Annotated in this window: 44 protein-coding genes and 1 riboswitch (1 of these 45 running past the window's edge); of the genes, 30 read left to right on the top strand and 14 right to left on the bottom strand. The window is 71.4% G+C overall.

All coding sequences use genetic code 11. From position 1 onward, the window contains the following. The 3 genes from nirB to ACTVCO_RS11805 form a co-directional block, all read right to left on the bottom strand. Positions 1–988, bottom strand: partial view of a nitrite reductase large subunit NirB gene (gene nirB, locus ACTVCO_RS11815; protein ID WP_443728633.1) — the 5' end (the start) only. The gene continues 1,598 nt to the left of window position 1, outside the view; the window shows 988 of its 2,586 coding nt (coding positions 1–988); it begins with the start codon at positions 986–988; its stop codon lies off the left edge, out of view. Positions 989–1,223: 235 nt separating this feature from the next. Beyond that, the gene (locus ACTVCO_RS11810; RefSeq protein WP_443728632.1) at positions 1,224–5,291 is read right to left on the bottom strand and encodes a molybdopterin-dependent oxidoreductase; all 4,068 of its coding nucleotides are present in this window, start codon (positions 5,289–5,291) and stop codon (positions 1,224–1,226) included. 54 nt (positions 5,292–5,345) lie between these two features. Continuing rightward, complete coding sequence (locus tag ACTVCO_RS11805) at positions 5,346–6,752, bottom strand: MFS transporter (RefSeq protein WP_443728646.1); 1,407 nt, start codon at positions 6,750–6,752, stop codon at positions 5,346–5,348. A 358-nt stretch (positions 6,753–7,110) separates the two neighbouring features. Between ACTVCO_RS11805 and ACTVCO_RS11800 the strand changes: the two genes are divergently transcribed. The 6 genes from ACTVCO_RS11800 to mnhG are packed head-to-tail and all read left to right on the top strand — an operon-like array spanning position 7,111 to position 13,858. Then, on the top strand, positions 7,111–10,209 hold the full coding sequence (locus tag ACTVCO_RS11800; RefSeq protein WP_443728631.1) for a Na+/H+ antiporter subunit A: 3,099 nt from the start codon (positions 7,111–7,113) through the stop codon (positions 10,207–10,209). Further along, positions 10,206–10,748: a Na(+)/H(+) antiporter subunit C gene (locus tag ACTVCO_RS11795; RefSeq protein WP_443728630.1), complete on the top strand. Its 543-nt coding sequence runs from the start codon at positions 10,206–10,208 to the stop codon at positions 10,746–10,748. Before ACTVCO_RS11800 ends, ACTVCO_RS11795 begins: the two co-directional genes overlap by 4 nt. Beyond that, complete coding sequence (locus ACTVCO_RS11790; RefSeq protein WP_443728645.1) at positions 10,748–12,364, top strand: Na+/H+ antiporter subunit D; 1,617 nt, start codon at positions 10,748–10,750, stop codon at positions 12,362–12,364. The genes ACTVCO_RS11795 and ACTVCO_RS11790 overlap by 1 nt, the downstream gene beginning before the upstream one ends. Further along, positions 12,361–12,969, top strand: a complete 609-nt coding sequence (locus tag ACTVCO_RS11785; protein WP_443728629.1) for a Na+/H+ antiporter subunit E — start codon at positions 12,361–12,363, stop codon at positions 12,967–12,969. Before ACTVCO_RS11790 ends, ACTVCO_RS11785 begins: the two co-directional genes overlap by 4 nt. Beyond that, positions 12,966–13,376 carry a monovalent cation/H+ antiporter complex subunit F gene (locus tag ACTVCO_RS11780; RefSeq protein WP_443728628.1) on the top strand — a complete coding sequence of 137 codons (411 nt, stop codon included), beginning with the start codon at positions 12,966–12,968 and terminating at the stop codon, positions 13,374–13,376. The genes ACTVCO_RS11785 and ACTVCO_RS11780 overlap by 4 nt, the downstream gene beginning before the upstream one ends. Next, complete coding sequence (mnhG, locus tag ACTVCO_RS11775; protein ID WP_443728627.1) at positions 13,376–13,858, top strand: monovalent cation/H(+) antiporter subunit G; 483 nt, start codon at positions 13,376–13,378, stop codon at positions 13,856–13,858. The genes ACTVCO_RS11780 and mnhG overlap by 1 nt, the downstream gene beginning before the upstream one ends. A 440-nt stretch (positions 13,859–14,298) precedes the next feature. On the opposite strand, the gene ACTVCO_RS11770 is transcribed toward mnhG, so the two are convergent. Continuing rightward, positions 14,299–15,291 carry an alpha/beta hydrolase gene (locus ACTVCO_RS11770; protein WP_443728626.1) on the bottom strand — a complete coding sequence of 331 codons (993 nt, stop codon included), beginning with the start codon at positions 15,289–15,291 and terminating at the stop codon, positions 14,299–14,301. 140 nt (positions 15,292–15,431) lie between these two features. On the opposite strand from ACTVCO_RS11770, the gene ACTVCO_RS11765 reads away from it, so the two are divergent. Beyond that, positions 15,432–18,038, top strand: coding sequence for an ATP-dependent Clp protease ATP-binding subunit (locus ACTVCO_RS11765; RefSeq protein WP_443728625.1), 2,607 nt, complete (start codon positions 15,432–15,434; stop codon positions 18,036–18,038). 74 nt (positions 18,039–18,112) lie between these two features. Here ACTVCO_RS11765 and ACTVCO_RS11760 read toward each other — a convergent pair whose 3' ends face one another. The 5 genes from ACTVCO_RS11760 to ACTVCO_RS11740 form a co-directional block, all read right to left on the bottom strand. Next, positions 18,113–20,350 carry a glycosyl hydrolase family 18 protein gene (locus tag ACTVCO_RS11760; protein WP_443728624.1) on the bottom strand — a complete coding sequence of 746 codons (2,238 nt, stop codon included), beginning with the start codon at positions 20,348–20,350 and terminating at the stop codon, positions 18,113–18,115. Positions 20,351–20,636: 286 nt separating this feature from the next. Continuing rightward, complete coding sequence (locus tag ACTVCO_RS11755) at positions 20,637–23,117, bottom strand: LuxR C-terminal-related transcriptional regulator (protein ID WP_443728623.1); 2,481 nt, start codon at positions 23,115–23,117, stop codon at positions 20,637–20,639. Between the two features lie 159 nt (positions 23,118–23,276). After that, positions 23,277–24,125 (bottom strand): C40 family peptidase, encoded by an 849-nt coding sequence (locus ACTVCO_RS11750; RefSeq protein WP_443728622.1) that lies wholly within the window; start codon positions 24,123–24,125, stop codon positions 23,277–23,279. A gap of 1 nt (position 24,126) precedes the next feature. Beyond that, a riboswitch (cyclic di-AMP (ydaO/yuaA leader) is annotated at positions 24,127–24,279 on the bottom strand. A gap of 245 nt (positions 24,280–24,524) precedes the next feature. Then, positions 24,525–25,382 carry a hypothetical protein gene (locus tag ACTVCO_RS11745; protein ID WP_443728621.1) on the bottom strand — a complete coding sequence of 286 codons (858 nt, stop codon included), beginning with the start codon at positions 25,380–25,382 and terminating at the stop codon, positions 24,525–24,527. Further along, a complete protein-coding gene (locus tag ACTVCO_RS11740; protein WP_443728620.1) occupies positions 25,379–26,179 on the bottom strand; it encodes an exodeoxyribonuclease III in 801 nt (266 codons plus the stop codon). The genes ACTVCO_RS11745 and ACTVCO_RS11740 overlap by 4 nt, the downstream gene beginning before the upstream one ends. Before the next feature lie 60 nt (positions 26,180–26,239). Here ACTVCO_RS11740 and ACTVCO_RS11735 point away from each other — a divergent pair, with 60 nt between their 5' ends. From ACTVCO_RS11735 to ACTVCO_RS11720, 4 genes are all read left to right on the top strand, one after another. Further along, positions 26,240–26,995: an SDR family NAD(P)-dependent oxidoreductase gene (locus tag ACTVCO_RS11735; protein ID WP_443728619.1), complete on the top strand. Its 756-nt coding sequence runs from the start codon at positions 26,240–26,242 to the stop codon at positions 26,993–26,995. A 71-nt stretch (positions 26,996–27,066) separates the two neighbouring features. Next, a complete protein-coding gene (pyrE, locus tag ACTVCO_RS11730) occupies positions 27,067–27,651 on the top strand; it encodes an orotate phosphoribosyltransferase (RefSeq protein ID WP_443728618.1) in 585 nt (194 codons plus the stop codon). A 3-nt stretch (positions 27,652–27,654) separates the two neighbouring features. Then, positions 27,655–28,341, top strand: coding sequence for an ABC transporter ATP-binding protein (locus ACTVCO_RS11725; RefSeq protein ID WP_443728617.1), 687 nt, complete (start codon positions 27,655–27,657; stop codon positions 28,339–28,341). Then, entirely contained in the window at positions 28,334–29,908 is a 1,575-nt protein-coding gene (locus ACTVCO_RS11720; RefSeq protein ID WP_443728616.1) for a hypothetical protein, read from the top strand. Before ACTVCO_RS11725 ends, ACTVCO_RS11720 begins: the two co-directional genes overlap by 8 nt. Before the next feature lie 6 nt (positions 29,909–29,914). On the opposite strand, the gene ACTVCO_RS11715 is transcribed toward ACTVCO_RS11720, so the two are convergent. Further along, on the bottom strand, positions 29,915–30,712 hold the full coding sequence (locus tag ACTVCO_RS11715) for an HAD-IIA family hydrolase (RefSeq protein ID WP_443728615.1): 798 nt from the start codon (positions 30,710–30,712) through the stop codon (positions 29,915–29,917). Positions 30,713–30,922: 210 nt separating this feature from the next. Between ACTVCO_RS11715 and ACTVCO_RS11710 the strand changes: the two genes are divergently transcribed. The 3 genes from ACTVCO_RS11710 to fbaA all read left to right on the top strand — a co-directional run bounded on the left by ACTVCO_RS11710 (position 30,923) and on the right by fbaA (position 34,478). Beyond that, on the top strand, positions 30,923–31,552 hold the full coding sequence (locus ACTVCO_RS11710) for a TrmH family RNA methyltransferase (protein WP_443728644.1): 630 nt from the start codon (positions 30,923–30,925) through the stop codon (positions 31,550–31,552). A gap of 92 nt (positions 31,553–31,644) precedes the next feature. Next, positions 31,645–33,309, top strand: a complete 1,665-nt coding sequence (locus ACTVCO_RS11705; protein WP_443728614.1) for an ABC-F family ATP-binding cassette domain-containing protein — start codon at positions 31,645–31,647, stop codon at positions 33,307–33,309. A gap of 149 nt (positions 33,310–33,458) precedes the next feature. After that, positions 33,459–34,478, top strand: a complete 1,020-nt coding sequence (gene fbaA, locus ACTVCO_RS11700; protein ID WP_443728613.1) for a class II fructose-bisphosphate aldolase — start codon at positions 33,459–33,461, stop codon at positions 34,476–34,478. Between the two features lie 360 nt (positions 34,479–34,838). On the opposite strand, the gene ACTVCO_RS11695 is transcribed toward fbaA, so the two are convergent. Beyond that, positions 34,839–35,261 (bottom strand): STAS domain-containing protein, encoded by a 423-nt coding sequence (locus ACTVCO_RS11695; RefSeq protein WP_443728612.1) that lies wholly within the window; start codon positions 35,259–35,261, stop codon positions 34,839–34,841. A gap of 226 nt (positions 35,262–35,487) precedes the next feature. Between ACTVCO_RS11695 and ACTVCO_RS11690 the strand changes: the two genes are divergently transcribed. Beyond that, positions 35,488–37,674: a SpoIIE family protein phosphatase gene (locus tag ACTVCO_RS11690; protein ID WP_443728611.1), complete on the top strand. Its 2,187-nt coding sequence runs from the start codon at positions 35,488–35,490 to the stop codon at positions 37,672–37,674. 28 nt (positions 37,675–37,702) lie between these two features. Here ACTVCO_RS11690 and ACTVCO_RS11685 read toward each other — a convergent pair whose 3' ends face one another. After that, on the bottom strand, positions 37,703–38,038 hold the full coding sequence (locus ACTVCO_RS11685) for an STAS domain-containing protein (protein ID WP_443728610.1): 336 nt from the start codon (positions 38,036–38,038) through the stop codon (positions 37,703–37,705). 126 nt (positions 38,039–38,164) lie between these two features. Between ACTVCO_RS11685 and ACTVCO_RS11680 the strand changes: the two genes are divergently transcribed. Both ACTVCO_RS11680 and ACTVCO_RS11675 read left to right on the top strand, forming a co-directional pair. Continuing rightward, complete coding sequence (locus ACTVCO_RS11680) at positions 38,165–38,602, top strand: DUF3151 domain-containing protein (protein ID WP_443728609.1); 438 nt, start codon at positions 38,165–38,167, stop codon at positions 38,600–38,602. 165 nt (positions 38,603–38,767) lie between these two features. Continuing rightward, positions 38,768–40,051 (top strand): adenylosuccinate synthase, encoded by a 1,284-nt coding sequence (locus tag ACTVCO_RS11675; RefSeq protein ID WP_443728608.1) that lies wholly within the window; start codon positions 38,768–38,770, stop codon positions 40,049–40,051. A 103-nt stretch (positions 40,052–40,154) separates the two neighbouring features. Here the strand turns inward: ACTVCO_RS11675 and ACTVCO_RS11670 are convergent, their stop codons facing one another. Then, complete coding sequence (locus ACTVCO_RS11670) at positions 40,155–41,315, bottom strand: LCP family protein (RefSeq protein WP_443728607.1); 1,161 nt, start codon at positions 41,313–41,315, stop codon at positions 40,155–40,157. Positions 41,316–41,464: 149 nt separating this feature from the next. On the opposite strand from ACTVCO_RS11670, the gene purD reads away from it, so the two are divergent. From purD to ACTVCO_RS11605, 13 genes are all read left to right on the top strand, one after another. Beyond that, positions 41,465–43,681: a phosphoribosylamine--glycine ligase gene (gene purD / locus ACTVCO_RS11665; RefSeq protein ID WP_443728606.1), complete on the top strand. Its 2,217-nt coding sequence runs from the start codon at positions 41,465–41,467 to the stop codon at positions 43,679–43,681. 63 nt (positions 43,682–43,744) lie between these two features. Then, entirely contained in the window at positions 43,745–44,857 is a 1,113-nt protein-coding gene (locus ACTVCO_RS11660; RefSeq protein ID WP_443728605.1) for a siderophore-interacting protein, read from the top strand. A gap of 49 nt (positions 44,858–44,906) precedes the next feature. Next, positions 44,907–45,965: an iron-siderophore ABC transporter substrate-binding protein gene (locus ACTVCO_RS11655; protein WP_443728604.1), complete on the top strand. Its 1,059-nt coding sequence runs from the start codon at positions 44,907–44,909 to the stop codon at positions 45,963–45,965. Between the two features lie 10 nt (positions 45,966–45,975). Next, complete coding sequence (locus ACTVCO_RS11650; protein WP_443728603.1) at positions 45,976–47,025, top strand: FecCD family ABC transporter permease; 1,050 nt, start codon at positions 45,976–45,978, stop codon at positions 47,023–47,025. Next, entirely contained in the window at positions 47,022–48,104 is a 1,083-nt protein-coding gene (locus ACTVCO_RS11645; protein WP_443728602.1) for a FecCD family ABC transporter permease, read from the top strand. The genes ACTVCO_RS11650 and ACTVCO_RS11645 overlap by 4 nt, the downstream gene beginning before the upstream one ends. Continuing rightward, on the top strand, positions 48,105–48,956 hold the full coding sequence (locus tag ACTVCO_RS11640; RefSeq protein ID WP_443728601.1) for an ABC transporter ATP-binding protein: 852 nt from the start codon (positions 48,105–48,107) through the stop codon (positions 48,954–48,956). A gap of 259 nt (positions 48,957–49,215) precedes the next feature. After that, positions 49,216–49,464, top strand: a complete 249-nt coding sequence (gene purS / locus ACTVCO_RS11635) for a phosphoribosylformylglycinamidine synthase subunit PurS (protein WP_443728600.1) — start codon at positions 49,216–49,218, stop codon at positions 49,462–49,464. Next, positions 49,464–50,177, top strand: a complete 714-nt coding sequence (gene purQ / locus ACTVCO_RS11630) for a phosphoribosylformylglycinamidine synthase subunit PurQ (protein ID WP_443728599.1) — start codon at positions 49,464–49,466, stop codon at positions 50,175–50,177. Before purS ends, purQ begins: the two co-directional genes overlap by 1 nt. Further along, a complete protein-coding gene (locus ACTVCO_RS11625) occupies positions 50,174–51,430 on the top strand; it encodes a GNAT family N-acetyltransferase (RefSeq protein WP_443728598.1) in 1,257 nt (418 codons plus the stop codon). The genes purQ and ACTVCO_RS11625 overlap by 4 nt, the downstream gene beginning before the upstream one ends. Before the next feature lie 364 nt (positions 51,431–51,794). Continuing rightward, positions 51,795–53,066, top strand: coding sequence for a sugar ABC transporter substrate-binding protein (locus tag ACTVCO_RS11620; RefSeq protein WP_443728597.1), 1,272 nt, complete (start codon positions 51,795–51,797; stop codon positions 53,064–53,066). A 62-nt stretch (positions 53,067–53,128) separates the two neighbouring features. Next, the gene (locus ACTVCO_RS11615; RefSeq protein WP_443728596.1) at positions 53,129–54,739 is read left to right on the top strand and encodes an ABC transporter permease subunit; all 1,611 of its coding nucleotides are present in this window, start codon (positions 53,129–53,131) and stop codon (positions 54,737–54,739) included. Further along, positions 54,736–55,614 (top strand): sugar ABC transporter permease, encoded by an 879-nt coding sequence (locus ACTVCO_RS11610; RefSeq protein WP_443728595.1) that lies wholly within the window; start codon positions 54,736–54,738, stop codon positions 55,612–55,614. The genes ACTVCO_RS11615 and ACTVCO_RS11610 overlap by 4 nt, the downstream gene beginning before the upstream one ends. Positions 55,615–55,646: 32 nt before the next feature. After that, positions 55,647–56,654 (top strand): LacI family DNA-binding transcriptional regulator, encoded by a 1,008-nt coding sequence (locus ACTVCO_RS11605; RefSeq protein ID WP_443728594.1) that lies wholly within the window; start codon positions 55,647–55,649, stop codon positions 56,652–56,654. A 109-nt stretch (positions 56,655–56,763) separates the two neighbouring features. Here ACTVCO_RS11605 and ACTVCO_RS11600 read toward each other — a convergent pair whose 3' ends face one another. After that, positions 56,764–57,576 carry an alpha-amylase family glycosyl hydrolase gene (locus ACTVCO_RS11600; protein WP_443728593.1) on the bottom strand — a complete coding sequence of 271 codons (813 nt, stop codon included), beginning with the start codon at positions 57,574–57,576 and terminating at the stop codon, positions 56,764–56,766. Between the last annotated feature and the right edge of the window lie 95 nt (positions 57,577–57,671).

Here is a 57,671-nt window from a genome sequence, read left to right as displayed (position 1 = left end):
GCTTAAGCTTCGTCGCGGTGTCCGCCCCCGGGAAAAGCGCCGCGCCCCCGAGGAGCCGGTCGACCGCAACCTCCGCCATGGCATAGCCGGGAGCGACGAGGCCGATGCATGCGCCCTGGATGGACGCGACCTCGCCGATCGCCGAGATCGCGGGGTCCGATGTCCGGCACGCGTCGTCGACGACGACGCCGCCGCGCTCACCGATCTCCAGCTCGGCCGCTCGCGCGAGCTCGTCACGTGGGCGGACGCCCGCCGCCACGACGACGACGTCCGCGTCGACTCGTGCACCGTCGGCCAGCTCGAGCCGCCCGACACCGCCTCTGCGGTGCGGCCGCGCGCGCGTCGTCATCGCGTCGAGCCGCACGCCGATGCCGAGGCCGTTGATGAGGCGTCGCAGCGCTTCGCCGCCGCCCAGGTCGATCTGAGCGGACATGAGGTGCGTGCCCACCTGGAGGACCGTCGCCTGCGCTCCCAGGGCGCGCAGCGCTCCCGCCGCCTCAAGGCCGAGGAGTCCGCCGCCGAGGACCGCCCCACGCACGACGGACCGCGTGAGACGCAGCTCCTCGACGTAGCCGCGCAGCGCAGCGACGTCGTCGAGCGTGCGGTAGACGAAGACTCCCGGAAGGTCTGCGCCCTTGATGGGCGGAACCCACGCGGACGAGCCGGTCGCGAGCACGAGGTGGTCGTAATGCTCGGTGTGCCCGCGTGCGGTCTGCACCGTGCGTGCCTCGCGGTCGATCGTCACGACCGCGTCGTCCTTGCGGAACGTGACGAGGGGGTCCTCCCACAGGGTGGGGTCGCCGAGCGCAAGGTCCTCGGGGTCACGGGCGGAGAAGTAGCTCGTGAGCGCGACCCGGTCGTAAGGGCGCCGGGGCTCTTCGCCGAGGACGACGACACGCCACTGCCCGGCCGTGTCGCGGGAGCGCAAGGCCTCGACGAGTCGCTGCGCCACCATGCCTGCGCCGATGACGACGAGTGTGCGGGTCATGGAAAGTCTCCGTCCGACGAGGTGCGAATGCCTGTCGTCGACGGTAGGAGAGCAGTGTTTCCGGCCCGGGCGCGGGTGTGTTTCGCTCGCGCAACCTTGTCCGCACAGCCGGGTGCGCCGCGGTGTGAGCGCGCGCCGGCCTGGTCGGGCCCGCAGACCCGTGGGTGCGGGATCGCCGAGGCGTGGCGGAAGCGCCCGCCGGGTCGTCTGAGCCCCAGGACCCGGCGGGCGCCGTCTAGTAGACGTCGCGCACGTAGCGTCGTTGCGCCATGAGGCGCTTGACGTACGCGGCGGCGTCCTCGGGCGACATGCGCCCGTGGTCGGCGACGATCTCGCGCAGCGCGACATCGACGTCGCGTGCCATGCGCGCGGCGTCGCCGCAGACAAAGAACGAGGCCCCGCCCTCGAGCCACGACCACACACGCGCGCCGTGCTCGCGCAGACGGTCCTGGACGTACACCTTGGTGCGCTGGTCCCGCGAGAATGCCGTGTCGAGGCGCGCCAGCGTGCCGTCGGCGAGCATCTGCCCCAGCCGCTCCCGGTGATAGAAGTCGCTCGCCTCGTGCTGCTCACCGAAGAACAGCCAGCTCGGCGCCGTGTGACCGGCCGCCCGCCGCTCCTCGAGGAACCCGAGGAACGGGGCGACACCCGTGCCGGGTCCGACCATGATCGCGCGCGTGTCCGGTGCGGGGGGCCGGAAGTGCGCGGTCGGCTGCACGTGCACCGGAACGACCGACCCGCGCGGTGCATCCGCGAGGAACGTCGAGCACAGGCCGCCACGCGCGACCCCTGCGGGCGAGGTGTACCGCACGACCGACATCGTCAGCTCGACGCGGCCCGGTGAGACGAGCGGCGTCGACGAGATCGAGTACTGCCGGGGGGCGAGCGGCCGCAGCGTCGCGAGGACGTCGGCCGGTGGGAGGCGCGGCGCGAGCTCCGCCAGAATGTCGACCGGCTGACGGCACCACAGCCATCGGGCGAGGTCATCACGGTTGTCGCGCCGCACGAGTCGCTTGAGCCCCGCGTCGCCCGACCGCTCCGCGACGAGCGCGAGCAGGTCGGACGTCGTGCGCGTGAGGTCGACGTGGCGGGCGAGCGCCCAGACGAGGCTTCCATGCCTCCCGGCCACCGTGACGTTCGCTGCCGCGTCCCAGCCCGTGACGTCGAGCCACTCAGCGACGAGCGCTGACGCGTTCGTCGCGTGGACGGCGATCGCGTCACCCGCGCGGTAGCTCACCTCGCGCGGGGAACCGGCCACGTCGAGGACGACGTGACGGACCTCCTTCGCGGAGCCCGACCCCGAGAGCAGGCGAGACTCGACGAGCACGGCCTCGCCGGGCTCACGTCGTGAGGCGCGGGGGCCAGGGGCAGCGTCCTGCGGCGCGGAGCGTGAGGAGACAGCGGGGCGCGACGGGCTCGTACCCGACGCCCCCGCCTCCGGGGCGGCGGTGCCCGACACCCCCGCGCCCGACGCCCCCGTGCCCGGTCTCCGCGCGCTCGCGGACTCCGCCGCAAGCGCCGCGCACACCTGCGCGAGCCACTCATCGACGAGGTCGTCGTCGCCCGCCTCCGTGTCGGCGCGCGCGGTCAGCCGCTGTGCGCCGAGCTCCGCGAGGCGGTGGTCGAGCCGACGACCGTGCCCGCAGAACCGATCGAAGGACGCATCCCCGAGGGCGAGGACCGCGAAGCGTGTGCCCTCGAGCCGACGCGCCGCCGGGTCGATGAGCGACTCCCACAGCTCGACCCCGTCGTCGGGGGCCTCACCGTCACCGAACGTGCTCGTGACGATGAGCAGGTCGCCTTCGCGTGGCAAGGCGTCACGACGCGTGGTTCCCGCGCCGACGAGGCGGGGGGTGTGGCCCGCGGCCGTGAGCCGCGCCGCGACGTGGCCCGCGAGGTCCTCGGCGGTCCCCGTCTGCGAGGACCACACCACTGTGAGCGGCCGGGCCCCCGCGCGCGCGTCGTCGCCCGCGAAGGCGCTCTCGATCATCCCGTCGACCCACTGTGACTCCTCGGGCGTCAGCGGTGCCGCGAGCGCCCGCCCGGCGGGGACCCGAGCGGCGGGAACGGCCGCCGGGACGACCGTGAGCGCAACGGCGCACACCTTGAGCTCGGGCTGGAACGACAGCGGGTCGACGGCGTCGTTCGTCACCGCGTTGATCGCGAGGTCCGGACCCGCAAGGTCGTTCCAGTGAATCGGCGCGAACACGCAGCCGGGCGGCACTCGATCGGTGATCGTTGCGGGCAGAACGGCGTGGCCCCGGCGCGAGGTGAGCTCAAGGCTGTCGCCTGCGGCCAGGCCGAGACGCTCCGCGTCGGCGGGGTTGACCTCGACGAAGGGCGCGGGTGCGAGCCGGTTGAGCTTGGCGACGCGGCCCGTCTTCGTCATCGTGTGCCACTGGTGCTGCACGCGGCCGGTCGTGAGGACGAACGGGTAGTCGTCGTCGGGCAGCTCGGCCGCGGGGACGTGCGGCCGAGCCCACAGGCGTGCCCGGCCCGACGGCGTCGCGAACCGCAGCCGCGGACGCGTCCCGTCGGGGTGGGTGAGAACGGGGGAGTGCACGCCGTCGTTGAGGTACCGCACGGGATTGCGGCGTGGCCCGCCGGGCGCGGCCGGCCACTGGACGGGTCCCTCGCGCAGGCGTTCGTACGTGATCCCGCGCAGGTCGTAGCCCGTCGCGGGGTTGGAGAACAGACGCAGCTCCTCGAAGACCTCGTGCGACGACGCATGGTCGAAGCCGGTGAAGCCCATGGCACGTGCCAGGTGCGCAATGAGCTCCCAGTCCGCAAGCGCGTCGCCGGGCGCCTGCAGGGCGCCGCGCGCCAGGGTGAGGTTGCGCTCGGAGTTCACCATGACCCCGTCGGCCTCTGACCACAGCGCGGCGGGCAGGACGACGTCAGCGTGCCGCGTCGTGTCCGTGTCCGCAAACGCGTCCTGCACGACGACGAGCTCGGCCGCAGCGAGACCTCGCAGCACGGTGTCGCGATTGCCCATCGACGCGACCGGGTTCGTGCAGATGATCCATGCGGCCCGCACCTCGCCCTCGGCGAGACGCTCGAAGAGCTCGACGGTTCCGCGGCCCGAGGACTCCGCGCGGATCGTCCCCGCAGGGAGGTCCCAGGCGCGTTCGACGAACGCCCGGTCGGCCGCGTCGAGGGCGCTGCGCTGCCCGGGCAGGCCCGGTCCCATATAGCCCATCTCTCGGCCTCCCATCGCGTTGGGCTGGCCCGTGAGAGAGAACGGCCCCGCGCCGGGGCGGCAGATCGCACCCGTGAGGAGATGAAGGTTGATGAGTGCGTTCGTCGACCAGGTGCCGTGGACGGACTGGTTGAGGCCCATCGTCCAGCACGACACCCACCGGCCGCGTGCGACGACGATGAGGTCGGCGACCGCGCGTACCTGCTCCTCGGGGATGCCCGTGAGCCGCTCGACCTCGCTCGGCGGATAGTCCGCGAGCAACGCTTCGAGATCGTCGCGGCCCTCCGTGTGCTCCGCGAGGAACTCCTCGTCGAGCCCGCCTGCCTCAGCAACGAGCCGTGCGAGCCCGTTGAGCAGTGCGATGTCGGTTCCGGGTCGCACGGCGAGGTGGATGTCGGCCTTCGCGGCCGTCGCCGTGAAGCGCGGGTCGATGACGACGAGCCGCGCGCCCGCCTTGACGCGGTCGAGCATGCGCAGGAAGAGGATGGGGTGGCAGTCGGCCATGTTCGCGCCGACGACGACGAACAGGTCGGCCGCGTCGATGTCGTCGTACGACCCGGGCGGGGCATCCGAGCCGAGCGAGAGCTTGTACCCGGTGCCGGCGCTCGCCATGCACAGGCGAGAGTTCGACTCGATCCACCGCGTGCGCAGCGCCCCCTTGGCGAACTTGTTCGCGAGGTACTGCGCCTCGATGCTCATCTGTCCCGAGACGTAGAGCGCAACCGCGTCAGGGCCGTGCTCGGCCACGATCTCGGTGAAGCGGCGCGCAACGAGCTCGATCGTGTGCGCGAGCGGTGCAGGTGCGAGCTCGGCGTCGCGTTGGGGGCGCACGAGGGCGCTCGTGGCCCGACCGCCCGCGACGACGACGTCGAGCGTTGTCGCGCCCTTCGTGCACAGGCGGCCTCGGTTGGCGGGGTGCGCGGAGTCCCCGCGCGAGGACGTCGGCGTGCGTGTTCCGTCGGCGTCCTCGTGGACCTCGAGGATGATTCCGCAGCCGACGCCGCAGTATCCGCACACGGTTCGCACGCTGTCGGTGCCCGGGCGTGCGCCCGCAGCCCCGACGCCTGCGAGGCCCGCGGTCGGGCTCGTGCTGACCTCACTCACAGCCCCGGTCCCCGGGTCGAGGGCCCCGGGGACCGGAGTCGATGCGACCCGCATTCAGACGCCCGCCGCGCCCAGCCGTGTGCCGCGCCGCGCGTACACGGTCCACGTGAGCGCCGCGAGCACCGCGTAGGCCCCGACGACCACCCACAGCGCTGCCTCGATCCCGCCCGTCGCGGCCGTCGACGAGGCGAACCCGCGAGGCACGAGGAATCCGCCGAAGGCACCGACGGCCCCCGCGATGCCGAGGCATCCGGCCGCGATGCGGGCGCGCTGGGCGCGATCGGCGTCGTCGGTTGCCCCGGTGCGGAACACCGCCGGAATCATGCGGTACACCGAACCGTTTCCAACGCCCGTCGCGACGAAGAGCACGAGGAACGAGCCGAGGAACCCGGTGAACGACGCCGAGCGCAGCGCGCCGATCGCGCCCAGGACGCCGCCTGCCATGACAGCGAACGCCACGAGAGTGACGCGAGCGCCGCCCACGCGGTCCGCAAGCATCCCGCCCAGCGGCCGGGCAACCGACCCGACGAGCGCGCCGAGGAAGGCGATCGAGACGGTGACGTCGGGGAACGTGGTCGCCAGAACCGTCGGGAACACGCTGGCGAAGCCGATGAACGAGCCGAACGTGCCGACGTAGATCACTGAGATGAGCCACGTGTGGTGGCGCGTGGCCGCGACCGCGTACGAGCGCATGTCTGAGCGCGTGCCCGTGAGGTTGTCCATCGTGCGCCACGCGAGCACGGCTGCGATGAGGACGAGTGGGACGATGAGCAGGCCCGCGCGTTCGAGGTGCACGCCTGCCGCGCCGACGACGACGAGCGGGACGACGAGCTGCACGGCCGCCGTGCCGAGGTTGCCGCCCGCGGCGTTGAGGCCGAGCGCCCGGCCCTTGGCGGCCTCGGGGTAGAAGAACGAGATGTTCGCCATCGAGCTGGCGAAGTTGCCCCCGCCGACGCCCGCGAGGGCCGCGACGACGAGCAACGTGCCGAACGACGTCGTCGGATCCTGCACGACGACGACGAGTGCGACGAGCGGGACGAGCAGGAGCAGCGCCGAGATGGTCGTCCACGTGCGGCCACCGAAGACGGGCACGGCGAACGTGTACGGGATCCGCAGGGTGGCGCCGACGAGGCTCGGGACCGCGATGAGCCAGAACATCTGGTCGACCGTGAGCGTGAATCCCGCGGCGGGAAGAAGGGGGACGACGACGCTCCACAGTGCCCAGACGACGAAGCCGAGGAACTCCGCGTAGACCGACGCGGCGAGGTTGCGGCGGGCAGCTGAGCGCCCGACCGCGATCCACTGCGCGGAGTTCTCGGGGTTCCAGCCGTCGAGCCACCGGCCCGGGCGGCGGGTGACGCCCGCGCCGAGGGGCGTGCCTGCCCAGCTGTCGGGGGTGGTTGCTCGGGCGAGGGAGATCTCGTCGGGCGACACCCCCTCGGGACGGGACGCGGTCGACATCGGTGCGGGCGCGAGTGGTTCGTGCGTCATGGAGGCCTCCGCGGTCGGGTGCGGGTCGGGACGCTCCGACGCTAGGCGTGGGATGTTTCGGCCCCGGGTGCGGCTCTGTTGCGCCGAGGCAACCTTTCGCGCACGCGATGCGTGGCCGACGTGTGAGAACGAGGGCCGGTGGGCGGTGCGGACGAGGGTGCCGGGCGCGCGCGAGTCTCCTAGGAGCGAACACGGCCTGCGCCACACCACGGACGGCTCTGGGGGAGGCACACGGTTGGTAAACTCGGCTCAGTTCCCCGGTCGGCCGCCTGCGTGCGTTGTCATCGGGGTGCCGACCGCCTCCCGCCCCCGACGGACGGACACGGACGTGCCGCAGCTGCTCATCGCCCACCTCGTGATGGCCCTTGCTGCGCCCGCCCTCGTCAAGCTCCTCGGCCGCAAGGCCTTCCTCGTCCTCGCGCTGGCCCCCGCGTCGGCCGCGATCTACGCGCTGTCGTGGACGGGGCGGGTCATGTCGGGCGAGCACCCCGAGAGCGTCACGCCCTGGATCGACGCACTCGGCGTCGACCTCGCGTTCCGCATGGACACCCTCTCGTGGTTCCTCCTGCTCATCTCCGGTGGCGTCGGAGCGGTTGTCCTCATCTACTGCTCGGCGTACTTCTCGGCGAATGCTCAGGGCTTGGGCCGCTTCGCCGGAGTCCTCACGGCGTTCGCCGGGGCCATGGTCGGCCTCGTCACCGCCGACGACATGCTCCTGCTGTTCATTTTCTGGGAGCTGACGACCGTCTTCTCCTACCTGCTCATCGGCCACTACGCGGACCGCAAGGCCTCACGTCGCGCCGCGATGCAGGCGCTCGTCGTCACGACCTTCGGCGGCCTCGCGATGCTCGCGGGCATCGTCCTGCTCGGCGAGAGCGCGGGGACGTACCTGCTCTCCGAGGTGATCGCCGCGTCGCCGACGGGCACGATCGTCACGGTGGCCGTCGTCCTCATGCTCGTCGGCGCCGTGACAAAGTCGGCTCTGCTGCCGTTCCACTTCTGGCTGCCCGGGGCCATGGCCGCGCCGACGCCCGTGTCGGCCTACCTGCACGCCGCAGCCATGGTCAAGGCTGGCGTCTACCTCGTGGCGCGTCTCGCACCCGGCTTCTCCGACCTTGACGCGTGGCGCGTGACGATCATCGTCCTCGGCGCCGGGACGCTGCTCCTCGGCGGGTACCGGGCGCTGCGGCAGAACGACCTCAAGCTCATCCTCGCGTTCGGCACCGTCTCCCAGCTCGGCCTCATCATCCTGCTCGTCGGGCTCGGCTCCCGCTCCGCTGCGCTCGCGGGCCTCGCGATGATCGGCGCGCACGCGATGTTCAAGGCAGCGTTGTTCCTTGTCACGGGTGTCGTCGACGCCGCGACGGGCACGCGTGACCTGCGCCGGCTCACGGGGGTGGGTCGCAAGCTCCCCCTCACCGCGACGGCTGGTGGTCTCGCGACCGCCTCGATGATCGGCCTGCCGCCGTTGGCGGGCTACGTCGCCAAGGAGGCCGCGCTCGAGTCGCTCGTGCACGACGGTCTGCCCGGCGGGGAGCCCTGGATGTCGACCGTCGTGCTCGCCGCGGTCGTCGTCGGCTCGATGCTCACGTTCGCGTACGGGCTGCGCTTCTGGTGGGGTGCGTTCGCGTCGAAGCTGGCGTGCGCAGCGCCTGCGCCGCGCCCCGTCGCCCCCGGCGAGGCTGCCGCGCCCGAGGTCGACGTCAGCCAGATCGACCCGCAGCAGATCCACGTGCAGTCGCGTCTCCTCGTGTGGCCGCCGCTCTTGCTCGCGGTTCTCGGGCTCGGCGCGGCACTCGTCCCGCACCTGGGCGAAGACCTGCTCGCGCCGCACGCGGCGCTCTACCCCGCGGGCGAGGCGGGACACCTCACGTTGTGGGGCGGGTTCGGGCCCGCGCTGTGGTCCACGGTCGCGATCGTCGCGGTCGGCTCGCTGCTGTTCGTGGGCAGGCGCCGCGTCGAGTCGCTGCAGGCGCGCGTCCCGCGCGTGCCCGAGGCTGAGCGTGTCTACCGGCGCTTCATGCGCCGCCTCGACGACTTTGCGGCGGACGTCACCTCGGTCACGCAGCGTGGCTCGCTGCCCCTCTACCTCGGCATCATCCTGGGCACGCTCGTCATCGCGGTCGGTGGGGTGCTCATCGCGTCGGGCTCGTGGCCCGACGAGGTCATGGTGTCCTCGAGCGCGGGTCAGGTGCTCGTCGTGGGTGTCACGGTGGTTGCGGCGGTGCTCGCCGCACGCGCCCGACGACGTCTCAAGGCCGTCCTGCTCGTCGGGGTGACGGGCTACGGCACCGCCGTGCTCTTCATGCTGTACGGGGCGCCCGACCTTGCTCTCACGCAGGTGCTCGTCGAGACGATCACGCTCGTTGTCTTCGTGCTCGCGCTGCGCCGCCTGCCCGCGTACTTCTCCGACAGGCCGCTCGCGGGTTCTCGGTTCGTGCGCCTCGCGGTCGCGGTCGCGGTCGGGGTGACCGTGTCCGCTCTGGCGCTCACGGTGCCCGGCGCACGCATCCACGAGCCGGTCTCGGTCGACTTCCCCGAAGAGGTCTACGTCTACGGCGGCGGGCGCAACATCGTCAACGTCGTCCTCGTCGACACGCGTGCGTGGGACACGATGGGCGAGATCTCGGTTCTCCTCGTCGCGGCGACGGGCGTCGCAAGCCTCGTCTTCCTGCGTCGCCGCAGCGGCGAGATCCTGCGCGCGCCTCGCGCGCCGCGGGTCGGTGGCGCGCTCGACCCGCAGCAGGTCGACGAGGCGCTCGGGAACCTCCCCACGGTCCCGCAGCTGCGCGGCACGGCCCCTCAGACGTTGGTCGACCGTGCGGCGCGCGCAAGCGTCTGGCTGCGTGGCGGACGCACCTTGTCGCCGCGCCGCCGCTCGGTCGTCTTCGAGGTCGCGACCCGGCTGCTCTTCCACTCGATGATCGTCTTCGCAGCGTTCCTGCTGTTCTCGGGCCACAACGCGCCCGGCGGCGGCTTCGCGGCCGGCCTTGTCACGGGGATCGCGCTCATCATCCGGTACCTCGCGGGCGGTCGTTACGAGCTCGGCGAGGCGATCCCGGTGCATCCGGGTCTGCTCCTCGGGTCGGGACTCTTCTTCTCGGTGGGTGTGGGGCTCGTGCCCGTGCTGTTCGGCGGTGAGCCGCTGCAGAGCTTCATCGTCGCGGCTGACCTCCCCCTGCTCGGCCACGTCAAGCTCGTGACGTCCGTGTTCTTCGACCTCGGGGTCTTCCTCGTCGTCATCGGCCTCGTCCTCGACATCCTGCGGTCGCTCGGGGCTGAGATCGACCGTCAGACCGACACCGCACCCCGCGACTCCGACGGCACCTACGGCGCCGCCGCGGTTCTCGAGGACGCACGCTCGGTGCGCTCGGCGCTCGACGCGGCCGGCCTGCGTCCGCACGACACCGACGGAGGCGCCCGATGATCGACATGGCCCCCTCGCTCGCGCTCGTCATCGCCATCGGCGTGCTCGTGACCGCGGGCGTCTATCTGCTGCTCGAGCGGTCGCTGTCGCGCGTCATGCTCGGTGTGCTCATGCTCGGCAACGGAGTGAACCTGCTCTTCATGGTCGCGTCCGGGCGCGCCGGCAAGGCGCCGATCATCGGCGCGGCCGAGCCGTCCGAGATGAGCGACCCGCTGCCCCAGGCGATGGTCCTCACCGCGATCGTCATCGCCCTCGGCATGGTCGGCTTCGTCATGTCGATGGCGTACCGCTCGTGGCAGCTCAACGGGCACGACGAGGTCCAGGATGACCTCGAGGACCGCCGCGTCGCGCACAAGGCTGCCGCGAACGCGCCCGCGTACGAGGACGCCGACTCGGCCGACTCGGGCGAGACCCTCGACGAGGATGCTGCGGTGACCCGAGACGAGACGATCCACGACGACGAGGAGCACCCTGCGGTCATGCTGCCCGAGGCTGCGGAGCCCGCGACCGGTGACGCGCAGCAGGAGGGTGACGCATGATGACGTCCCTCGTCCCGCTGCCCGTCATGCTTCCTCTCTTCGGTGCGGGCCTCGCCCTCGCGCTGTGGAAGCACACGCGCGCCCAGCGCATCATCACCGTCGTCGTGCTCTCGCTCATGCTTGCGGTGGGCATCGGGCTCGTCATCGCTGCGGACGCCAACCCCCTCGTCGTCAACGTGGGTGGCTGGGCTGCGCCGGTCGGCATCGTGCTCGTCGCGGATCGCCTGTCGGCGCTCATGGTCACGGTGTCCTCGCTCGTCCTGCTCTGCGTCTTCTTGTACTCGCTCGGGCAGGGAATCGCCGACGGCGACGACGACGAGGCCCCGGTCGCGATCTACCACCCGACGTACCTCGTGCTTGCGGCGGGCGTCTCGAACGCGTTCCTCACGGGCGACCTCTTCAACCTCTACGTCGGCTTCGAGATCCTCCTTGCGGCGTCCTACGTGCTCCTCACGCTCGGTGGGACCGGCTCGCGGATCCGCGCGGGAACGATCTACGTCGTCGTCTCGCTCGTGTCGTCGGCGATCTTCCTCGTCGCGCTCGCGATGATCTACGCGGCCACGGGCACGGTCAACCTCGCGCAGCTTGCCGAGCGGCTTCCTGAGATCGACGGCACGACGCGCCTCATCCTCGAGATCCTGCTCATGCTGGCCTTCGGCATCAAGGCGGCGATCTTCCCGCTGTCGGCCTGGCTGCCCGACTCCTACCCGACCGCGCCCGCTCCCGTCACCGCCGTGTTCGCCGGCCTGCTCACCAAGGTGGGCATCTACGCGATCATCCGCACGCAGACGCTGCTGTTCCCCGACTCTCGCTCCGACACCGTGCTCCTCGTCGCGGCGCTGCTCACGATGCTCGTGGGCATCCTCGGTGCGGTTGCGCAGGACGACATCAAGCGACTGCTGTCCTTCACGCTCGTGAGCCACATCGGCTACATGGTCCTCGGCATCGCGCTGTCCTCGCAGACAGGCCTCACGGCGACCATCTTCTACGTCGTCCACCACATCACCGTGCAGACGACCTTGTTCCTCGTCGTCGGGCTCATGGAACGCGTCGGCGGGACAACGTCGCTCGCGCGCCTCGGGGGTCTCGCCAAGATCGCACCGCTGCTCGCGATCCTCTTCTTCATCCCCGCGATGAACCTCGCGGGGATCCCGCCCATGTCCGGGTTCCTCGGCAAGGTCGGCCTGCTGCAGGGGGCGGCTCAGCTCGGTACGCCGCTCGGCTACACGCTGCTCGCGGGCGGGATCGTCACGTCATTGCTCACGCTCTACGCGATCGTCAAGGCGTGGAACAAGGCGTTCTGGCAGACGCCGCCGCAAGAGATCGCTCCGCAACGGCTTCCGTCGGGCATGGTGGGCGCGACCGTGGCCCTCGTGACCTTCGGACTCTCCCTCACCCTCGTTGCGGGTCCGCTCTTCGACTACGCGGGCCGCGCCGCGCTGACGCTGCGGGACCGCACGCCGTACACGAGTGCGGTCCTCGGTCCTGACGGGCGAGGTGCGGGCACGTCGGTCGACGTCCTGCCCGGTGACGGAACTGGCCTTCCGCAGGTTCCCGCGGACAGCGGACGGACGTCCCCGTCCCGTGACGCGAACGAGACGGGGGTGACCGGATGAACCCGCACGCACGCAGACGCACTCTCGTCACGCAGTGGCCGACGGTCCTGTGGCTCGCGATCGTGTGGATGTTCCTGTGGGGCGAGGTCACGTGGGCGAACGTGCTCGGCGGGCTCGTCGTGGGTGTCGTCGTCACGCTCGTGTTCCCGCTGCCGTCGATGCATCTGCCGATCCGGTTGCGTCCGTGGCACCTCCTGCGCCTCACTGGCCTGTTCCTCAGGTCGCTCGTCGTCGCGTCGTTCCAGGTCGCGTGGCAGGCATTGTCGCCACGCACGAAGGTGCATGGCGCTGTCGTCGGCGTTCGCCTGCGCAACCCGGCGGACCTCTACCTCACGGTGACGGCTGAGCTCTCGACGCTCGTGCCAGGCACGCTCGTCGTCGAGGCTCAGCGCATCACGGGCATGCTCTACCTGCACGTGCTCGACCTTGCGGCTTCGGGCGGCGAGGATCAGGTCCGACAGGACGTGCTCGACCTCGAGGCGCACGTTCTGTACGCGCTCGCGTCTGACGAGGAGCTCGTCCGAGCGGGGCTCGCGGCGGCCGGACGCTGGTCTGTGCGAACTCCCGTGACGCCACGGCCGACGCGCCCCGGGGAGGGCTCATGAACACGATCGTCGTCGGGGTTGCCGCGGCCATGCTGCTCGTCGGGGCGGCGCTCGCGGTCGTGCGTGTCGAGCGTGGTCCGTCGATGCTCGACCGGACGATCGCGCTCGACGTCCTCACCGCGACCCTTGTCGCGGTCATCGCGCTCGAGGCGGCGTGGAGCCACCGGACGGATACGTTGCCGATCCTCGTCGTCCTCGCGATGGTGGGGTTCGTGGGCTCGGTGACGATCGCGCGGTTCGCTGCCACGGAGTCCGACGACGACCGTCGCATCCGCTCGCGTGAAGAGGTTGAGGCTGAAGATGCGCAGCGCAGGCTCGTCGAGGAGTACGAGGATCGCGCGGCGGAGCGTGTTGCGGAGCTCGATGCAGAACCGGACGACACGACGCACCGAGGGGAGGGGCGCTGATGCTCGACACGATCCTTGACGTGCTCTCTGCCTGCCTCATGCTCGCTGGGGCGTTCCTGTCGTTCGCGGCAGGCGTCGGCGTGCTGCGTTTCCCTGACCTGCTGGCTCGGATGCATGCCGCGACGAAGCCTCAGGTGCTCGGGCTCATGCTCGTCCTCGTGGGTCTCGAGCTGCAGCTCCGGACGTGGCGGGGTGCGTTCGTCGTCGTGCTCGTCGTGCTCTTCCAGATGCTCACCGCACCTGTCTCGGCCCACATGGTGGGTCGTGCGGGCTACCGGACGGGCAAGATCCGCACGGACCTCCTCGTCATGGACGAGCTCACGGCCGACGTCCAGCAGGCTGCGCTCGAGGCCGATCAGGCGCGTGTCGCCCGGCTCGCGGCAGAGCTGGTCGACGACGCGGTGCACGAGGCGCGCGACGAGGAGCACCCCCACGACGCGCGCTTGTCCGAGGACCCGCCGACCGCTGTCCCACCGGCGTGACAAGCACGTGTCCGGTACGCCAGTGGTTCGATCTGTGGCTGGTCGCCGTGCGGCCAGTCGCGTGCCGGGCGTTGGGAGTTGCGTGGGCGTGCGTCTGCTCATCCACCCAGGGAGCCGGGACACGGTGGGATCGGACATCTCGGATGGCGGGCAGCGGGGGGGTAATGGGAAGGCTGAGAGGATCGTCGACAGTGCAGACTCTGCGCTACGAGCGGGTTGCTCTCGCGAGGGTTGCGGAGCCGCGTGCTCGTGCGAACCGAAATCTCGCAGGGAGAGAATCATGCGTCTTCAGCGTGCAGGTCGCCAGGTCTTCAGGCTTGCCATCGTCGGGCTTCTCGCCACGCCTGCCGTGGCGGTGACGTCGACCATGGCGTTTGCAGCAGGTACGAGCCCCTCGACGCACGGCTGCTACGTAGGTGTAGCGGGGACTTCCGTCTGGGCTACCCGCGCGGCGGCACGACCTCGTCGAGCCACGCGGTCACGCGCGCGAGGTAGTGGGAGCGCGCCGGCTCGGGGGAGAGCGCGAGGTCGTGCGCGCCGCCCGGCACCTGCTCGTACGTGACGTCGTCGCCGAGCCCCGGTGCGAGAGCGCTGATGTGCTCGACGGAGAGAACCGAGTCGGTCGAGAGGACGCCCGGATGGTCGTTGACGTGGTCACCCGTGGCGTCGGAGGACAGCACGAGCACGGGGCACGTGAGGTCGAGGCCCCGCGCGACGCGGGTGTGCGCGCGGCGCACCGAGGAGATCCAGCGCGCGCGGACGGGGAAGCCTTCGATCGGCTTCCAGGCGAGGTCGTAGTCCCACTCGCCGCCCGTGCTCGTGTGGAGCGCGCGTCCGTAGTGGGGCGCGAGGCTCCCGACGACGGCGCGCGGTGCGACTCGCGCGATGACGCGCAGCCCCTGCGTGCCGATCGTGCGCATGAACCACGTGTCGTTGAGCTCGAGCCACGGGCTGTTGAGGACGACCGCGTCGACGCGGCCGGGCCGCGCGTTCGCCCACAGTGAGGCGATGAGGCCGCCTGTCGAGTGGCCGAGGACCGCGATGCGGGTGTGGGCCTCGTCGTCGCGGACGACGGCGAGGGCCGCGTCGAGGTCTTCGGCGTGGACGGCGAGGTCGTCGACGAGGTTGGCGGTCTGTCCGGCCCGCAGGGATCGGCCGTAGTGGCGGAGGTCGACCGCATAGAAGTCCCAACCGGCGTCGGCGAGGGCCTCGCCGACGTGCGCCTGGAAGAAGTAGTCGACGAAGCCGTGGATGTAGAGGATCGCGCGGTCGCGGCGGGGGCCGCGGGTGAGGCGGACGACGGTGACGTCGACGGCGCCCTCGTCGTCCCGGCCGAGGTGGAGGGTGCGTTGTTCCCATCCGTCACCGAGGACGTCCGGTACCCAGGGGGTGGCGGGGGTCGGTGTGGCGCCTGCGGCTGCGAAGAACGTCATGCTTGATCATGGCACTGCCGGGCTGGGGCGACGAGGTGGAGTCGTGTCATCGAGGGCTGGTGCAGCAAAGTTGAGCGGAATAGACTCAAGTCTGACGGGGTTGCTCTGAGGAGTTCCACCCCGACCCGAGAGGAGACCTCATGGAGTCCAGCTTCACCACCGCTTCGCAGAAGGCCATCGGCGACGCCATCCGTGCTGCAGCCGCCGCTGGCAACCCGCAGATCGAACCGCTCCACCTCCTCGGTGCGCTGCTCGAGCAGCCCGACGGCCTCGCCGCCGCCTTGCTCGCAGCCGCCAAGGTGAGCATGACCGACGTCGGCCGCCGCACCCGCACCGCTCTCGTTGCACTCCCGTCGACGCAGGGCGGGACGGTCACCGAGCCGACGACCGCCCGCTCGCTCGGCAACGTCCTCGAGGCCGCGAAGAAGGAGGCCGCGACGCTCGACGACGAGTACATCTCGGCCGAGATCCTCCTCATCGCTCTCGCAGCCGTCGACTCCGCCGCTGCCACTGCGCTGCGCGAGGCGGGGGCGACCGCCGAGGCGCTCCGTGCCGCCCTCCCTGCCGTCCGCGGAACCGGCCCCGTGACGTCCGCGAACCCCGAGGGCACGTTCAAGACCCTCGAGAAGTACGGCGTCGACCTCACCGAGCAGGCCCGCGAGGGACGCCTCGACCCCGTCATCGGGCGCGACTCCGAGATCCGCCGCGTTGTGCAGGTGCTCTCGCGCCGCACCAAGAACAACCCGGTCCTCATCGGCGAGCCCGGCGTCGGCAAGACCGCCGTCGTCGAGGGCCTCGCGCAGCGCATCGTCGCAGGCGACGTCCCCACCTCGCTCCAGGGCAAGCGCCTCGTCGCGCTCGACATCGCGGCGATGGTCGCGGGCGCGAAGTACCGCGGCGAGTTCGAGGAGCGGCTCAAGGCCGTGCTCCAGGAGATCAAGGACTCCGACGGCGAGGTCGTCACGTTCATCGACGAGCTGCACACGGTCGTCGGCGCAGGGGGTGGCTCCGACGGCGCGATGGACGCGGGCAACATGCTCAAGCCCATGCTTGCGCGCGGCGAGCTGCGCCTCGTCGGCGCGACGACGCTCGACGAGTACCGCGAGCGCATCGAGAAGGACCCGGCGCTCGAGCGTCGCTTCCAGCAGGTGTTCGTGGGCGAGCCGAGCGTCGACGACACGGTTGCGATCCTGCGCGGCCTCAAGTCGCGGTACGAGGCCCACCACGGCGTGACGATCTCCGACGGTGCGCTCGTCGCCGCCGCGCGGCTGTCCAACCGCTACATCACCGGCCGTCAGCTGCCCGACAAGGCGATCGACCTGGTCGACGAGGCCGCGAGCCGGCTGCGCATGGAGATGGACTCCTCGCCCGTCGAGATCGACACGTTGCAGCGCGTGGTGCGCCGCCTCGACGCCGAGATCCTCGCGCTCAAGGAGTCCGGGGCTGACGAGGACCTCGAACGGGCGCACGAGCTCGCCGCGCAGCGCGCCGACCGTCAGGAAGAGCTCGCAGCGCTGACCGTGCGCTGGGAGGCCGAGAAGGGCGGCGTCAACCGCATCGGTGACCTGCGCAAGCAGCTCGCCGAGAAGGAGAACGCGGCCAAGCGGGCCGAGAACGACGGCGACCTGGCGACGTTCGGACGGCTCGCGTACGGCGAGATCCCGACGATCGAGCACGAGATCGCCGAGCTTGAGGCGGCCGAGGCCGCCTCGACCACCTCGGACGACGACGAGCGTCCCCAGCGACTTGTCGGTGAGAAGGTGGACGCGGCCGAGATCGCGGAGGTCGTCGCGGCGTGGACGGGCATCCCCGCGGGCCGGCTCCTGCAGGGCGAGGGGGCCAAGCTCCTCACGATGGAGCAGACGATCGGCGCGCGCCTCATCGGCCAGACCGAGGCGATCGCGGCGGTGTCCGACGCGGTGCGCCGCGCGCGTGCCGGGGTCTCCGACCCTGACCGTCCGACGGGCTCGTTCCTCTTCCTCGGCCCCACGGGCGTCGGGAAGACCGAGCTCGCGAAGTCCCTCGCTGACTTCCTCTTCGACGACGAGCGCGCCATGGTGCGCATCGACATGTCGGAGTATGGCGAGAAGCACTCGGTCGCCCGTCTCGTCGGGGCGCCTCCCGGCTATGTCGGCTATGAGGAGGGTGGCCAGCTCACCGAGGCGGTCCGTCGCCGGCCGTACTCGGTCGTCCTGCTCGACGAGGTGGAGAAGGCTCACCCCGAGGTCTTCGACCTGCTCCTCCAGGTGCTCGACGACGGCCGCCTCACGGACGGCCAGGGCCGCACCGTCGACTTCCGTAACGTCATCCTCGTCATGACGTCGAACCTCGGCTCGCACGTGCTCGTCGACCCGACGGTCCCCGAGGCCACGAAGCACGACGCCGTCATGGCGGCGGTGCGGGCGCACTTCAAGCCCGAGTTCCTCAACCGTCTCGATGACACGGTCGTGTTCGACCCGCTGAGCGTCGACGAGCTTGGTCGCATCGTCGACATCCAGGTGCGTGCGCTCGCGCAGCGTCTGACCGAGCGGCGCATCGGCCTCGAGGTGACGGACGCGGCTCGGGAATGGCTCGCGCTCGAGGGCTACGACCCCGCGTACGGGGCTCGCCCGCTGCGCAGGCTCGTCCAGCGTGAGATTGGTGATCGCCTCGCACGGCTCCTCCTGGCGGGTGAGATCGGCGACGGTGACACGGTGGCTGTCGACCGCACGGACGACGCGGGGGGACTGGCGATCCGCACTTCGTGAATGCCGACGACGCCCCCGGCCTCCCGGTGAAGGGAAGTCGGGGGCGTCGCTGTCAGACGCTCACAGCGCGAGCGTCACTTGAGACCGTTCGAGAGCGCCGAGACGAGCTCGCCGTTCGACGTGTCTCCTGAGAGCTCCCAGAAGAACGCACCAGCAAGGTTCTGCTGCTTGGTGTAGTTCATCTTGCCGTTGATCGTGGCGGGGGTGTCGTAGCTCCACCACTGGCCGTTGCAGAACGCGTAGGCGGTGCCGGCGATCGTGCCCGTCGCGGGGCAGGTGTTCTTGAGGACCTTGTAGTCCTCGTTGCCTGCCTCGTACGTGGCCGGGGCCGCACCTGTTGCGGTGCCGCCTGGCGTCGCCTGCGTTACGCCGGTCCAGCCGCGGCCGTAGAAGCCGATGCCCAGGAGAATCTTGTTGGCGGGGATGCCGATGCTCTTGAGCTTGGCGATCGCGGTCGAGGAGTCGAAGCCGTTGACCGGCATGCCGGGGTACGACGTGAGCGGGGAGTGCGGAGCCGTCGGGCCCTTGGCTGCCCACGAACCGAAGTAGTCGTACGTCATCGGCATGATGAAGTCGAGCGACTTCGCGCCCTCGGCGTAGTTCGCGGCGTCGATCTTGCCGCCCGTCGTGCCATCGGCCGAGATTGCCGAGGTGACGAGGTCGTCACCGAACTCGGTACGCAGCGCCTTGAGCAGACGCGGGTAGGACTCGGAGCCCGAGGTGTCGCACGTGAGGCCGCACGCGTTCGGGTACTCCCAGTCGATGTCGATGCCGTCGAACACGTCGGCCCAACGCGGGTCCTCGACGAGGTCGTGGCACGACTTCGCGAAGGCCGCAGCCGACGCGTCGCTTGCTGCAGCCGCGCCGAACCCGCCGGACCAGGTCCAGCCGCCCATCGACCACACGACCTTGAGGTGCGGGTACTTGGCCTTGAGCTGGCGGAGCTGGTTGAAGTTGCCGCGCAGCGGCTGGTCCCACGTGTCGGCCTGACCGTTGACCGACTGGTCAGCGGTGTACGCCTTCTCGTAGTCCGCGTAGGAGTCACCGATGACGCACTTGCCACCGGAGACGTTGCCGAACGCGTAGAGGATGTGCGTGAGCTTCGCCGCGGAGCCCGACGTGTCGATGTTCTTCACGTGGTAGTTGCGGCCGTAGACGCCCCACTGCGTGAAGTAGCCGACGACCTTCTTGTCGCCGGTCTGCGGCTCCTCGGTCGTGGGCTCGTCGGTGGGCTCGTCGGTCGGGTCGACCGTCGGCTCGTCCGTGGGCTCGTCGGTCGGCTCGTCCGTGGGGTCGACCGTGCCGTCGCAGGCACCCTGGTCACGCCAGACTCCCCACTCACCGCCGGCGCCGGGCGTGTCGCCCTGCGTCCACCAGCCGGCCTTGTACGTGTGGCCCTGGAAGGTGACGAGCGCGCCGCCCTGGTAGGCGGTCGACGCGTCCCAGGCCGTGGCCGTGCACGTGCCGGGCTCGGTCGGGTCCGTCGTCGGTTCGACCGTCGGTTCCGTCGTGGGCTCGTCCGTCGGGGACGGCTCGTCCGTGGGCTCGTCGGTGGGGTCCGTCGGGCCCTCGTCACCGCACGGGCCAAGGTCACGCCAGACGCCCCACTGGCCGCCCTCGCCGGGCGTGTCGCCCTGCGTCCACCAGCCGGCGCGGTACTGGCGGCCGTTGTGCACGACCTCGGCGCCGCTCTGGTAGGTCGCGGTTGCTGACCACGGCGTCCCGACGCACTCGCCGGGCTCACCCGTCGGGTCCGTCGTCGGCTCCGTCGTGGGCTCAGGGTCAGGGGTGCTCGTGCCGCCCACGTTGACGTCGACGCAGTTGTAGAACGCCATCGCCGTGTTCGAGACGTTCCAGCGCGCGAGGATCGTGTGGCGACCCGCGGGCAGGTTGGTCAGGGTGTGCGTCGTCGTGGCGGACGGCTGCGCACCCTTCTCGTCGAACGTCTGGTGGAGCTTGCCGTCGACGAAGTACTCCCACAGCGACGTGTTGTGCGCCGCAGTGAGCTTCCACTTGATGGGCAGGCTCGCGCTGACGTTCGCGACGGGCCAGGGCTTCGAGGCGTCGTCGAGGACGGCGAACGCCTCGTTGCCGCCCGAGCAGAGCATCGAGCCCTTGGGGGCCTCGACGCTTTGGGGCTCGTACTTGACGCCCCCACAGTCGAAGGACGTTGCGCCCGTGGCGCAGTTGTCCTGGCGGCTCGGCGGGGATGTCACCCAGCCGTGGGCCTCCGCCTCGGGCGCGGTGATCGCCGGAACGACCCCCACGAGCCCGAGCGCGGCGACGACCGCCACGATCCGGAATCTCTTCATCGGGACTCAGCTTTCTCAGGGGGGGGCGGCGAGGCGGCTGCCTCTCTCACCCCGGGACAGGTCACGTGGAGGTGCAGGGGCGCCGCCACTGTTGCGAGACGCTAGTGACGTCTGCGACGTGTCGGGATGAGGTGATTCCACATCTCTGCCACCGTCGGGCGGGCGCCGGGTACGGGTTTTCCCGTACCCGGCGCCCGCCCGNCCCCCCCCCCCCCCCCCCCCCCCCCCCCCCCCCCCCCCCCGACGGTGCGTGACCCGCGGCTCTGCGCCTCGCCGTCAGCGGAGCTCAGTCCTCGTGCGCGCGCACCGCGAGCTCGACGCGCGTCGTCACCCCAAGCTTGCGGAACGCACGACCGAGGTACACCTCGACCGTGCGCACCGAGAGGTAGAGCGTCTCCGCGATCTCCCGGTTCGACGCGCCCTGAGCGACGAGCTCTGCGACCTCGAGCTCGCGCTCGGTGAGGAACGAGCGCCAGCGCGCGATGCCGCGGGGCGCCCCCGAGGCGGAGGTCGGCGCCGAGGCCACCGAGGGTGCGGGGCCCGGCGGCGGTGCGAGGATCGCGGTCGTGAGCGTCGCGAGCCGCTGCCGTGCAGCGGCGGCGATCGTGCGGGCCCCGGTGAGGTCGAGGAGCTCGGCGGCTGCGAGGACGTGGGTGTGGGCTCTGTGGGGCTCGCCCGCACGCAGGAACGCGCGCCCGACGGAGAGCTCGACCATCGCGGCGTCCCAGTCGGTCGCCCCGTCGACGTCGCTCACGCCCGTGCGCCCGTCAGGGCCGACCATCGTGAGGCCCGTGAGGGCGACGCGGGAGCGTTCGCGGAGCACGCGGGTCGCGGGCGCGGAGTCGTCGGTTACGGTCGTGGGCAGATGCTGGTCAGCGCGGCCAGTCTCAGCCCACGCCTCTGCGGGCGTGAGGCACGGCAGCGTGAGGTCGTGGGCCGGCCCGGGAGCACGGCGACGCTGCTCGGTCGCGAGCTCGAGGAGCGCGGCGGCCTCGGCCGCCGAGCCCTCGGCGAACGCGACGAGTGCGCGGTTCTCGAGCGAGGCGATCCGGAGCAGGAACGACGAGGGCGCGGGATGACGGGCGACGGCGCCGACGATCCCTCGCGGACCAGCGGCTCCCAGGGCGACGAGGCGGCCGGCCAACGCGGTCGCGAGCGAGCCGAGGACGAGCGGGACGGGAAGGGCGCGCGCATGTTCGTCGAGGAGGTCGGCGGCAAGGTCGAAGCGGGCGTCGAGCATGTCGAGCAGCGCTTGTGTGACGCGGACGTGCGACTGGGCGAGGGCTGACGGCCGCGGCAGCGGATCGGTCCGCCACGTGTGGTCCTGGATGGGCTCGAGCATCGTCGTCGCATACATGCCGAGCGTGCGTCTGGCGTCATCGGCTGAGCCCGCGAGCGCCGTGCGCAGGGCTTCGTCCGTTGCGCGGAGGGCGTCGTCGTCGGCGGGGCTCAGATGGGTTGCGGCGAGCGGGGCGAGGCCCCAGTCCGTCTGCGGCTCGGGGCGCTGCGTCGTCAGCTGCAGGGCGTGCTGTGCGAGCGTCTCGACGTCGATCGTCGGGTGGCTTGCGCGGCGCAGGTGGTGGACCGCGTCGTGGACGAGGCCCGCGCCGAGGGCTGCCGCACCAGCGATGGCGTGGGCGCCGGGCTCCGCCTCGTCCGCGCCGTGGCTGAGTGCCTCGCGGGCGACGCGCACCGCGTGGATGCAGTCGCCGCGCGCCAGGAGCTGCTCGGCGATCGCAAGGAGCCCCGCTGCGTGGGCGCCGTCACCCGCGAGCGTCCCGAGGCTGCGGTGCCACTCGGCCGCGAGCATGTCGGACGCCGCGAGCGCGCTCGCCAGTGCGAGGTGGGCGTCGGTCCGCTCGGCGAGCGTCGCCCGTGCGTGCACGAGTGCACGCACCCCGGGCTCGAGGATGCGGCAGCGGCCGCCGGCCAGGTTGAGCAGGGCAGCCGCGGGCCACGTCGCGATCGTCGCGGCGTCCGTGCCGGCGGCGCGCACGAGGACGTCGGTGCGGTCGACGACAGTGATCGCGGCGATGAGCAGGAACCGGTGCTCGGCGAGGGAGAGGTCGACGAGTCGCGTCCCGACGAGCCGTTCGGTCGCGGCGGGTACGGCCATGGGGTCGGGCAGGAGGCTCGTGCCGTCGAGCTGTTCGTTCGTCAGCCACGGAACCGTCTGCAGGAGCGCGGCCGGATTGCCGGAGGACGCGCGGACGAGGCTCGCCACGACGTGGGGCGCGGCGACGATGTCGTGCTCGGCGAGCACGAGGAGGGCGTCGGGCGCCGTGAGCGGTGAGACCCGTCGCTCGACGAGCGGGTGCGGGAGGGGGGAGGCATCCGCGACGGGACCCGACGTGCGGGTCGCGAGGAGCACCCACGGGCTTCCGGGGCGCGTCGCGGCGTCGAGCAGGCGTGTCTGGACGGCCGGCGCGAGGTGGTCGAGGTCGTCGGCCAGCAGGAGCAGGCGCACGCCGTCAGCGGGCGCGAGCGCGCGCTCGTCGATCTCCGTGAGGGTGCGCGGCACGACGATGCGTCGCAGGCGCATGCCCTCGGACGTTGCGGCGTTGACGAGTGCGTCGGCGACGACGTCGAGGAGCGTCGAGCGCCCCGACCCGGGGTCGCCCGTCCAGACGACGCCGCCATGGCCGCGCGAGAGAGCGGCGGCGGCCGTGCGAATCTCGGCGTCGTGCTGCGCGAGGCGGGCGGCCCCGCCTGCGGCCCGAGTCTCGGCTGCGGTGTGGTGCTGCCCGAGGGCGGACGGTCTGTCCACGATGCCTCCACGTCCGTGACCTGCGTGGGAACGTCATCGTCCCCGCAGACACGATGACAGGTCGTGTCGTGCCCCGCACCTCACGTTCGGTGGACGAACGAGCGCGTGCCCGCCTTCGGGGGAAAGGCGGGCACGCGCGGTCTGTGGGCAGAGCGTCGGTCAGACGCGGATGAACGTGGGGTTCGACTGCCAGATGCCGCGGACCTTGATGCTCTTCCCGGGGCGGGGTGCGTCGATCTGCTTGCCGTTGCCGACGTAGATCGCGACGTGGCCGGGAGTCCAGATGAGGTCACCGGGGCGGGCATTCTTCGGCGAGATGACCTTGCCGGCTGTGCGCTGGGCTGACGAGCTCCGCGGGAGCTTGGCGACGCCCGCCTTCTTGAAGACGTAGCTCGTGAAGCCTGAGCAGTCGAAGCCGCGCGGGGTTCCGCCGCCAGATCGGTACGGGGTCCCGACATAGCGCTTGGCGGTCCGGACGACGAGGTCGCCCTCGGAGCGGACGCGGATCTTCGTCGTGCGCTTGGCCGCAGGCGCGTCGGTCGACGTGCTGGGCACGTAGGTGACGCGGATCGTGTGGCGACCGACCTTGAGGCTCTTCGGAAGGCGGTAGCGCAGCGTGAGCCTGCCGTCGTCGTTGCGGTCGGCGGCCTTGAGGGTGCGCAGGTGCTTGCGGCCGTCGTAGATCTTCACGCGGCCGTCGACGGGGGCGTCGGCGTTTCGCAGACGCAGCGTGAGGCGTGCGCTCTTGTCGCCCTGGTACGTCGTGGTCGCGGAGCGACGGATCGTCAGGCGGGTGCGTGCGGTGTCCTCGCCCGGGTGGGCGGCCGCCGTGGTCGTGGCGGCGGGGGCGGCCTGCGCCGTTGCGGCGTCGAGCGCGGGCAGGAGGCCGAGGCCGAGGGTTGCGACGAGGGTTGCGACGGTGCGGCGGGCGCCGCGAGTGCGAGTGGACGTGGCGGAACGAGTCGTGGTGGCGCTCTCGTTCATGACGTCCGTCGTGTGGACGGGCATGTGAACCTCTCGACGCCTGCGAGGTGAGCTGTCGGGTTCGGGCTGAGGTTCTGCCCGGCCGTGGATGACGCGCATCCGTCGGCTTCACCCCAAGACCGCGTGGTGCACGGTCGGAAGTGGGTCCCCCGTCGCTGCCGTGTGGTGAGTGAAGAGCCGCGCCCCGGCGGCAGCGCTCGGCGTCCGGGGTGGCACCCGTGCACCGGGAAGGTGATGGCGGGCGACGACGACGCTAGGCCGGGCGCGGGCGCCGTGTCACGGGGAGGTCACGACGCTCCGCATGCCCTTCACGCCATCTTCCACCCCGGTTTCGGGCGGGCAGCGAGATGGCGCCGCAGGTCAGTGTTCACCTGGGTCTTGCCCGAGGGTGCGTGCCCGCCGTCACACCCCTTCACATGATCTTCACGCGCCTGGACGGGCCGGTGCGACGCACAGACCCGTGCGGTCGCCCGCGCGCCAGCCCGCCTCCGTGGGCGAGAGCGCGATGAGGTCGAGACCCGCGGCGATGAGGACGCGGCATCGTGTCTCGACCGTGCGCACGACCTCGTCGGCGCCCGGCCACGCCTCGCCTCGCAGGGGAACGGCATCGAGGACGAGCGCCTCGTGCGTCAGCGTGCACGGCACGACCGTGACCCGGTGCGTCGTGCCGTGAGGGATCTCCTCCAGGCAATGACCGGGGCCCAGCTGGCGTGCGTACGCCGACGTCGGTGCGAGCACGTCGCCGAGCGGCTCGGTCGCACCCATGACGCGTGCCCAGGCACCCGACGACGGCAGGACGACGGTCGGCACGACGACGCTCACGACGAGCCCGACGACGATCGCGGCTGCTCCCAGGCCGACGCCCCGACGATGCATCCGCCGGGCTCGGACGACGGCGACCGCGCCGAGGACCGCGCCGAGTGGCGCGACCAGCCACGCGAGGACGAACGCGGGCACCGCGAACGGCTCGCGCGCGGCACGCGGGGCGGGGGGAGCCAGTGTTCCGAGCGCGCGCGGGTCCCATCCGTCGGCCAGGTGCGTCTGCGGGGCGTAGCCGACCAGCTGCTGCGCCTCCGGGACGACGGGCGGCGCGGACGCCGGGACCGGGAGCGACCAGGGGTCGGGTGCCGCGGGCGCGGGTCCATCGGGCGACGCGAAGAGGGGAGACGGCACCGGCCCCGGGCCGGTGCCGGTGCCGGGCAGAGGCTGAGGCTCGGGTGCGGGTGCGGGCTCCGGAACGGGCACGGGTCCCGGCGCCGGCGGGACCGGAGGCGTGCTCACGACGCGAACGACGACGTGTCGACGTCGACGATGACGGGGACGTGGTCAGAAGCACCCTTGCCCCGACGCTCGTCACGGTCGATGCGCACGTCCGTGACGAACGGCGTGAGCGCGGGCGAGGTGTACGCGAAGTCGATACGCATGCCCTCGTTCCGGGGGAAGCGCAGCTGCTGGTAGTCCCAGTACGTGTACCGGTGCTCGTCGGGCAGGAACGTGCGTGACGCCTCCGTGTACCCGGCCTCCGCAAACGCGCGGAACGCCGCGCGCTCGGGCTCCGAGACGTGCGTGAGCCCCTCGAACGCGGCGACGTCCCACACGTCGGTGTCGAGCGGGACGACGTTCCAGTCGCCCACGAGCGCGACCTTCTCACCCGCGTCCGCCCACATGGCCGAGAGCTCGCGCAGGCGCTCGAGCCAGGCGAGCTTGTACGCGTAGTGCGGGTTGTCGAGCGCGCGACCGTGCGGCACGTACAGGCTCCACACGCGCACGCCGCCGCACGTCGCGCCAAGCGCGCGCGCCTCGGTCGCCGCGGGGTCGCCGAACTGCGGTTGGGCGTCAAAGCCCGCGCTCACGTCCTCGAGGCCGACGCGCGAGAGGATCGCGACGCCGTTCCACTGCGAGAAGCCGAAGGTCGCGATCTCGTAGCCCGCGGCCTCGAAAGCCTCCCGCGGGAACTGAGCGTCCTTGCACTTGGTCTCCTGCAGCGCGAGCACGTCGACGTCCTCGCGCTCGAGGAACGCCAGCGCGCGGTCAGCACGGGCCCGGATCGAGTTGATGTTCCACGTCGCGATGCGCATGGCACGAGGCTACCCACCTCCGCGTGCGGCTGCGGCGCACAGGGCTCGTAGGGTGGACGCATGGGAACCGCACTGGTGACCGGGGCGAGCGCAGGCCTCGGCGAAGAGTTCGCGTGGCAGCTCGCGACCGCGCGCCACGACCTCGTGCTCGTCGCGCGCGACGCGGGCCGCCTCGAGACGCTCGCAGAGCGGCTGCGTGCCGCAGCCGGCGTCCACGTCGAGGTGCTTCCCGCTGACCTGTCGGTCCGCGAGGACGTCGCACGGGTCGCGGAGCGGCTCGCGTCCCACGAGCGTCCCGTCGGCCTGCTCGTCAACAACGCGGGCTACACGGTCCACGAGCGGTTCGTCGGCTCCGACCTCGACGCGCAGGACGCACTCCTCGAGGTCATGGTGCGCACGGTCCAGGCGCTCTCACACGCCGCCGCGCGAGCCATGACGGCCCGCGGCCGCGGTGCGATCCTCAACGTGTCCTCGGTGGCCGCGCACACGACGTCGGGCACGTACTCCGCCGCCAAGGCGTGGGTGCTCACCTTCACCGAGGGCCTCGCGGCCGAGCTCGAGGGCAGCGGCGTCACCGCCACCGCGCTGTGCCCGGGTCTCACGCGCACCGAGTTCCACGCGCGCGCAGGCTTCAAGCGGCTCGGCCCAGGCTGGTTCTGGCTCGACCGCGCCGACGTCGTGCGCGTCGCGCTCGCGGACGTGCGCCGCGGTGCGGTCGTCTCGATCCCGTCGGCGCGCTACCGCGTCGCGGTTGCGGTCGCGCGGCACCTGCCGCGCGAGGCGATGCGCCGCGCGACGCGCGCGCTCAAGCTCTAGCCGCTCGCGGTCGCGGTCTCGCGGTGCGGCGGGCCGGGCGACGCCGCCCACGCATCCTCTAGCCTGAACGGGTGACCGACTACGACGCCGTCCTGTCCCCGTCCCCGCGCGAGCAGCTGCGTGACCTCGTCAAGGACCACGCCGTCGTCCACGGCAAGGTGACGCTCGCCTCCGGCAAGGAGGCCGACTACTACGTCGACCTGCGCCGCGTGACGCTCCACCACCGTGCGGCGCCGCTCATCGGCCATGTTCTTCTCGACGCGCTCGAGGAGGCAGGGCTCGGCCCGGCCGAGATCGACGCCGTCGGCGGCCTCACGCTCGGCGCCGACCCGGTCGCGGGCGCGCTGCTCCACGCGGCCGCGTCGCGCGGCCAGGACCTCGACGCGTTCGTCGTCCGCAAGGAAGGCAAGGCACACGGCCTGCAGCGCCGCATCGAGGGTCCGGACGTCGCGGGCCGCAAGGTCGTCGCGGTCGAGGACACCTCGACGACGGGGGGCTCGGTGCTCACCGCGGTCGAGGCCCTGCGCGAGGCCGGTGCTCACGTCGTCGGCGTCGCCGTCATCGTCGACCGTGACACGGGCGCGCGCGAGAAGATCGAGGCCGAGGGCCTCAGCTACCTCTACCTCTACGGCCTCGACGACCTCGGCCTCGCCTGAGCCGTGACCGCGCGCACCGAAGCGTTCGTCGCGCTCGATGGGGTCGGGGTGAGCGTCGACGGGACGACGCTCCTCGCGCCCGTCGACGTGAGCGTCGCACGCGGTGCGACGCTCGTCCTGCGCGGCGCCAACGGTTCGGGCAAGTCGACGCTGCTCCGTGTCGTCGCGGGTCTCCGACGTCCGACGACGGGCACCGTCGCGGTCGCCGGCGTGGCTCCCGCACCGCGATCGCGCGCCTTCCGCAGTCGGGTCGCGGGAACGGTCGATCCCGCTCCTCCCGCGCGTGACCTCACGCTCGTCGAGCATGTGGCGCTCGTCGCCACGACGTGGGGCACGCCCGTGCGGCGGGCCCGGGCTGACGCGTCGGCCCTCCTGGGCCGGCTCGGGCTCGAGGCGCTCGCGGGCCGCTTCCCGCACGAGCTCTCCTCGGGGCAGACCCAGCTCGCGGCGCTCGCGGTGACCCTTGCGCGGCCCGCCGAGCTGCTGCTGCTCGACGAGCCTGAGCAGCGGCTCGACGCGAACCACGTGCTGCGCGTCGCGGAGATCCTTGCCGAACGGTGCGCTGCGGGAGCGACGCTCGTCGTCGCGACCCACTCCGACGTGCTTGCGACGGCGCTCGACGGCGAGGTGCTCACGCTCGTCGCCGCGGCGCCGGCCGCGCCCGACGGTGCAGCGGACGAGCGTGCGTAGCAGCACGACGGGCGTCCGCGGCGCGCTCACCGTGTGGTCAGCGCGCCAACCCCGCACGCTCGGTGACGTCGCCTACGCGGTCTACGTGCTCGTCCTCACCCTCGGGATCCTCGGCGGACCGGGCCTGCGTGCCGCGTGGCTTGCCGCGACGGGCGCGCGAGGCCGCGACCTGCTGGCAGGGCCCGAGCTCCCGGCCTTGTGCGCGGGCGTCACAGGCCTTGCGTGGGCGGCGGCGCTCGTCATGGGACAGGAACGCGGCCCGGCGCTGCGCCCACCCTTCCTCGCGGCGACGCTCGCGGCAAGCAGCATCTCCAGGCTCCGCGCCTTCGGCGGACCGATCGCGCGGGCGACAGCGTTCCTCGTCCTGGCCGGGGCAGGGGCCGTCCTCCTCCCGGGGGCCGCGCTCGTCGCGCAGGGACTCGCCACGGGCGGCGACGTCGTGGGGCTCGTGGGTGCGGGCGCGCTCGCCGGGCTCGTGACCGCGGGGGCATGGCTCGCGGGTCAGGTCCTGCGGCCGGGCATCGCCGGGGCCGCCGCTCTCGTCGTGGGTGCGGGCGCTGTCGTGTCGGCGAGCGGGTCAGCGTGGGCGTCGCTGCCGTGGGGGATCGTCGGGGCCGCCTGGCCAGGCGTCGCCACGTCCGCCACGTCCGCCACGCCCGTCACGACCGCCTCGCTCACGGGTGGCGTCGTGCTCGGGCTCGCCGCGACGGTGTGGCTCGTGGCGGGGCCGGGCTGGCTGGGCGCGCAGCGGATCGTCGGGCAGGCGGTGCGCGGTCAGCGCGCGCAGACGCTCGTGACCGCGATGGACCTCGCGGCGTTCGGAGAGCTTTACCGGGCCGTGCCGCGCACGGGACGACGGTGGCGTGCCGTGGGTGCCGCTCCGGGGCCGGGCGCGGTCGTCGTCGCGGACGTCGTGGGCTCGGCCCGGACACCCGTCCGGCTGCTCGCGGGTCTCATGACGCTCGTCGCGGCGGGCGCCGTGAGCGGCGTCGCCATGCCTGGCCTGGTCGGCTCCGGTGCCGCGCTCACCGGCAGTGCACTGCCCGTCGGCGTCGTGCTCGTCGCTGCGCTCGCGTATGCGGGGGCGTCGGTCCTGTGCGACGGTGTGCGGCACGCGGCTGCGAGCCGCGGCGGCCTTGCGCAGCACGGGTATCCCGACGCGATCATGCTCGCGCTCCACACGCTGTGGCCGCTCGTCGGCGGCTGTGGTGCGGCGCTCCTCGGATGGAGCCTGGTGAACCGGGACGCGCTCCCCGCGGGGCCGCTCGTCGCAGAGGCGAGGGTCGCGCTGTCGATCGTGCTCGCGGTCGTGGTCGGAGCGATCGGGGTGCGCGTCGCAGACGCGCTCAAGGGACCGATGCCGGTCGAGCTGCTCGTCCCGCTCGTCACCCCCGCGGGCGACGTCTCGGCGATCGGTCGGCTCATGTGGCTGTCCGACGGGCCGCTCCTCGTCGCGGTGCTCGGCGCGGCCGGGGCCGCGACGGCCGGCGGGCTCGGGGCCCACTGGCTCGTCGCGGTGCTCGGCGTCGAAGCGGTCGTCGTCCTCGTGCGCGCTGCCCGACGCTGACGTGGGTCAGATGAGCTCGATGAGGTTGCCGATCCCGTCGACGACCCGGCTGGGGCGGAACGGGTAGGTCTCGACCTCGGCCGCCGACGTCGAGCCCGTGAGCACGAGGAAGGTCTCGAGTCCCGCCTCGATGCCCGCGACGATGTCCGTGTCCATGCGGTCGCCGACCATCGCGGTGACGCGCGAGTGTGCGTCGATCCGGTTGAGGGCCGAGCGGAACATCATGGGGTTGGGCTTGCCGACGAAATAGGGCGCGCGGCCTGTCGCCTTCGTGATCATGGCGGCGACCGCGCCCGTCGCGGGCAGCGGACCGTCGCCGCTCGGCCCCGTCGCGTCGGGATTCGTCGCGATGAACCGCGCCCCGCCGAGGATGAGCCGCACTGCAGTCGTGATCGCCTCGAACGAGTACGTGCGCGTCTCCCCGAGCACGACGTAGTCGGGGTCCTTGTCGGTGAGGGTATATCCGACCTCGTACAGCGCGGTCGTGAGCCCCGCCTCGCCGATGACGTACGCGCTTCCGTTCGGGGACTGGCTGTGCAGGAACGTCGCGGTTGCGAGGGCCGACGTCCAGATGGACTCGATCGGCACGTCGATCCCGCTCGCCGCAAGCCGCGCCCGAAGGTCGCGGTCCGTGAAGATCGAGTTGTTCGTGAGGACGAGGAACGGACGCTCCTTGTCGCGCAGCGTGCGGATGAACTCGGCGGCACCGGGCAGGGCAACGCCCTCGTGGACGAGGACGCCGTCCATGTCGGTGAGCCAGCAATCGATGCGGTGGTCGATCTCGAGCGGGGCGTCGTGCTTCACGTGGTCCTCCTGTGGCCGGGTACACGTCCTCGTCCCAGGGTAGGGGGCAACATGCGGGACGATGGAGGGGTGCTTGAGCCTTCCCCGCCCGACGCCCGCCCCGCCGCCGCTCCCATCGACGGCCCCGCTGTCGCTTCCGACGCGAGTGCCGCCGACTCCGTCGTCTTCGCTGACGACGTCGAGCGCACGCTTCCGGGTGAAGAACGCGAGGTGGGCGTCGGCCCGTGGCCGGGCGGAGAAACCTCGTGGCCGCGCTTGCCCGACGGCGGACCTGACCCGCGCTACGACCCCGAGCTGCTACGCGAGGGCGACCGTCGCAACGTCATCGACGCCTACCGCTACTGGACTCTTGAGGCGGTCGTCGCTGACCTCGACACTCGACGCCACGGCCTGCACATCGCGATCGAGAACTGGCACCACGACCTCAACATCGGATCGATCGTTCGCACGGCAAACGCGTTCCTCGTGGGGGAGGTGCACGTCGTGGGGCGTCGCCGGTGGAACCGGCGGGGCGCCATGGTCACGGACCGCTACCAGCACGTGCGTCACCACCCGACCGTGAGCGACCTGCTCGCGTGGGCGCGCGCCGAGGACCTGCCGGTCATCGGCATCGACAATGTGCCCGGGTCGGTGGCGATCGAGACGGCCGCGCTGCCGCAGCGTTGCCTCATGCTGCTCGGCCAGGAGGGTGCGGGGCTGACGCCCGAGGCCCTCGAGGCGTGCACGGCGGTCCTGCACATCACGCAGTTCGGTTCGACGCGCTCCCTCAACGCGGGCGCGGCAGGCGCGATCGCGATGCACGCGTGGGTCCGCCAGCACGCGACGCTTCCGCCGGCCTGACCCGTCGGCCTGAGCCGCTCGATAGCGGATCGGTCCATGTGACGTGCAGGGATCGGCTATGGAGGGGGGTGCGAACGGGGGAGGATAGGACGGTGACCGCCACTCTCGTCGCCAGGGCCCTCGCCGCTGGACATGCCGACCGCACCCTCTTCGCCGGCCTCGACCTCGTCGTCAGCCCGGGGGACGTCGTCGGCCTCGTGGGTGCCAACGGCGCCGGCAAGTCGACGCTCCTGCGCATCCTCGCCGGGGCCGACGAGCCGCTCGAGGGCACGGTGACGCTCAACCCACCCGGTGCGATCGTCGGGTACCTCGCCCAGGAGGTCGAACGGCGGCCGGAGGAGTCCGTGGGCGACTATCTCGCGCGTCGCACGGGTGTCGCAGACGCTCAGGCGGCACTTGATGCCACAACTGCGGCGCTCGCGGACGGCGCGCCCGGGGCCGACGACGCCTACGCCGAGGCGTTCGAACGCTGGCTCGCGATCGGCGCGGTCGACCTCGAGGAACGCACGGGCACAGTCCTCGCCGACCTCGGTCTGGCTGTCGCACCCGACCACCCCGTCGTGGGGCTCTCGGGCGGTCAGGCCGCTCGCCTCGGCCTTGCCGCGCTGCTTCTGTCGCGCTTCGACCTCCTGCTGCTCGACGAACCGACGAACGACCTCGACCTCGATGGCCTGGCGCGCCTCGAACGCTTCGTCGCCGAGCAGCGGGCGGGCGTCGTCGTCGTCTCGCATGACCGCGAGTTCCTTGCGCGCTGCGTCACGCGCGTCGTCGAGCTCGACCTCGCCCAGCAGCAGGTCGGCGTGTACGCGGGCGGCTACGAGGCCTACCTCGACGAACGCGCGACGGCCCGTCGTCACGCGCGCGAGGCGTACGAGGAGTACGCGGACCGGCGCGGCGCGCTCGAGTCGCGCGCGCAGATGCAGCGGCAGTGGCTCGCCAAGGGCGTGCGAGACGCCGTGAAGAAGTCGACCGACCCCGACAAGCACATCAAGCACCACCACCGCGAGGGCTCCGAGAAGCAAGCGGCGAAGGCACGTCAGACGCAGAAGATGATCGAACGCCTGGACGAGGTTGCAGAGCCCCGCAAGGAATGGGAGCTGCAGTACTCGATCGCCGCGGCGCCGCGCTCATCAAGCGTCGTCGCGACACTGCGCAACGCGGTCGTCCACCGCGGTGGGACGCCGGACGGCACTGCGGGCTTCACGCTCGGGCCGCTCGACCTGCAGCTCGACGCGGGGGACCGCGTGGCGATCACGGGCGCGAACGGTTCGGGCAAGACGACCCTCCTGGGCGCGCTGCTTGGCCGAATCCCGCTCGCGTCGGGGACTGCGAGCCTCGGCGCGTCGGTCGCGGTCGGTGAGGTCGACCAGGCGCGCTCGCTGCTTGCGTCGGTCCCGGGGCAAGGCCTGCTCGATGCGTTCGGTGCGCACGTTCCCGACGAGCCGCCCGCCGAGGTGCGCACGCTGCTCGCGAAGTTCGGGTTGCGGGCGGCGCACGTCATGCGACCGCTGGGCTCGCTCTCGCCGGGGGAGCGGACGCGGGCGTCGCTTGCGCTGCTCCAGGCGCGCGGCGTCAACCTGCTCGTGCTCGACGAGCCGACGAACCACCTCGACCTGCCGGCGATCGAGCAGCTCGAGGAGGCGCTCGTGGACTTTGCGGGCACTCTGCTGCTCGTCACCCACGACCGGCGCATGCTCGAGGCAGTTCGGGTGACGCGGCGGTGGCACCTCGACGCGGGCCGGCTCACCGAGTCGTAAGGCGGTCCCGGCTCCCGGGACGCCCCGTTCACGGAGCGGACGGACGTCGGACGACCGCAGGCCGAACGGCCCAACGCTCGCGGCGGGGAACGTGAGAAACTATCCCTCGGAAGTTCCGTAGAAACCCCACGTTCAACAGGAGACTCTTCATGGCCATCGCAACCCCCGAGGTCTACGCCGAGATGATCGACCGGGCGAAGGCTGGCAAGTTCGCCTACCCCGCCGTCAACATCACGTCCTCGCAGACTGTCACGGCTGCCATCCAGGGCTTCGCCGAGGCGGAGAGCGACGGCATCATCCAGGTGTCGGTCGGCGGTGCCGAGTACGCGTCCGGCTCGACGATCAAGGACCGCGTCTCGGGCTCGCTCGCCCTCGCCGCCTACGCGACCGAGGTCGCAAAGAACTACGGCGTGACGATCGCTCTTCACACCGACCACTGCACCGCCGCCAACCTTGACTCGTGGGTGCGTCCGCTCCTCGCGATCGAGGCCGAGCAGGTCAAGGCCGGCAAGAACCCGACGTTCCAGTCGCACATGTTCGACGGCTCGACGGTTCCGCTCGCCGAGAACCTCGTCATCGCTGAAGAGCTCCTCGAGCTCTCGCAGGCGGCCCGCACGATCCTCGAGATCGAGGTCGGCGTCGTCGGTGGCGAGGAAGACGGTCACGAGGCCGAGATCAACGAGAAGCTCTACACGACGGTTGAGGACGGTCTCGCGACGGTTCGCGCCCTCGGCACGGGCGAGAAGGGCCGTTACCTCACGGCTCTGACGTTCGGCAACGTCCACGGTGTCTACAAGTCGGGTGCCGTCAAGCTCCGTCCGGCCCTCCTCAAGGAGATCCAGGACGGCGTCGCCGCGGTCATCGGCAAGGAGAACCCGTTCGACCTCGTCTTCCACGGTGGCTCGGGCTCGACCGCCGCTGAGATCGCCGAGGCGGTCGACAACGGCGTCATCAAGATGAACGTCGACACCGACACCCAGTACGCGTTCTCGCGTCCCGTCGCGGACCACTTCTTCCGCAACTACGACGGCGTCCTCAAGGTTGACGGTGAGGTCGGCAACAAGAAGGCGTACGACCCGCGCGCCTGGGGCAAGCTCGCCGAGGCCGGCATGGCCGCGCGCATCGTCGAGGCCGCCCAGCAGCTCCGCTCGGCCGGTCAGAAGCTCTGACCCTCACGGTCGCGGCCTGACGGCCACTTGAGCCTCGAAGGCTCCCACCCCCGCGAGGGGGTGGGAGCCTTCGTGCGTCGTGCGTCGTGCGTCGCGGCGAGCTAGCCGGTGAAGGCCTCCTCGGCCTCGGCGAGGCTCGAGGCCCGTGGCCCTTTGCGAGGAGCGCCGCCTTCCATGTCAGGTACCAGGGGAACGACGTCGCTCGTCGAGGACCTCACGATGCCTCGGACGACCGTGTCCGCCGCTTCACTCACCTCGCCTTCCGACTCGTACACGGGATAGTCGGCGTGACATCAGTAGTACCTCGCGACTTTTTCGACGTCATAGGCGGTCGGCTTGCGGAGTCGGCCGCGTCACGCGTCAGCGCGGCGGGAAGACCTGCCCCGGCAGGCGCTCGATCGTGAACTCGTCGATCGGCGCAAACTCGAAGCCCGGGTCCTCGTCGAGGATCTCGACAAGCTCGCCGACGCGCGTGACCTCGAGCAAGAACCGCATGGTCTGCGGGGCCCGCAGCACGCGCACCTTCTGCGACGTCTGGGAGGCGAGGCGCGCGAGGAACGCGACGCCCGAGGAATCCATGAAGGTCACATGGTGCGCGTCGACCTCGACGGGCAGCCCGATCTCCTGGGCGTCAGCCATCGCGTCGCTGAACTCCTGGGCGAGATTCGCATCGATCTCGCCCGAGAGGACGATGCGGGTGCGTGTCGCACCCACGAGCACGTGGAGCGTCCCTGGCTCCTCCTGAGCGGGGGCGGTGTTGTCGGCGGAAGTCTCGTCGCGCACTGCATGCTCCTCACGTCCTGGGTCGGGTCCTCGATCGAATCTTTGCACGTCGCGGCCCTCGGTCGAATCCTCGCACGTCATGGCCCTCGCGTCGCGGGAGATCGCCCGACGTCGGCCGCGGCCGGCGCGCCCGTGCGGCACACGGAGCGGGCAGCTTCGAACATCGGAGCCGCAGGCCAAGTACCCTGCCGAAGACACGGTTGACACGGCGCGAGGGGGCAGGGGCGTGGACGAGCAGGAGGGACGGCCGCGGGCTGAGCCGTCCAGCGACGCTCCCGACGCGATGCTGAGCGACCTTCGCGGCCTGGCCGCGCAGTACGTCGGCGTGGGACTCACTGTTTTGGGCGTGCGCGACGGCGTCGTCCGCATGCTCTGGGTCAATGACGTGTTCTCACAGATCACGGGCTATGAGGCTCACGAGGTCGTGGGTCTGGAGCCCAGGCTCTTCTACTCGAACCAATGGTCCGAGGTCGGGGTCGCCTCGTTCGCCCGTGAGGTGCGCGCAGGCCAGACCGCGTCGCTCACCCTGCCGTTCAGCCGCCCCGACGGCGCCCGGGTATGGCTCGCGCTGGCGGTCACCGCGGTCCCGGCCGACGGCACCGCCAGCGCGGTCCCCGTCCTGACGGAGACCGGGACGGTGGCGGGCGGCGATGCCGCCGAGCTGTGGGTCGCGTCGTTCTCTGACGTCACGGGAACGGTCCAGCGCAGCGTCCACCTGCGGGACTCCATGCGCGCTGAACGCCGTGCGCGCCTCCACCTGGCTCTTCTGTCGCGCGTGTCCGATCTTCTTGCCGAGCCCGACCCGGAGGAAGCGCTCGTCCAGGTGACCGCCCTGCTCACCCCCGGCCTCGTGCCCTGGGCCGGCGCGTTCCTCGTCGACGGCGGGCTGCGGCTCGTCGGACAGGGAACAGCGCGGACCGAGGCGCACCATCCGAGTCGATCGCGGCGCCGCGGCCTACGACGCGTCCCACCGGGCGACCGCACGGGTGCGCACGAGGTGGACCGCGTCCTCGCCGGGGTGCAGACCGAGGCGATGGTCGACCTCACCGTCGCCTACCCCGAGGAGAGCGCGGCCGCGCTCATCCAGGAGCAGGTGATCGCAGCCGACCCAGGTCTCTCCCTCGTGTCCGGTCACGTGAGGATCGTCGGGGTGCACGGCTCCCGCTCGGTCCTCGCCGTTCTCGCGCACTCGGTGCGCGAGACGACGGGCGAGCCGCGTATGTCCGACGAGCTCGAGCAGGTGCTCGACGTCGTCGTGCGTCGCGTGGGCCTCGCCCTCGACAACGCGCGCCTCTACGCGCGTGAGCACGAGCTCGCCGAGACGATGCAACGCTCGCTCCTGCCCCGGCAGGTGGACATCGACGGCCTCGACCTGTGGACGTACTACGCGCCGTCGGTCGCCCACGCGCAGGTCGGCGGCGACTGGTACGACGTCCTCGAGGTCGCCCCCGGGGTCGCGGGCGTCGTCGTCGGCGACGTCGTCGGGCACGACGTCGAGGCAGCCGCACTCATGGGCCAGCTGCGCTCCGTCGTGCGCGCGTACGCGTTCGAGGGCGGATCGCCCGCGTCCGTGCTCGATCGCACCGACCAGCTCATGCGGGGCATGCGTGCACCGCGTGCAGCGAGCGCGGTCTACGGGACGCTCGTCCCCCGGGTCGGGGCGCCCGGCTCGTGGGTCTTCGAGTATGCGCGCGCGGGGCACCTCCCCGCCGTTCTCGTGCGCGACGGGCAGGCGACGCAGCTCGCGCAGGGCACGGGCGCGCTCATCGGGTTCGGCAGGCGCGCCCGCACGGGCGGCCGTGCGGTCCTCGTGCCGGGCGACACGCTCATCCTGTACACGGACGGCCTCATCGAACGCCGGGAACGGCCACTGCGCGCGGGCCTCGAGGCGCTCCTCACGGTCGCCGCGGGCACCCAGGCGCAGGATGCCGCAGGCATCGGCGAGGAGCTGCTCGCGGCTCTCGCCGACGCCCCCGAGGACGACGTCGCCGTCGTCGTCGTGCGCCTGCCTCACGAAGGGTCCCGCACGGCGGTGACGGCTGCGGGCCCGCGCTCGCGGCGGTGGTCGATGCCGTCGGAGCCGGCGGCGATCGGGCGCTCGCGGCATGCTGTGCTGCGCACGTGCGCTGCGTGGGGGATCGCGGAGGTCGCGGACGCCGAGCTCGTGGTCTCAGAGCTCGTCGCGAACGCGGTCCTGCACGGCTGGGGCACAGTCGAGCTGCGGCTCTTCGACACGGGTGACGGCTTGCGCATCGAGGTCGAGGACGCGAATCCGGCGCCCCCCGTCAAGCTTGACGGGCACCCGCACGGCGTCGGTGGCTACGGGGTGCAGATCGTCGACCGGCTTGCCGACTGGGGATGGCGGGCGGCTGACGAGGGCAAGATCGTCTGGGCGCGCCTCCGCGCGCACTGACCCGAGCCCGCCGCACCCGCGGGCGTGGTCACGTCGAGGCGTCGTCGCGTGCGCAGGCGTGATCGGTGTCGATCCGGAACAGCTCGAGCGCGCCGCACACCTCGAGCACGAACAGGTCGCGCTCGTCGCAGCCCCGCAGGACGGTCGCGCCGCCGCGGCGGCGGCCGGCGTCGGCGAGCGCGATGAGGAACGCCGCACCGGTCGAGTCCATGAAAGTCACGCCGCACATGTCGAGCACGAGCAGCTGGCGGCGAAGCCCGACGACGCGTGCCGTGATCTCGGGGAACTGATCGCGTTCTGCGAGATCAAGATCTCCCGTGATCGTCAACGTCGTCGTCGCGGGCGACGTGGCGATCTGGATCATCGGTTCGTGGCTTCCTTCGTCGAACGAGCGGGTGACCCCCGCGATGGTGCGACGAGCGTACCCAGGGTCCGCGCGGGCCGCGACGGGACGCGCCCGTGCCGCGAAGGCCCGTGGCACGATGGCGCCATGAGCTCCTCTCCCGTCCGTCCCCAGCGCATCGACCTCGGTGAGATCGTCACCCGGCTTCCCGAGCAGGGCGCCGACGCCGACGCGCGCGCACTGCTCGCGTCGGGCACGAGTGCGCGCGACGCGGCCCGCGCGGTCCCGTCGTCGTCGCTCGTGTGGGCGCTCCTCGCCGAGGAGACGCTCGACGACGATGCCGTCGCCTCCTACGCCTTCGCGCGCACCGGCTACCACCGCGGGCTCGACGCGCTGCGGCGCGCCGGCTGGCGCGGCGTGGGCGCCGTGCCCCTCGACCACGAGCCGAACCAGGGCTTCCTCCGGGCGCTCGACGGGCTTGCCCGTGCCGCCGAGGCGATCGGTGAGACGGACGAGGCTGAGAGGTGCGCAGGCTTCCTCCACGACTGCGGAACCGACGCAGCGGCGGTCGACGCGCTCCGCTGAGCCATGCCCGGCGCACGCCAGTGCATCTCAGGGGACCTGTGGACCGGGTCGACGGGCGGGTCGTTCCGGTAGACTCGCGTGGGATCCCGGCCGCTGTCGCCGGCCCCCGGTGAGAGGCGCAGCCGCCCCGCCGTCACGAGGACAGCTTCGGAAGCGGTGATCCACATGCCAGCGATCGTGGTCGTCGGTGCCCAGTGGGGCGACGAAGGCAAGGGCAAGGCGACGGACCAGCTCGGCTCCCAGGTCGACTATGTCGTGAAGTTCAACGGTGGCAACAACGCCGGCCACACGGTGGTCGTCGGGAGCGAGAAGTACGCGCTTCACCTCCTGCCCTCCGGCATTCTCTCGCCTGGCGTCACGCCCGTCATCGGCAACGGTGTCGTCGTTGACATCGAGGTGCTCTTCGAGGAGCTCGACGCGCTCATCGCGCGCGGCGTCGACGTCTCGCGCCTGCTCGTGTCGTCCGCAGCGCACGTCATCGCGCCGTTCCACCGCACTCTCGACAAGGTCTCCGAGCGCTTCCTCGGCAAGCGTCGCATCGGTACGACCGGCCGCGGGATCGGCCCCGCGTACGCGGACAAGATCAACCGCGTCGGCCTGCGCGTCCAGGACCTCTTCGACGAGAAGATCCTGCGTCAGAAGATCGAGGGGTCGCTCGACCAGAAGAACCACCTCCTGGTCAAGGTCTACAACCGCCGCGCGATCACGGTCGACGAGACGGTTGCTGAGCTGCTCCAGTACGCAGAGCGACTGCGCCCCATGGTGGCCGACACCTCGCGCGTCCTCAACGAGGCGCTCGACGCCGGCAAGACCGTCCTCTTCGAGGGTGGCCAGGCGACGATGCTCGACGTCGACCACGGCACCTACCCGTTCGTCACGTCGTCGAACGCGACCGCGGGCGGCGTGTGCACGGGCTCGGGCGTCGGCCCCACTCGGATCGACCGAGTCGTCGGCGTCATCAAGGCGTACACGACGCGCGTCGGCGAAGGCCCGTTCCCGACCGAGCTCTTCGACGAGATGGGTGAGTTCCTGCGGACGACGGGCGGCGAGTTCGGTGTGACCACCGGCCGTCCCCGCCGCTGCGGCTGGTACGACGCCGTCATCGCGCGTTACTCGTCCCGCGTCAACGGCCTCACGGACTTTGCGCTCACGAAGCTTGACGTCCTCACGGGCCTCGAGCAGATCCCCGTGTGCGTCGCGTACGACGTCGGCGGCGTGCGTTTCGACGAGATGCCGCTCAACCAGTCCGACTTCCACCACGCGAAGCCGATCCTCGAGTACTTCCCCGGCTGGACCGAGGACATCTCGGGTGCCCGCACGTTCGAGGAGCTCCCGGCGAACGCCCAGGCGTACGTCCTCGCGCTCGAGGCCATGTCGGGCTCGCGCATGAGCGTCATCGGCGTGGGTCCCGACCGTGAGGCGACAATCGTGCGTCACGCGCTCGTCTGAGCAGCACCACGGGCGCGGCCCGCACCCGTCCAACGTCCGTCGGCCCCGTCATCGTGAGGATGACGGGGCCGACGTGTCTGCTGGGGGTGGTGCGGGGGAGCACTCAGCTCGTGGCTGAGGCCCCCGCGGTCGTAGAGCCGCTCGGCTCGTCCGCGGAGCCGTCCTGCTCGCCCTTCTGGTCGTCCGACGACGAGGGGGCGGGCTCGTCCGCGATGATGCGCTGCCAGATCGCGTCGGCCTCGGGACGCCACACGACGCGGTTCTTGTCGCGCGGGTCCGCCGCGAGGGGCAGCTCGGTGAAGACGACGTCGTCCATGCGGATGTGCTGGAGCGAGAAGGCGAGGCCCGCAAGGGCTGACGTCGTGCCGAGGTCTGCGCTCGTGCTCATCGCACCGAGGACTGACTTGACGACTGCGTAGAGCTTGGGGGAGTCGGTCACGAGGTTCTGCGAGAGCATCTGGTCGGCCATCGCGTTGAGGAAGAACTGCTGCCGCGTGATGCGGCCGAGGTCCGAGCCATCCATGCCGGGACCCTTGCGCACGCGCAGGAACTCGATCGCCGTCTTGCCGTCGAGCGTCTGCTTGCCCGCAGGGAGGTCGATCTTCGTGTACCGCGGGTCGCCCTTGATGGGCTGGTCGAGCGTGACCTCGACGCCGTCGAGCGCGTCGACGACGTCGACGACGCCCGTCATCTTCAGCACGACGTGGCTTGTGATGCGGACCCCGGTGAGGTGCTCGACGGTCTTGACCGTGCAGGCGGCGGCCGTCTCGAGGTTCTGGGTGCTGCCCGCACCGATCGCGAACGCCGAGTTGAACATCGCGTAGCTGCTCGCGTACGAGGTCCCGCCGTCGCCGGTCGTGCACGAGGGCATCTCGACCATCGAGTCACGCGGGATCGAGACGACCTCGACGTGCTTCCGGTCGCCCGAGATGTGCACGATCATCGTCGTGTCCGACGCCATCGTGTCGGCGTCGCCGGCGAGCGCCGCGTTCTCGGCGTCGCGCATGTCGGTCCCCATGACGAGGATGTTCAGCTGCTTGCCCGCGTACGGGTCGGTCGGGTCCTCGACGAGAGTCGGACGGTCCGTGCCGAGCAGCCCGTCGATGTCCTGGACGTTGAGCGAGCGCTGGAGGTCGTAGTTGACCATCGCGGCGGCGGTTCCACCGAAGGCGAGAACGCCGGCGACCGTGAGCCCGACGGCGCGCAGCGCGCGGTGGTCACGACGGACGTGGGCGTGGCGGGAGGACCGAGTTGCGGAGGGCACGCTAGCAACTTAGCGGCACGTCGCAGTGGGTGGGAGTGGGGTGACTGTCGGATCAGGTGAGGGAAGGTGAAGATGCGGTGCATGAGGTAGTGCGGAGCGTCCGTGGACGCCTCCGGCGGGCCGTGGTGGCTCGCCCGTAGGATTCCCACGTGAAGATCCTCGTCCTGGGAACAGGTGCCCGCGAGCACGCCATCGTCCACTCCCTCGCGTCCGAGGGCGCGCACGAGCTGCACGCCGCGCCGGGCAATCCCGGGATCGGTGTCATGGCCGCGCAGCACGAGGTGAGCGTGACCGAGGCGCCCGCTGTCGTGGCCCTTGCGGAGCGGCTCGGCGCCGAGCTCGTCGTCATCGGTCCCGAGGCTCCGCTCGTCGCAGGCGTGGGCGACGCGTTGCGTGCTGCCGGCTTCCCCGTGTTCGGCCCGGACGCGGCCGCTGCCGCGCTCGAGGGCTCGAAGGCGTTCGCGAAAGAGGTCATGGCGGCCGCGAACGTCCCGACCGCGCGCCCCGTCGTGTGCACGACGCTCGCCGAGGTCGAGGCCGGGCTCGACGACCTGGGTGCTCCGTACGTCGTCAAGGACGACGGTCTGGCCGCGGGCAAGGGCGTCGTCGTGACGACGGACCGCGCTGAGGCGCTTGCGCACGCAGCTGCGTGCCTCGAGGCCCGCGGCGCGGAGGCTCGCGTGGTCCTCGAGGAGTATCTCGACGGGCCCGAGGTCTCTCTCTTCTGCGTCTCGGACGGCCGCACGGTCCTCCCGCTCGCCCCCGCCCAAGACTTCAAGCGCGCCTACGATGCTGACGCGGGGCCGAACACCGGGGGCATGGGCGCGTACTCGCCCCTCCCGTGGGCTCCCGCAGGACTCGTCGACGAGGTCGTCGCGACGGTTGCGCAGCCGACGATCGACGAGATGGCCCGACGCGGCACCCCGTTCGCCGGGATCCTCTACGTGGGCCTCGCCCTCACGTCGAAGGGCACCCGCGTCGTCGAGTTCAATGCGCGCTTCGGTGACCCCGAGACCCAGGTCGTGCTCGCGCGGCTGCGCACGCCTCTCTCGTCCGTCCTCTACGCGGCGGCGACGGGCACGGTCGGCTCGCTCGGAGCGCTCGAGTGGTCGGACGAGGCGGCGGTCACGGTCGTCGTCGCCGCGGGAGGCTACCCGGGCGACGTGCGTTCCGGGGATCCGATCACGGGCATCGACGCTGCCGCGGAGCTGGCGGGTGTGCACGTGCTGCATGCCGGGACGTCATCGGTTGACGGCACGCTCGTCGCGACGGGCGGTCGCGTCCTGTCAGTCGTCGGCGTCGGGGCTGACCTCGACGTGGCGCGCGAGGCCGCCTATGCGGGCGTCGGTCGCATCACTCTCGAGGGCTCTCACCACCGGTCGGACATCGCCGCGCGCGCTGCGGGCCTGGGGGAGCCGATCGCCACGCCTGCCCTCGCCGTGCCGGGCGGCGGGACGGCGCTCGATCTTCCTGGCTGGCGCCACGTCTACTCGGGCAAGGTCCGGGACCTCTACGAACCCGTGGGCGAGCACCCCGCGGGCGACGTCGTGCTCGTCGTCGCCTCCGACCGGATCTCGGCCTATGACTACGTGCTGGCGAGCGAGATCCCCGGCAAGGGCACGGTGCTCACGCAGCTGAGCCTGTGGTGGTTCGAGCAGCTGGCCGACGTCGTCGACCACCACGTCGTTTCGGTCGAGACGTCGCGCGCGGACGGCGACGGGCTCGTCCCGGCCGCGGTCGCGGGCCGCGCGATGATCTGCCGGCGTCTGGAGATGTTCCCCGTCGAGTGCGTCGCTCGTGGCTATCTCACGGGCTCGGGGCTCGTCGAGTACCGGGCGACGCGCACGGTGTGCGGGGTTCCGCTGCCCGACGGTCTCGAGGACGGCTCAGCGCTTCCGGAGGCGATCTTCACCCCGGCGACGAAGGCTGAGGTGGGCGAGCACGACGAGAACGTCTCGTTCGACGTCGTCGCCGAGCGAATCGGCGTCGAGAACGCCGCTCGTCTGCGCGCGCTGACGCTCGAGGTCTACACGCGTGCGGCCGGGCTCGCACGTGAGCGGGGCGTCATCCTCGCTGACACGAAGCTCGAGTTCGGGCTCGACCCCGTCACGGGCGCCATTGTCCTGGGCGACGAGGTGCTCACGCCTGACTCGTCGCGCTTCTGGGCTGCGGACGAGTGGCGGCCGGGGCGTGCTCAGCCGAGCTTTGACAAGCAGCACGTGCGGGACTGGCTCGTCTCGGCGGCGTCGGGCTGGGACCGCGCGAGCGGTGCCGAGCCGCCTGCGCTTCCGGACGAGGTCGTGGACGCGACGCGGGAGCGGTACCTCGAGGCGTTCGCGCGTCTGACGGGCCGTCCGCTCGACTGACGGCACCGCGATATGGCGCAGGTCACAGCGCGGCGCTTAGGTAAGGCATGCCATACTTGAGGCATGGCTTCCGTGACCGCGACCCCTCGCCGTGTCCGCACGGCGTCCGCGTACCGCGCCTTCGACGTCGCGGTCGCGCGCGTCGTGCGTCTGTCGCCGTCGTTCGTGCGCGTGACCTTCGTCGGTGACGACCTCGCCGATCTCGGCCGCGCAGGCCTCGATCAGCGCCTCAAGCTCGCGCTTCCCGCCCCCGACGGCACCCCGGCTCGTCGCGAGGACTTTGACGGCGACGACTGGTTCGCCCGGTGGCGCGAGGCGCCCGCCTCCGAACGCAGCCCCATGCGCACGTACACGGTCCGCGCGATCAGGGGCGCGGGGACCGCGACCGAGCTCGACATCGACATGGTCCTGCACGGAACCGGCCCGGCTGCAGGGCCCGCGTCTCGCTGGGCCGCGGCCCTCTCCCCCGGCGCCACCGCCGTCATCTCCGGACCCAACGCCAGGTGGCAGGGCGATGCGGTCGGCCTCGAGTGGGCCCCGCCCATCGGCGCGCGTCGAGTCGTTCTCGCGGGCGACGAGACCGCAGCCCCGGCGATCGCCGCGATCTGCGAGTCGCTCGCCCCCGGAACCGACGCCGAGGCCTACATCGAGATCCCCGTCCCGCAGGACGCGCTCGACCTCACCCTTCCTGCGGGCGTCCGCCTCACGTGGCTCCCGCGCGTCCCCGGCCTGCCCGCCGACGTGGTCGTCGGTCCTGCAGGCGAGGTCACGCTCCCGGGAGGGACGCGCGTGGCCGCGCACGACGGCGCCCCGCTGCCGCACGGCGCCCGCCTCGACGACGCAGTGCGTCGCGCCATGGCGGCTCGTGTCGACGGGTGCGGCATCTGCACCGTGGGTCGCTCGTGCGGCCTGGGGCACGCCCGCCTGCCCGACGTCGTCGAGGACGTCGACGTCGACACGACGGTCCTCTGGGACACACCCGCGACGCAGGCCCGCGCCGGCGCGGCAGACTCTCCCGTCGAGCCCACCGGGGCAGCCGACGGTTGTTACGCCTGGATCGCCGGGGAGGCCGCGACCGTTCGCGACCTCCGCAGGCACCTCGTCCAGGACCTCGGCGCCGACCGTCGTTGGGTGGCCTTCATGGGCTACTGGCGCCTCGGCCGCGCGGAGTGCTGACACGCGAATCGCCCTCCCGCACCACCCTTTGACGAAAGGCACCACCGCCGTGATCTCCTCACGCACCCGCCGTCCGCGCGCCTTCGCAGCGGCAGTCACGAGCCTCCTGGCCGCAGCCGCGCTCACTGCCTGCACGACGGACACCCCGGCTGGGTCGACGCCGGCTCCGGCCGCGCCGACGACCGCGTCTGACGCGGCCGCGTTCCCCGTGACCGTCTCGCATGTCTTCGGTTCGACGACGATCGACGCCCAGCCGCAGCGCGTCGCAACGGTCTCCTGGGCCAACCAGGACGCGGCGCTCGCCCTGGGCGTCGTCCCCGTCGCGATGCCGGCTGCCACGTACGGCGGCGACGCCGACGGTCTCCTGCCGTGGGTCCGCACCGCGCTCGAGGGCGCCGGCGCGCAGACACCCGCCCTCCTCGACGAGGCCGACGGCCTCGACTACGACGGCCTCGCCAAGGCTGCCCCCGACCTCATCCTCGGCGTGTACGGCGGCTTCGAGAAGCCCGACTACGAGAAGCTCTCGAAGATCGCTCCGACCGTCGCCTACCCGGATGCCGCATGGGGCACGTCGTGGCAGGACCAGCTCGCGATGACGGGCACGGCGCTCGGCCTCGACGCCAAGGCAGCCGACGTCAAGGCGTCGATCGAGAAGCAGATCGCCGACGCGGTCGCGGACAGCCCCGCGATCCAGGGCAAGAGCTTTGCGTACCTGTCGTTCACGTCGAGCGACCCGTCGAGCGTGTTCTTCTACACCGCAACCGACTCGCGCGTGCAGTTCCTCAAGGCACTCGGCATGGTTGACGCCCCCAAGATCACCGAGCTCTCGGCGACCACCGAGGGCTTCTTCGGCACGCTCTCGGCCGAGCTCGTCGACCAGATCGATGCTGACGTCGTCCTCGCCTACGTGGACAACGCGGAGCACCTCGAGGCTGTCAAGAGCGACCCCCTGCTCGGCAAGATCCCCGCGATCCAGCGGGGTTCGATCGTCGCGCTCGACGACCCGACGTTCAACCTCTCGACGTCGGCTCCCTCGCCGCTCTCGGTCCCGTGGGCGATCGAGGCGTACGTCCCGAAGCTCGTTGAGGCGGTCAGCAAGCTCGGATGAGTACCGCACGATGACAACGCCGACGCGACCAGCGGCCGCACCCAGCAGGGTGCGGCCGCTGCGCCGTGCGCCCGCGCTCGCTGCGGGGTTGCTCGTCGGCGTCGTCGTCCTGGCTGTTCTCGTCGTCGTGTCGGTCGGCGTGGGTGCGCGGCAGGTCGCGCCGGCTGACGCATGGCAGGCACTCACCTCCTTCGACCCCGCGAACTTTGATCACGCCGCCGTGCGCTCGCGTCTTCCGCGCACGGTCGTCGCGATGATCGTGGGCGTTGCGCTCGGCCTGGCGGGCACCCTCATGCAAGGCCTCACGCGCAACCCGCTCGGCGACCCCGGGATCCTCGGCATCAATGCGGGCGCGAGCGCTGCCGTCGTCCTTGGCATCTTCGTCGCGGGTGTGAGCGACCCGCGCGGCTACGTCTGGTTCGCGTTCGCCGGGGCGGCGGGGGCGACCGTCGTCGTCCACGGTGTTGCGTCCGCCGGGCGGGAGGGCGCCACGCCGGTCAAGCTCGCGCTTGCGGGCGCGTGCGTGACGGCGGCGCTCACGAGTCTCGTCACGGCTGTGCTCGTCACGCAGACCGACGCTCTCGACACGTTCCGCTTCTGGCAGGTCGGCTCGGTCGGTGGCCGTGACCTCGGCCAGATCGCGCCGCTCGCCCCGTTCCTCGCCGTGGGCGTGGTTCTCGCGCTCGCCTCGGGCCGCATGCTCGACATCGCCGCGCTCGGTGACGATGTCGCTCGCGGCCTCGGGCAGCGCGTCGGGCTCACGCGCGTCATCGTCGGGTCGGCCGTCGTTCTGCTCTGCGGAGCCGCAACGGCGCTCGCCGGGCCGATCGCCTTCGTCGGCCTCGTCGTACCGCACGTGGGACGCGCGATCACGGGCTCCGACCACCGGTGGCTGCTGCCGTACTCGGCGGTCCTCGGTGCAGCTCTCCTCGTCGTGTCAGACATTGTGGGACGCGTCGTCGCCGCGCCCGGGCAGCTCGAGGTCGGGCTCGTCACCGCGGTCGTCGGCGCTCCGGTGTTCATCGTGCTCGTGCGCCGTCGTCGGCTGGCAGAGCTGTGAACGCGCGCTCCGCGGTCGCTGAGCCCGGTGCCTCCACCGCCGCGGCCACGGCCGTGCCCGCCGTGGCACAGGTCCGTGCGGTCCGCGCCCGTGGGCGTCGCCGCCGCGTGCTCGTGGGTGCGTCGCTCGTGGGTCTCGCGCTCGTCCTCACCGTCGTGACCCTCACGATGGGGTCGTTCAAGGTCGCGCTCGTCGACGTCGTGCGCATCCTCGGCGGGGAGCAGATTCCCGGTGCGACATTCATCATCATGGAGCAGCGCCTGCCTCGGCTGCTCACCGCGCTCGGCGTCGGCGCCGCCTTCGGGACGTCGGGAACGATCTTCCAGACGCTCGTCCGCAACCCGCTCGCAAGTCCCGATGTCATCGGGATCACGGCGGGAGCGAGCGCGGCCGCGGTCCTCGGCATCACTGTCGGCGGGCTCGGCGCGGTCGCGGTCGCGCCGATCGCGCTCGTCGGCGCCCTCGTCACCGCCGTGGTCATCTACGTGCTCGCGCGGCGGGGGACCATCTCGGGCTACCGCTTCGTGCTCGTCGGCGTGGGCGTGGCGGCCGTGCTCAACGCCGTGACCGCGTGGGCGCTCACGCGTTCTGAGGTCACCGAGGCCTCGCGCGCGCTCGTGTGGATCACGGGCTCGCTCTCGCGCGCCTCGTGGACGGACGTGCCGGTGCTGTGGGCCGCGCTCGTCGTGCTGCTGCCGCTCGCCGGGCTCGCTGCGCTGGGGCTGCGCGCCCTCGAGCTCGGCGACGACGCTGCCGCGGGCCTTGGTGCACGCGTCGAGCCTGCGAAGGCCGGGCTGCTCGTCGTTGCGGTCGCCCTCGCGGCCATGGCGACCGCTGCGGCGGGCCCGGTCGCGTTCGTCGCGTTCCTCTCGGGGCCGGTCGCCCGGCGCCTGACGGGCGGCGGCGTCTCGCTCGGTGCGTCGGCCCTCACCGGTGCCTGCCTCGTGCTCGCCGCGGACTTCGTCGCGACGTCGCTCCTGCCGACCGCGTTACCGGTCGGTGTCGTCACCGGGGTGCTGGGCGCCCCCGTCTTGCTGTGGCTCATGGCGCGCGTCAACCGCGCCGGGGAAGGTGGATAAGTGGACGACGATCACGGGTCGGCTGGCTGCGGCGCCCACGGGGTAGCCGAAGCGGCTGGACATACCCTCGCGGCTGCGGGGCTCAGCCTCGGCTACGGCGAGCGGCTCGTCGTCGACGACCTCACCGTGACGATCCCGCCAGGCCGCGTGACCGTCATCGTCGGAGCCAACGCGTGCGGCAAGTCGACGCTGCTGCGCGGGCTCGCACGCCTGCTCGCACCGCGCTCCGGCGCGGTGCTGCTCGACGGTGCCGACATCGCGAGCCGCCCGACGAAGGACGTCGCACGCGTGCTCGGCCTGTTGCCGCAGACGCCGCTCGCGCCCGAGGGCATCACGGTCGCGGACCTCGTCGGGCGGGGGCGTTACCCGCACCAGGGCTGGCTGCGCCGGTGGACCCCCGACGACGACGCGGCCGTCGCCGAGGCGCTCACCCTCACGGGCGTGCTCGACCTCGCAGGGCGGTCGGTCGACGAGCTCTCGGGCGGACAGCGGCAGCGCGTGTGGATCGCGATGACGCTCGCGCAGCGCACCCCGCTGCTGCTGCTCGACGAGCCGACGACGTTCCTCGACGTCGCCCACCAGGTCGACGTGCTCGACCTTCTGGCGGACCTCAACCGTGACCTGGGCCGGACGGTCGTCATGGTGCTGCACGACCTCAACCTCGCGGCGCGCTACGCGCACCATCTGGTCGCGATGAAGGACGGGCGGATCGTCGCGGAGGGCGTGCCGGCCGACGTCGTGACGGAGGCGATCGTCGAGGAGGTGTTCGGGCTGCGCAGCCGCGTCGTGCCGGATCCGGTGACGGGCACGCCGCTCGTCGTGCCGCTGGGGCGGCGCCGCGCGGCTGGCTGATCCGACCGTCTCCAGGAGCGAGTGTGTGGGGGTTGCTTCCAAAGTCGTCTTCGGCGCCTGCCCCTTCTGCTCGGCGTGCTCGGCGGGCTCGTCACCGCCGTCCTCGCGCTGCTGCGTACCTCCGAGCTGACCACTGTCTCGGGGAGGCGGTGTCCAACGTGTGGGTGGCACGACGGCGCCTCCCGCACGGGCGGTAGGCTGGCCGCGAAACCCTCACGACTGTCGGACCTCGAGTCCGCGAGATCCTCAGGAGCACCCCGTGGGACGCGTTGTCGTCGATGTCATGCCCAAGCCCGAGATCCTCGACCCGCAGGGCAAGGCCGTCGTCGGGGCGCTGCCCCGCCTCGGCTTCACCCAGTTCACGAGCGTCCGCCAGGGCAAGCGCTTCGAGCTCGAGGTCGAGGGTCCCGTCACCCCCGAGGTCCTCGCTGCCGCGCAGCAGGCGGCGGAGACGCTGCTCTCGAACCCCGTCATCGAGGACGTCGTCCGCGTCGCGGACGCGAGCTGATGGCCGCCGCGACCGGCGCCCGCATCGGCGTCGTCACCTTCCCCGGCACGCTCGACGACCGTGACGCCGCACGTGCCGTGCGCCTCGCGGGCGCCGAGGCCGTCGCGCTGTGGCACGCCGACGACGACCTCCAGGGCGTCGACGCCGTCGTCCTGCCCGGCGGGTTCTCCTACGGCGACTACCTGCGCGCCGGCGCGATCGCGCGGTTCGCGCCCATGATGGACAAGATCGTCGACGCGGCGAACGGCGGCCTGCCCGTCCTCGGAATCTGCAACGGCTTCCAGCTCCTCACCGAGTCGCACCTCCTGCCGGGCTCGATGATCAAGAACGACCACCTGCACTTCGTCTGCCGCGAGCAGGTCCTCTCCGTCGAGAACACCTCGACCGCCTGGACCAACCAGTACGCGACCGGCGAGCGCATCACGATCCCCCTCAAGAACCAGGACGGTCAGTACGTCGCCGACGAGCACACGCTCGACGAGCTCGAGGGCGAGGGCCGCGTCGTCTTCCGCTACGAGGACGTCAACCCCAACGGGTCGCGTCGCGGCATCGCCGGCATCACGAACGAGCGCGGCAACGTCGTCGGCCTCATGCCCCACCCGGAGCACGCGGTCGAGGTGGGATTCGGTCCCGACGCAGAGCGCGGCGCACGCGCCGGCACCGATGGACTGCGCTTCTTCACGTCGGTCATCAGCTCCCTCGTCCGCGCATGACGCCTGAGCGCCCCGGGGCCTCGGCCGCCGGGGTGCTCCCGGCAGATCTCACCGTCGCCGACGTCACCTGGGACGACCCCGACGGGGCCCGCCTTCGCCACGCGCAACAAGCGGAGATCGCCGTCCGGTATGGCGGTCACGACGACGTTCAACCGGCCGACGGGTGGGAGCTTCGCCCCGACGACGACGCACCCACGGCAGGCGGCGCACCCACGGCCGGCGCCGCACCGGTCGGGCCGACGGACCCGGTCGCGCACGGCGTCGACCCCGCAACCGTCGTCGCTGCCGTCACGGTGAGTGTTGACGGCGTTGCGGTCGGCTTCGGAGCGCTGCGCGACATCTCCGGGGACGAGGACCCGTCGGGGATCGTCCACGCGGACGGAACGCTTGAGCTCAAGCGGCTTTACATCGCCCCCGCCCACCGCGGCCGCGGCCTCTCGCGCATCGTGCTGCGCGCTCTCGAGGCACGAGCGACCGCGCGCGGCGCGAGGCGGGTGGTTCTCGAGACTGGGACGCAGCAGCCCGAGTCGATCGGCCTCTACCTTGGCGAGGGCTACCTGCCGATCGAGCAGTACGGCGAGTACTGGGGGGAGCCCGACTCCCGCTGCTTCGGCAAGGACCTGCCCGTGCCCGTCGTCGTCACCCCCGCCGCCTGGAACGATCCCGAGGGCCGCGCGCTGCGCGTGCGGTTCCAATCCGACGAGGTTGCGCCCTTGTACCCGCAGCTCGCCGAGGCCGTCACGGCGGCAGGCGGCTTCGACACGGTTGACGTTGCACTCGGGGAGCGCGTCGTCGCAGGTGCGCTCGCGCGACGCGCGGGCGACGTCGTCGGATGCGGGTTCCTCGCGACTGTTGCCTCACCCGACGCCGCGCGGCACGGTACGGCTCCGCTCGGGGCTGAGATCGACGACGCCGCGCTGCACCCGGCCGGTCCCGACGCGAACGGGCGTGACATCATCGTCCCCGACGTGCTCGTCCCCGACGCCGCCACGACCGAGCCCGGCCCAGGCACGCTCGAGATCGTCAAGGTCTACGTCACCCCCGAGGCCAGACGTTGGGGCGTCGCGCGGGCGGTCGTCAACGATCTCGTCAGCGTTGCCCGCGGACTCGGCGCACACAGGCTCGTGCTCGTCACCGGGGTGCGGCAGCCGGCCGCCGTGACCCTCTACCGCTCGATGGGCTTCCGGCCCGTCTACCCGTTCGGCGAGTACAGCGGCTCGTCGACCGCCCTGTTCTTCGAGCTCGAGCTCTAGTGCTGCCGGTGCGTCGACGCGGCGCCGTCTGAATCTTCTTGCAGGATGGACGTGACGGGATTCGTCGCCGAGTGAGCGTGCCGGGCCAGTGTGGCCTGCACGTGCGGCGGAGGCTCGGAACGTGTGCAGCCCGCGGAAACAGGCGGTCGATGCCGCTCGCCTGAGGGGCAGAGGCGGGATAGCGCTGCAACATTGCCGTACGCGTACGTCACGACTGCAACACGGCATCTGAAAGGTCTTGCAGGACCGGTAACGCTCTGCCATATTGGTCGCAACGCGCCGTCGCGCCCGCACGCGACGGCCGTCCTCAGGGGCTGCCGCGCGGGAGCCGCGGCCCGAGACCACATGCAGAAAGGCATCACCGATGAAGGTGAACAAGACCGCAGCCGCCGCGCTCGCAGCCGGAAGCATCGCCGCTACCGTGCTCGCAGGCTGCTCCTCGAGCGCCACCGGCACGACCCCCACCACCACCGCCACCACACCTCCGAGCGGCGCAGCAGCAACGCTCACCGTGTGGGTCGACGCGAACCGTGCCGTCGAGCTCAACGACATCGCCGCACAGTTCAAGGCTGAGAAGGGCATCGAGGTCAAGCTCGTCCAGAAGGAGTACGGCGACGTCATGAAGGAGGACTTCGTCAAGCAAGTCCCCACCGGCAAGGGCCCAGACGTCATCATCGGCGGCCACGACTGGCTCGGCCTCTTCGTTCAGAACGGCGTCGTCGCGCCTCTCGAGCTCGGAGACGCCGCCGCCGGATTCTCTGACGTCTCGCTCCGGGCCATGAGCTACGAGGGCAAGAACTACGGGCTTCCCGTCTCGCTCGAGAACGTCGCGCTCCTGCGCAACACGGCCCTCGCCGACTCAACTCCTGGCACCTGGGACGAACTCGTCGCCGCAGGCGAGAAGATCGTCGACGCCAAGGACGCAACCTACCCCGTCCTCGTCCCGTCGGGCCCAGAGTCCGACCCGTACCACCTCTACCCCCTGCAGACCTCGTTCGACGCACCGCTCTTCGGCACAGCGAACGACGGCAGCTATGACCCCTCACAGCTCCTCATCGGCTCGGACGGCGGCAAGAAGTTCGCTGCCAAGCTCGTCGAGTGGGGCAAGGAAGGTGTGCTCAATACGAACATCACCGGCGACATCGCCCGCGATGAGTTCGCCGCGGGCAAGTCGCCCTACATGATCTCGGGCCCATGGAACCTCCCTGCACTCAAGGACGCGGGGGTCGACTACGCGATCGAGGCCATCCCGAGCGCGGGCGGCAACGCCGTCACGCCGTTCGTCGGCGTCCAGGGCTTCTTCGTCAGCGCCAAGAGCACCAACGCGCTGGCAGCGAACGAGTTCGTCGTGAAGTACCTCGGTTCCGAAGAGGTCCAGCTTGCGCTCTACGAGGTGGGAGGGCGCCCGCCAGCACTCACGTCCGCATTCGACAAGGCCGCGGCCCAGAACCCGGACGTCGGCGCGTTCGGCAAGGTCGGGCTCGCAGGCGTCCCCATGCCGTCCATCCCCGAGATGGGAGCCGTGTGGAACTACTGGGGTGCGACGCAGGCCGCACTCGTCAACAACACCGCAGGTGACCCCGCAGCTGCCTGGTCCGACATGGCCGCCAAGATCCAGGCCGACATCGCCGGCTGACGACTCCGGGCTCGGGACGTGCCCGGCACTTCCCGAGCCCGGGCACCACCACTGGAGCCACCATGACTGCCCCCGCGATCCAGAGCGAAGCTCCGGCCGCCGCCCCTCGCCCGTCCACCCCGGTGCGCATCGCACCGGGCCGCGCCGCCCGTGCCGTCCTCGTCAAGATCGCCCTCCTCGGCATCCTCGACGCTCTCGTCGTCTACGCAGCCCTCACGCTTCTCGCGTCAGACGAACCCCTCCTCGCTGTCGCCGCAGTCGTCGCGGCAGCGATCGTCAACTGGGTCTACCTTCGTCGCGGCTGGCTGCCGGCCAAGTACCTCGTGCCGGGAACCGTCTTCCTCCTGCTCTTCCAGCTCTTCGTCATCCTCTACTCGGGCTACATCGCCTTCACCAACTACGGTGACGGCCACGTCGGAACCAAGGACGACGCGGTCGCGGTCATCCTCAGCAAGTCCCTCGACCGCGTGCCCGACTCCCCGGCGTACCCCATGAGCGTCCTCGAGCGGGACGGCGAGCTGTCGTTCCTCGTCCAGACGCCCGAGGGCATCGTCATGCTCGGCGGTGACGAACGGCCGCTCGCCCCCGTCGACGGAGCGCAGCTCGACGGCACGACTCCCGTCGGGCTCGAGGGCTACCGCACCCTCGACTTTGCGGCGATGATCGCCGACCAGACGCGCATCGCCGCGACAAGCGTGCCGTTCTCGGAGGACCCCGAAGCAGGAGCGTTGCGCACCCAGGATGGCTCGACGGCCTACCGCTACGCGACGACGATGGACTGGGACCCGGAGGCAGGGAGCTTCACCGACCGTGCCAGCGGGACCGTCTACAGCGACACCGGCACCGGCTCCTTCACGTCGGCCGACGGCGCAGAGCTCATGCCGGGATGGAAGATCGACGTCGGCTTCGAGAACTTCACGCGCGCCTTCTCCGAGAAGTCGATCCGCGGTCCGCTCCTCGGCGTCGTCATCTGGACCTTCGTCTTCGCAGGCGTCTCGGTTGCCTCGACCTTCTTCGCCGGCCTCCTCCTCGCGCTCCTGCTCGATGACCCGCGGATCCGCCTGCGCCGCACGTTCCGCGCGCTTATCATCCTCCCCTACGCATTCCCGCCGTTTCTCTCAGCTCTCGTGTGGTCCGGGCTGCTCAACCCCGAGTTCGGGTTCATCAACCAGACCCTGCTCTCTGGAGCCGACGTCCCCTGGCTCACGGACCCGCTGCTCGCCAAGGTGTCCATCCTTCTCGTCAACCTGTGGCTCGGGTACCCGTATATGTTCCTCGTCGCGACCGGCGCGCTGCAGTCGATCCCGAGCGACTACGTCGAGGCAGCCGAGATGGATGGCGCCGGTGCCTGGCGACGGCTCGCGAGCATCCGTCTGCCACTGCTCATGGTGACGATGGCTCCGCTGCTCATCTCGTCGTTCGCGTTCAACTTCAACAACTTCAACCTCATCTACATGCTCACCGAGGGCGGCCCACAAGACATCTCGACCGAGATGAACGTCGGCGCGACCGACATCCTCATCACCCTCGTCTACAAGGTCGCGTTCGGTGAGACGAGTGGACGTGACTACGGGCTTGCGAGCGCGTTCTCGATCATCATCTTCGTGCTCGTCGCCGTCTTTGCCCTCTACAGCTTCCGCCGCACCCGGTCCTTGGAGGACACGCACCGATGAGCATCTCGCACGCGCCCGCACCGCGCCGTCACCGCACAGCCCTCACGCTCGTCGCCAAGCACGCGGCGGCCGTCGTCGTCGCGGTCTGCGCCGTCTTCCCGATCCTCTACGTGCTCTCCGCGTCGCTCAACCCCAACGGAAGCCTGGTCGGCTCGAACGCCCTGTTCAGCCGCATCGACCTTGCGAACTACATCAACCTGTTCAACCGGCCCGCGCAGCCCTACGGCGACTGGTTCATCAACACCCTCGTCATCGGGGTCGTCGCGTCGGCAGGAACCGTGCTCCTCGCAGCGCTCGCGGCCTACGCGTTCTCCCGTCTGCGGTTCCGTGGGCGTCGAGCGGGCCTCGTGAGCATCCTGCTCGTGCAGATGTTCCCGCAGCTGCTCGGGGTCGTGGCGATCTTCCTGCTGCTCACGACGATTGGCGATGTCTTCCCGGGCATCGGCCTCGACACGCACGCGGGCCTCATCCTCGTCTACCTCGGTGGGGCGATGGGCGTGAACACCTATCTCATCTATGGCTTCTTCAACACGGTCCCGGCCTCGATCGACGAGGCGGCCAAGCTCGATGGCGCGGGGCACGCGCGCATCTTCTTCACGATCATCCTCAGGCTGTCGGCGCCGATCCTCGCTGTGGTCGCGCTCCTGTCGTTCATCGGCACGTCGAGCGAGTTTGTCGTCGCGAGCGTCGTGCTCACCGACCCGCACCAGCAGACGCTTGCCGTCGGCCTGTTCCAGTTCGTGTCGCAGGAGACCTCGGCCAACTGGTCAGTCTTTGCTGCTGGAGCTGTCCTTGCGGCTCTTCCTGTCGTCGTCTTGTTCTTTGTCCTGCAGAAGTACATCGTCGGCGGTCTCACCGCGGGTGCGGTGAAATGAACGTCGTCCAGGCCCGACGCTAGACTCCCGACATGGCTGCCACTCTCGCTGACATCGCTGCGCACGCCGGGGTCAGCGAGGCGACGGTCAGTCGCGTCCTCAACGACAGGCCCGGGGTCGTCGCCGCCAAACGCCAGGCTGTGCTCACGGCTCTCGACGTCCTGGGGTACGAGCGGCCGCCGCGGTTGCGGCGCCGAACAGGGCGGCACGTGGGGCTCGTCCTGCCCGAGTTCACCAACCCGATCTACCCTGCGTTCGCGCAGGCCCTCGGCCCCAACTTCGCGCGCCGCGGCTTCACGCCTCTCGTGGGCTCGCAGGCTGAGGGCGGATTGCACGAGGACGAGTACGTCGAGATGTTCGTCGAGGCCGGCGCGGCCGGCATCCTCTTCGTCTCGGGGCGTCACGCCGACGCGACCGCGTCGACGGCTCGCTACGACGAGCTGCGTGACCTTGGGCTACCCCTGGGCTTCGTCAACGGGTTCCGCGACGGCATCGACGCCCCGTTCTTCTCGATCGACGACCGCGCAGGGGCGGTGCTTGCCGTCCGTCACCTCGTCGCCATGGGCCACACGCGGCTCGGGCTCGCGCCAGGCCCAGAGCAGTCGATCCCTGCTCGACGTCGCGTCGAGGGTTTTCGCGCCGCGGTCGCTGAGGCGCTCGGCGAGGAGGCCGACGCCCCGGTCGTGGCCGGTCCGCTCTCGGACGACGGTGGCGGCCACGCCGGCCGCGCCCTGCTCGACGCAGGATGCACCGCGATCGTGTGTGGCAGCGACCTCCTTGCGGTGGGAGTTCTCGCGGAGGCGCGCCGTCAGGGGCTCTCGGTGCCCGACGACCTCTCAGTCGTCGGCTTTGACGACTCCGTGCTTGCCCGCCATTCGTGGCCACCTCTCACGACCGTGAGGCAGCCGGTCTCGACGATGTCGATCGCGATCGCTGACGCTTTCGTCGGCGAGATGAACTCGGTTCACGCTCAGCGCAGTGAGTACGTCTTCCAGCCGGAGCTCGTCGTGCGCGAGTCGAGCGGTCCCGCGCCCCGCTGAACAACCTGCCCGGCTCAACCAACCCGACCGGCTCAACCCACCTGCCCCGCGCCCTTGACGTGGACGTCCGCGCGGCCGAGACGGGAGGGCTCGGCCGCGCGGACGGGACCTAGGCGGTGGCCGCAGCTGCGTCGTCGCGCACAGTCGCCGCGTCGGTCGACGCAGCCGTCTCGGCAGCGCGCGGCATCGCGCCGGGGAGGACGACGAATGCGGCGCCGTGCGTCCTCACCGTGAGCGAGTCCGCGTCGGTCGAGATGACGGCGTCGCCGAGCGAGACGACGGCCGCAAGCACGGGCCCCGTCGCCGCGAGCGGAACGGTGAGCGTGGTTGCGGCACGCGTCGCGACGACGATGACCCGCTCGTCGGTCGTCTCGCGGACGAACGCGAGCGCGTCCGCGTCTGCCTCGAGCCAGCGCAACGCGCCGTCCTGGAGCGCCGCGGAGCCCGTGCGCAATCGCGTGAGCGTCCGGTACGCGTCCCCCAACCGCGGTTCGGTGCCCCACGGGATCGGGGCGCGCGCATCCTCACCGTTGACCCCCCTCAGGCCGAACTCATCGCCTGCGAAGAGCACGGGCGTCCCCGGGAGCGTGAGCGAGAGACCGGCTGCGACAACGTGCGCGGCATCGTCCGCGCGCTCCGCGAAGCGCGGAGTGTCGTGCGTGTTGATCGCGTTCATCGCCAGTTGTCGCACGGGCCACGGGAACGCGGCGGTGAAGCGGCGATAGCTGGCGACGAGATCGGCGGCGGTATAGCGAGGCTCGATCTCGTATGGGATGCCGAAATGGTGACGGGGGTGCGGCTCGCTGCGCCGCAGCCAGTGCCACAAGGGACGGGTGAAGGCCGCATAGCTCATGGGTGCGTGCCATCCGTCGCCGTCGAAGTCGCGGCTCGCGTCAGGGACTGCTGCACGGATAGGTGACACCCACCCGTGGTGCTGACCAGCACCGCTGAGAGGATGTCCCCATGTCCAAGCGCTATCCCCGCGAGTTCCGCGACGACGTCGTTCGCGTCGCCCTG

The sequence above is a fragment of the Sanguibacter sp. A247 genome, from assembly GCF_052324925.1.
GTDB lineage: Bacteria > Actinomycetota > Actinomycetes > Actinomycetales > Cellulomonadaceae > Flavimobilis.
Note: the sequence above shows the minus strand (reverse complement) of the source record. Positions and strands in the feature narration are given on the sequence as shown.

Bases quoted from the DNA above. Each gene is read 5' to 3' on its own strand.
- ACTVCO_RS11805 (WP_443728646.1), bottom strand. From the start codon at position 6,752: ATGTCGACCGCGTCCCGTCCCGAGGGGGTGTCGCCCGACGAGATCTCC.
- ACTVCO_RS11790 (WP_443728645.1), top strand. From the start codon at position 10,748: ATGACGTCCCTCGTCCCGCTGCCCGTCATGCTTCCTCTCTTCGGTGCG.
- ACTVCO_RS11770 (WP_443728626.1), bottom strand. From the start codon at position 15,291: ATGACGTTCTTCGCAGCCGCAGGCGCCACACCGACCCCCGCCACCCCC.
- ACTVCO_RS11610 (WP_443728595.1), top strand. From the start codon at position 54,736: ATGAGCATCTCGCACGCGCCCGCACCGCGCCGTCACCGCACAGCCCTC.
- ACTVCO_RS11785 (WP_443728629.1), top strand. From the start codon at position 12,361: ATGAACCCGCACGCACGCAGACGCACTCTCGTCACGCAGTGGCCGACG.
- ACTVCO_RS11765 (WP_443728625.1), top strand. From the start codon at position 15,432: ATGGAGTCCAGCTTCACCACCGCTTCGCAGAAGGCCATCGGCGACGCC.
- ACTVCO_RS11680 (WP_443728609.1), top strand. From the start codon at position 38,165: ATGAGCTCCTCTCCCGTCCGTCCCCAGCGCATCGACCTCGGTGAGATC.
- ACTVCO_RS11650 (WP_443728603.1), top strand. From the start codon at position 45,976: ATGACAACGCCGACGCGACCAGCGGCCGCACCCAGCAGGGTGCGGCCG.
- ACTVCO_RS11605 (WP_443728594.1), top strand. From the start codon at position 55,647: ATGGCTGCCACTCTCGCTGACATCGCTGCGCACGCCGGGGTCAGCGAG.
- ACTVCO_RS11675 (WP_443728608.1), top strand. From the start codon at position 38,768: ATGCCAGCGATCGTGGTCGTCGGTGCCCAGTGGGGCGACGAAGGCAAG.
- fbaA (WP_443728613.1), top strand. From the start codon at position 33,459: ATGGCCATCGCAACCCCCGAGGTCTACGCCGAGATGATCGACCGGGCG.
- ACTVCO_RS11735 (WP_443728619.1), top strand. From the start codon at position 26,240: ATGGGAACCGCACTGGTGACCGGGGCGAGCGCAGGCCTCGGCGAAGAG.
- ACTVCO_RS11795 (WP_443728630.1), top strand. From the start codon at position 10,206: ATGATCGACATGGCCCCCTCGCTCGCGCTCGTCATCGCCATCGGCGTG.
- ACTVCO_RS11625 (WP_443728598.1), top strand. From the start codon at position 50,174: ATGACGCCTGAGCGCCCCGGGGCCTCGGCCGCCGGGGTGCTCCCGGCA.
- ACTVCO_RS11750 (WP_443728622.1), bottom strand. From the start codon at position 24,125: ATGCCCGTCCACACGACGGACGTCATGAACGAGAGCGCCACCACGACT.
- ACTVCO_RS11780 (WP_443728628.1), top strand. From the start codon at position 12,966: ATGAACACGATCGTCGTCGGGGTTGCCGCGGCCATGCTGCTCGTCGGG.
- ACTVCO_RS11660 (WP_443728605.1), top strand. From the start codon at position 43,745: ATGGCTTCCGTGACCGCGACCCCTCGCCGTGTCCGCACGGCGTCCGCG.
- ACTVCO_RS11620 (WP_443728597.1), top strand. From the start codon at position 51,795: ATGAAGGTGAACAAGACCGCAGCCGCCGCGCTCGCAGCCGGAAGCATC.
- purQ (WP_443728599.1), top strand. From the start codon at position 49,464: ATGGCCGCCGCGACCGGCGCCCGCATCGGCGTCGTCACCTTCCCCGGC.
- ACTVCO_RS11760 (WP_443728624.1), bottom strand. From the start codon at position 20,350: ATGAAGAGATTCCGGATCGTGGCGGTCGTCGCCGCGCTCGGGCTCGTG.
- ACTVCO_RS11615 (WP_443728596.1), top strand. From the start codon at position 53,129: ATGACTGCCCCCGCGATCCAGAGCGAAGCTCCGGCCGCCGCCCCTCGC.
- mnhG (WP_443728627.1), top strand. From the start codon at position 13,376: ATGCTCGACACGATCCTTGACGTGCTCTCTGCCTGCCTCATGCTCGCT.
- ACTVCO_RS11740 (WP_443728620.1), bottom strand. From the start codon at position 26,179: ATGCGCATCGCGACGTGGAACATCAACTCGATCCGGGCCCGTGCTGAC.
- ACTVCO_RS11685 (WP_443728610.1), bottom strand. From the start codon at position 38,038: ATGATCCAGATCGCCACGTCGCCCGCGACGACGACGTTGACGATCACG.